Annotated in this window: 57 protein-coding genes and 2 pseudogenes (2 of these 59 only partly in view); 30 read left to right on the top strand and 29 right to left on the bottom strand. The window is 53.7% G+C overall.

From position 1 onward, the window contains the following. Nucleotides 1-78, top strand: the final stretch of a protein-coding gene (locus tag PRZ02_RS01200; protein ID WP_449464030.1) for a hypothetical protein. Its footprint begins 177 nt before the window's first position; only the last 78 of its 255 coding nucleotides appear in the window; the start codon falls outside the window, past its left edge; the stop codon is at nucleotides 76-78. Between the two features lie 28 nt (nucleotides 79-106). Here PRZ02_RS01200 and PRZ02_RS01195 read toward each other — a convergent pair whose 3' ends face one another. Then, complete coding sequence (locus PRZ02_RS01195) at nucleotides 107-436, bottom strand: hypothetical protein (protein ID WP_449462940.1); 330 nt, start codon at nucleotides 434-436, stop codon at nucleotides 107-109. A gap of 88 nt (nucleotides 437-524) precedes the next feature. Between PRZ02_RS01195 and PRZ02_RS01190 the strand changes: the two genes are divergently transcribed. Further along, a complete protein-coding gene (locus PRZ02_RS01190; protein WP_449464029.1) occupies nucleotides 525-1343 on the top strand; it encodes a TrmB family transcriptional regulator in 819 nt (272 codons plus the stop codon). On the opposite strand, the gene PRZ02_RS01185 is transcribed toward PRZ02_RS01190, so the two are convergent. Beyond that, entirely contained in the window at nucleotides 1261-2322 is a 1062-nt protein-coding gene (locus PRZ02_RS01185) for an inositol-3-phosphate synthase (RefSeq protein WP_449464028.1), read from the bottom strand. The two genes, PRZ02_RS01190 and PRZ02_RS01185, sit on opposite strands and share 83 nt — an antisense overlap. Nucleotides 2323-2402: 80 nt before the next feature. On the opposite strand from PRZ02_RS01185, the gene PRZ02_RS01180 reads away from it, so the two are divergent. Together PRZ02_RS01180 and PRZ02_RS01175 are read left to right on the top strand one after the other, a co-directional pair. Beyond that, nucleotides 2403-3131: a proteasome assembly chaperone family protein gene (locus tag PRZ02_RS01180; RefSeq protein WP_449464027.1), complete on the top strand. Its 729-nt coding sequence runs from the start codon at nucleotides 2403-2405 to the stop codon at nucleotides 3129-3131. A gap of 11 nt (nucleotides 3132-3142) precedes the next feature. After that, nucleotides 3143-4300, top strand: a complete 1158-nt coding sequence (locus PRZ02_RS01175; protein ID WP_449464026.1) for a 2-amino-3,7-dideoxy-D-threo-hept-6-ulosonate synthase — start codon at nucleotides 3143-3145, stop codon at nucleotides 4298-4300. Nucleotides 4301-4303: 3 nt separating this feature from the next. Here the strand turns inward: PRZ02_RS01175 and PRZ02_RS01170 are convergent, their stop codons facing one another. Then, on the bottom strand, nucleotides 4304-4987 hold the full coding sequence (locus PRZ02_RS01170) for a PH domain-containing protein (RefSeq protein ID WP_449464025.1): 684 nt from the start codon (nucleotides 4985-4987) through the stop codon (nucleotides 4304-4306). Between the two features lie 193 nt (nucleotides 4988-5180). Between PRZ02_RS01170 and PRZ02_RS01165 the strand changes: the two genes are divergently transcribed. Genes PRZ02_RS01165 through trxA form a run of 3 tightly spaced genes read left to right on the top strand, consistent with a single transcriptional unit; the run spans nucleotide 5181 to nucleotide 9315 of the window. Continuing rightward, nucleotides 5181-8264, top strand: coding sequence for a S41 family peptidase (locus PRZ02_RS01165; RefSeq protein ID WP_449464024.1), 3084 nt, complete (start codon nucleotides 5181-5183; stop codon nucleotides 8262-8264). A 42-nt stretch (nucleotides 8265-8306) separates the two neighbouring features. Then, nucleotides 8307-8852, top strand: a complete 546-nt coding sequence (locus PRZ02_RS01160) for a class I SAM-dependent methyltransferase (RefSeq protein WP_449464023.1) — start codon at nucleotides 8307-8309, stop codon at nucleotides 8850-8852. A gap of 43 nt (nucleotides 8853-8895) precedes the next feature. Further along, nucleotides 8896-9315, top strand: a complete 420-nt coding sequence (trxA, locus tag PRZ02_RS01155) for a thioredoxin (protein ID WP_449464022.1) — start codon at nucleotides 8896-8898, stop codon at nucleotides 9313-9315. A 7-nt stretch (nucleotides 9316-9322) separates the two neighbouring features. Here the strand turns inward: trxA and PRZ02_RS01150 are convergent, their stop codons facing one another. The 3 genes from PRZ02_RS01150 to PRZ02_RS01140 all read right to left on the bottom strand — a co-directional run bounded on the left by PRZ02_RS01150 (nucleotide 9323) and on the right by PRZ02_RS01140 (nucleotide 11685). Next, nucleotides 9323-10153: a hypothetical protein gene (locus PRZ02_RS01150; protein WP_449464021.1), complete on the bottom strand. Its 831-nt coding sequence runs from the start codon at nucleotides 10151-10153 to the stop codon at nucleotides 9323-9325. A 68-nt stretch (nucleotides 10154-10221) separates the two neighbouring features. Continuing rightward, nucleotides 10222-10839, bottom strand: a complete 618-nt coding sequence (locus PRZ02_RS01145; RefSeq protein ID WP_449464020.1) for a site-2 protease family protein — start codon at nucleotides 10837-10839, stop codon at nucleotides 10222-10224. A 78-nt stretch (nucleotides 10840-10917) separates the two neighbouring features. Beyond that, complete coding sequence (locus PRZ02_RS01140; protein ID WP_449464019.1) at nucleotides 10918-11685, bottom strand: MBL fold metallo-hydrolase; 768 nt, start codon at nucleotides 11683-11685, stop codon at nucleotides 10918-10920. A gap of 120 nt (nucleotides 11686-11805) precedes the next feature. Between PRZ02_RS01140 and PRZ02_RS01135 the strand changes: the two genes are divergently transcribed. After that, a complete protein-coding gene (locus PRZ02_RS01135; protein ID WP_449464018.1) occupies nucleotides 11806-12282 on the top strand; it encodes a MarR family transcriptional regulator in 477 nt (158 codons plus the stop codon). 38 nt (nucleotides 12283-12320) lie between these two features. Next, on the top strand, nucleotides 12321-13250 hold the full coding sequence (locus tag PRZ02_RS01130; RefSeq protein WP_449464017.1) for an aldose epimerase family protein: 930 nt from the start codon (nucleotides 12321-12323) through the stop codon (nucleotides 13248-13250). On the opposite strand, the gene PRZ02_RS01125 is transcribed toward PRZ02_RS01130, so the two are convergent. From PRZ02_RS01125 to PRZ02_RS01100, 6 genes are all read right to left on the bottom strand, one after another. Further along, nucleotides 13223-13855 (bottom strand): NTP transferase domain-containing protein, encoded by a 633-nt coding sequence (locus tag PRZ02_RS01125; RefSeq protein WP_449464016.1) that lies wholly within the window; start codon nucleotides 13853-13855, stop codon nucleotides 13223-13225. The two genes, PRZ02_RS01130 and PRZ02_RS01125, sit on opposite strands and share 28 nt — an antisense overlap. Nucleotides 13856-13867: 12 nt before the next feature. Continuing rightward, the gene (locus tag PRZ02_RS01120) at nucleotides 13868-14473 is read right to left on the bottom strand and encodes a hypothetical protein (protein WP_449464015.1); all 606 of its coding nucleotides are present in this window, start codon (nucleotides 14471-14473) and stop codon (nucleotides 13868-13870) included. Beyond that, nucleotides 14470-15243: a hypothetical protein gene (locus tag PRZ02_RS01115; RefSeq protein WP_449464014.1), complete on the bottom strand. Its 774-nt coding sequence runs from the start codon at nucleotides 15241-15243 to the stop codon at nucleotides 14470-14472. The genes PRZ02_RS01120 and PRZ02_RS01115 overlap by 4 nt, the downstream gene beginning before the upstream one ends. After that, nucleotides 15240-16121, bottom strand: coding sequence for an ABC transporter ATP-binding protein (locus PRZ02_RS01110; RefSeq protein ID WP_449464013.1), 882 nt, complete (start codon nucleotides 16119-16121; stop codon nucleotides 15240-15242). The genes PRZ02_RS01115 and PRZ02_RS01110 overlap by 4 nt, the downstream gene beginning before the upstream one ends. Before the next feature lie 249 nt (nucleotides 16122-16370). Next, a complete protein-coding gene (locus PRZ02_RS01105; RefSeq protein WP_449464012.1) occupies nucleotides 16371-16757 on the bottom strand; it encodes a DUF1634 domain-containing protein in 387 nt (128 codons plus the stop codon). Then, nucleotides 16754-17614, bottom strand: a complete 861-nt coding sequence (locus PRZ02_RS01100; RefSeq protein WP_449464422.1) for a sulfite exporter TauE/SafE family protein — start codon at nucleotides 17612-17614, stop codon at nucleotides 16754-16756. The genes PRZ02_RS01105 and PRZ02_RS01100 overlap by 4 nt, the downstream gene beginning before the upstream one ends. Nucleotides 17615-18179: 565 nt before the next feature. Here PRZ02_RS01100 and PRZ02_RS01095 point away from each other — a divergent pair. Then, nucleotides 18180-18650 (top strand): PIN domain-containing protein, encoded by a 471-nt coding sequence (locus PRZ02_RS01095; protein WP_449464011.1) that lies wholly within the window; start codon nucleotides 18180-18182, stop codon nucleotides 18648-18650. An 897-nt stretch (nucleotides 18651-19547) separates the two neighbouring features. Further along, nucleotides 19548-19943 (top strand): DUF302 domain-containing protein, encoded by a 396-nt coding sequence (locus tag PRZ02_RS01090; RefSeq protein WP_449464010.1) that lies wholly within the window; start codon nucleotides 19548-19550, stop codon nucleotides 19941-19943. A 353-nt stretch (nucleotides 19944-20296) separates the two neighbouring features. Here the strand turns inward: PRZ02_RS01090 and PRZ02_RS01085 are convergent, their stop codons facing one another. From PRZ02_RS01085 to PRZ02_RS01070, 4 genes are all read right to left on the bottom strand, one after another. Continuing rightward, nucleotides 20297-22909: a plasma-membrane proton-efflux P-type ATPase gene (locus PRZ02_RS01085; RefSeq protein WP_449464009.1), complete on the bottom strand. Its 2613-nt coding sequence runs from the start codon at nucleotides 22907-22909 to the stop codon at nucleotides 20297-20299. A gap of 167 nt (nucleotides 22910-23076) precedes the next feature. Beyond that, nucleotides 23077-24855 carry a hypothetical protein gene (locus PRZ02_RS01080; protein WP_449464008.1) on the bottom strand — a complete coding sequence of 593 codons (1779 nt, stop codon included), beginning with the start codon at nucleotides 24853-24855 and terminating at the stop codon, nucleotides 23077-23079. A gap of 540 nt (nucleotides 24856-25395) precedes the next feature. After that, on the bottom strand, nucleotides 25396-25947 hold the full coding sequence (locus PRZ02_RS01075; RefSeq protein WP_449464007.1) for a M48 family metallopeptidase: 552 nt from the start codon (nucleotides 25945-25947) through the stop codon (nucleotides 25396-25398). After that, entirely contained in the window at nucleotides 25944-26156 is a 213-nt protein-coding gene (locus PRZ02_RS01070) for a hypothetical protein (protein WP_449464006.1), read from the bottom strand. The genes PRZ02_RS01075 and PRZ02_RS01070 overlap by 4 nt, the downstream gene beginning before the upstream one ends. Before the next feature lie 357 nt (nucleotides 26157-26513). On the opposite strand from PRZ02_RS01070, the gene PRZ02_RS01065 reads away from it, so the two are divergent. The 6 genes and pseudogenes from PRZ02_RS01065 to PRZ02_RS01040 all read left to right on the top strand — a co-directional run. Next, nucleotides 26514-26867: a hypothetical protein gene (locus tag PRZ02_RS01065; RefSeq protein WP_449464005.1), complete on the top strand. Its 354-nt coding sequence runs from the start codon at nucleotides 26514-26516 to the stop codon at nucleotides 26865-26867. Between the two features lie 363 nt (nucleotides 26868-27230). Next, entirely contained in the window at nucleotides 27231-27464 is a 234-nt protein-coding gene (locus tag PRZ02_RS01060) for a hypothetical protein (protein WP_449464004.1), read from the top strand. A 476-nt stretch (nucleotides 27465-27940) separates the two neighbouring features. Continuing rightward, nucleotides 27941-29812, top strand: coding sequence for a glycoside hydrolase family 15 protein (locus PRZ02_RS01055; protein WP_449464003.1), 1872 nt, complete (start codon nucleotides 27941-27943; stop codon nucleotides 29810-29812). Between the two features lie 223 nt (nucleotides 29813-30035). Continuing rightward, nucleotides 30036-31409, top strand: a complete 1374-nt coding sequence (locus PRZ02_RS01050) for a sugar porter family MFS transporter (RefSeq protein ID WP_449464002.1) — start codon at nucleotides 30036-30038, stop codon at nucleotides 31407-31409. Nucleotides 31410-31562: 153 nt separating this feature from the next. Beyond that, complete coding sequence (locus PRZ02_RS01045; protein WP_449464001.1) at nucleotides 31563-31916, top strand: DsrE family protein; 354 nt, start codon at nucleotides 31563-31565, stop codon at nucleotides 31914-31916. Nucleotides 31917-31946: 30 nt separating this feature from the next. Further along, nucleotides 31947-32684 (top strand): annotated as a pseudogene (locus tag PRZ02_RS01040) (sulfite exporter TauE/SafE family protein); the annotation flags it as partial. Between the two features lie 109 nt (nucleotides 32685-32793). Here PRZ02_RS01040 and PRZ02_RS01035 read toward each other — a convergent pair. Together PRZ02_RS01035 and PRZ02_RS01030 are read right to left on the bottom strand one after the other, a co-directional pair. Next, nucleotides 32794-33381 carry a hypothetical protein gene (locus tag PRZ02_RS01035; RefSeq protein WP_449464000.1) on the bottom strand — a complete coding sequence of 196 codons (588 nt, stop codon included), beginning with the start codon at nucleotides 33379-33381 and terminating at the stop codon, nucleotides 32794-32796. A 151-nt stretch (nucleotides 33382-33532) separates the two neighbouring features. After that, on the bottom strand, nucleotides 33533-33850 hold the full coding sequence (locus PRZ02_RS01030) for a DsrE family protein (RefSeq protein WP_449463999.1): 318 nt from the start codon (nucleotides 33848-33850) through the stop codon (nucleotides 33533-33535). Between the two features lie 343 nt (nucleotides 33851-34193). Here PRZ02_RS01030 and PRZ02_RS01025 point away from each other — a divergent pair, with 343 nt between their 5' ends. Then, nucleotides 34194-35564 carry a YeeE/YedE thiosulfate transporter family protein gene (locus PRZ02_RS01025; protein WP_449463998.1) on the top strand — a complete coding sequence of 457 codons (1371 nt, stop codon included), beginning with the start codon at nucleotides 34194-34196 and terminating at the stop codon, nucleotides 35562-35564. Between the two features lie 515 nt (nucleotides 35565-36079). Further along, nucleotides 36080-36973 carry a proline iminopeptidase-family hydrolase gene (locus tag PRZ02_RS01020; protein ID WP_449463997.1) on the top strand — a complete coding sequence of 298 codons (894 nt, stop codon included), beginning with the start codon at nucleotides 36080-36082 and terminating at the stop codon, nucleotides 36971-36973. Between the two features lie 15 nt (nucleotides 36974-36988). Here the strand turns inward: PRZ02_RS01020 and PRZ02_RS01015 are convergent, their stop codons facing one another. From PRZ02_RS01015 to PRZ02_RS00995, 5 genes are all read right to left on the bottom strand, one after another. Next, a complete protein-coding gene (locus tag PRZ02_RS01015) occupies nucleotides 36989-37432 on the bottom strand; it encodes a chromate resistance protein ChrB domain-containing protein (protein WP_449463996.1) in 444 nt (147 codons plus the stop codon). Between the two features lie 932 nt (nucleotides 37433-38364). Next, nucleotides 38365-39348 (bottom strand): aldo/keto reductase, encoded by a 984-nt coding sequence (locus tag PRZ02_RS01010; RefSeq protein ID WP_449463995.1) that lies wholly within the window; start codon nucleotides 39346-39348, stop codon nucleotides 38365-38367. Nucleotides 39349-39580: 232 nt separating this feature from the next. After that, nucleotides 39581-40747: a hypothetical protein gene (locus PRZ02_RS01005; RefSeq protein ID WP_449463994.1), complete on the bottom strand. Its 1167-nt coding sequence runs from the start codon at nucleotides 40745-40747 to the stop codon at nucleotides 39581-39583. A 400-nt stretch (nucleotides 40748-41147) separates the two neighbouring features. Continuing rightward, nucleotides 41148-41519, bottom strand: a complete 372-nt coding sequence (locus PRZ02_RS01000) for an SHOCT domain-containing protein (protein ID WP_449463993.1) — start codon at nucleotides 41517-41519, stop codon at nucleotides 41148-41150. Between the two features lie 90 nt (nucleotides 41520-41609). Next, entirely contained in the window at nucleotides 41610-41969 is a 360-nt protein-coding gene (locus tag PRZ02_RS00995; protein WP_449463992.1) for a winged helix-turn-helix transcriptional regulator, read from the bottom strand. Nucleotides 41970-42059: 90 nt separating this feature from the next. Between PRZ02_RS00995 and PRZ02_RS00990 the strand changes: the two genes are divergently transcribed. From PRZ02_RS00990 to PRZ02_RS00970, 5 genes and pseudogenes are all read left to right on the top strand, one after another. After that, nucleotides 42060-42299, top strand: a complete 240-nt coding sequence (locus tag PRZ02_RS00990) for a heavy-metal-associated domain-containing protein (protein ID WP_449463991.1) — start codon at nucleotides 42060-42062, stop codon at nucleotides 42297-42299. Next, nucleotides 42292-43692: pseudogene (gene merA / locus PRZ02_RS00985) on the top strand (mercury(II) reductase); the annotation flags it as partial. The gene PRZ02_RS00990 and the pseudogene merA, both read left to right, overlap by 8 nt. 43 nt (nucleotides 43693-43735) lie before the next feature. Next, on the top strand, nucleotides 43736-44452 hold the full coding sequence (locus PRZ02_RS00980; RefSeq protein ID WP_449464421.1) for a helix-turn-helix transcriptional regulator: 717 nt from the start codon (nucleotides 43736-43738) through the stop codon (nucleotides 44450-44452). Between the two features lie 5 nt (nucleotides 44453-44457). Further along, nucleotides 44458-45192: a plastocyanin/azurin family copper-binding protein gene (locus PRZ02_RS00975; protein WP_449463990.1), complete on the top strand. Its 735-nt coding sequence runs from the start codon at nucleotides 44458-44460 to the stop codon at nucleotides 45190-45192. A 5-nt stretch (nucleotides 45193-45197) separates the two neighbouring features. Continuing rightward, the gene (locus tag PRZ02_RS00970; RefSeq protein ID WP_449463989.1) at nucleotides 45198-45620 is read left to right on the top strand and encodes a hypothetical protein; all 423 of its coding nucleotides are present in this window, start codon (nucleotides 45198-45200) and stop codon (nucleotides 45618-45620) included. Nucleotides 45621-45980: 360 nt separating this feature from the next. Here the strand turns inward: PRZ02_RS00970 and PRZ02_RS00965 are convergent, their stop codons facing one another. After that, nucleotides 45981-46358 (bottom strand): hypothetical protein, encoded by a 378-nt coding sequence (locus PRZ02_RS00965; protein ID WP_449463988.1) that lies wholly within the window; start codon nucleotides 46356-46358, stop codon nucleotides 45981-45983. 139 nt (nucleotides 46359-46497) lie between these two features. Between PRZ02_RS00965 and PRZ02_RS00960 the strand changes: the two genes are divergently transcribed. Both PRZ02_RS00960 and PRZ02_RS00955 read left to right on the top strand, forming a co-directional pair. After that, nucleotides 46498-46974: a hypothetical protein gene (locus tag PRZ02_RS00960; RefSeq protein WP_449463987.1), complete on the top strand. Its 477-nt coding sequence runs from the start codon at nucleotides 46498-46500 to the stop codon at nucleotides 46972-46974. Nucleotides 46975-47058: 84 nt separating this feature from the next. Then, on the top strand, nucleotides 47059-48045 hold the full coding sequence (locus tag PRZ02_RS00955) for a Gfo/Idh/MocA family protein (protein WP_449463986.1): 987 nt from the start codon (nucleotides 47059-47061) through the stop codon (nucleotides 48043-48045). Between the two features lie 106 nt (nucleotides 48046-48151). On the opposite strand, the gene PRZ02_RS00950 is transcribed toward PRZ02_RS00955, so the two are convergent. Continuing rightward, on the bottom strand, nucleotides 48152-49246 hold the full coding sequence (locus PRZ02_RS00950) for a GNAT family N-acetyltransferase (RefSeq protein ID WP_449463985.1): 1095 nt from the start codon (nucleotides 49244-49246) through the stop codon (nucleotides 48152-48154). A 250-nt stretch (nucleotides 49247-49496) separates the two neighbouring features. On the opposite strand from PRZ02_RS00950, the gene PRZ02_RS00945 reads away from it, so the two are divergent. From PRZ02_RS00945 to PRZ02_RS00935, 3 genes are all read left to right on the top strand, one after another. Then, a complete protein-coding gene (locus PRZ02_RS00945) occupies nucleotides 49497-50312 on the top strand; it encodes an MBL fold metallo-hydrolase (protein ID WP_449463984.1) in 816 nt (271 codons plus the stop codon). 334 nt (nucleotides 50313-50646) lie between these two features. Beyond that, complete coding sequence (locus PRZ02_RS00940) at nucleotides 50647-51132, top strand: hypothetical protein (RefSeq protein ID WP_449463983.1); 486 nt, start codon at nucleotides 50647-50649, stop codon at nucleotides 51130-51132. 163 nt (nucleotides 51133-51295) lie between these two features. Next, a complete protein-coding gene (locus PRZ02_RS00935) occupies nucleotides 51296-52705 on the top strand; it encodes an APC family permease (RefSeq protein ID WP_449463982.1) in 1410 nt (469 codons plus the stop codon). A 71-nt stretch (nucleotides 52706-52776) separates the two neighbouring features. Here PRZ02_RS00935 and PRZ02_RS00930 read toward each other — a convergent pair whose 3' ends face one another. Next, complete coding sequence (locus PRZ02_RS00930; protein ID WP_449463981.1) at nucleotides 52777-53028, bottom strand: hypothetical protein; 252 nt, start codon at nucleotides 53026-53028, stop codon at nucleotides 52777-52779. Between the two features lie 112 nt (nucleotides 53029-53140). Between PRZ02_RS00930 and PRZ02_RS00925 the strand changes: the two genes are divergently transcribed. Then, complete coding sequence (locus PRZ02_RS00925; RefSeq protein ID WP_449463980.1) at nucleotides 53141-53800, top strand: metallophosphoesterase family protein; 660 nt, start codon at nucleotides 53141-53143, stop codon at nucleotides 53798-53800. Here PRZ02_RS00925 and PRZ02_RS00920 read toward each other — a convergent pair. The 3 genes from PRZ02_RS00920 to PRZ02_RS00910 form a co-directional block, all read right to left on the bottom strand. Next, nucleotides 53797-55527 carry an APC family permease gene (locus PRZ02_RS00920; RefSeq protein WP_449463979.1) on the bottom strand — a complete coding sequence of 577 codons (1731 nt, stop codon included), beginning with the start codon at nucleotides 55525-55527 and terminating at the stop codon, nucleotides 53797-53799. The genes PRZ02_RS00925 and PRZ02_RS00920 overlap by 4 nt on opposite strands. A gap of 216 nt (nucleotides 55528-55743) precedes the next feature. Beyond that, nucleotides 55744-56163, bottom strand: coding sequence for an oxidoreductase (locus PRZ02_RS00915; RefSeq protein WP_449463978.1), 420 nt, complete (start codon nucleotides 56161-56163; stop codon nucleotides 55744-55746). Further along, nucleotides 56139-56256, bottom strand: the final stretch of a protein-coding gene (locus tag PRZ02_RS00910; protein WP_449463977.1) for a hypothetical protein. 299 nt of this gene lie beyond the right edge of the window; 118 of the gene's 417 nt are visible here — the last part of the coding sequence; the start codon falls outside the window, past its right edge; it ends in the stop codon at nucleotides 56139-56141. Before PRZ02_RS00910 ends, PRZ02_RS00915 begins: the two co-directional genes overlap by 25 nt.

Genomic DNA, 56256 nt, shown 5'->3' with positions numbered 1-56256 from the left:
AAAGCCCTGACCGACTTCGCCGGTCAACTGAAACCTCCTACAAAAATAGAGGTAAAGGAATTAACCAAGTTAATCTGATTTTTTCTTTCGTTCGTTCCTTTTGATTTCAGGGTAAGGAGTAGAGGATCGATCTCCTGTTTCTGGAAAGGATCTTCACCTTTCCCTGTTCCTCTAGGTCCTTCAATGCCCTAAGGGTTAAGCCATACTTAACGCCGAGGGCCGCACTGAGATCATAGGCGGTCTGAACTTTGTTCTTCTTCAGCGTCGACACTATGGCTGAGTACAGTTCTTGATTTATGTCGTATTGAGATAGCGCCTTTTCCTCTTTCTTGCCCTTTTCTTCCTTCTTCTCCTTCTTTCCCTTTTCTTTTTCTTTCGCCTTCTCCTCGGCCGGCTGGGCCTTTGAGATCGGCTTTTTCTTATTTCCTCCTCCCATTTGTGTTTTGAACGCAGCGCGGCTTTTATGGATTTCCACTCGCTCAAAAATCGATACACATTTAATATAATACCAGAAACCCTATGAAATGCCTGAACATAAGGAGATCATAGACCTTCTCAAGGAGGAAGGGTTCTCAGGATACGCGGCAGAGACCTACGTCGCCCTTCTAATGATGGGGAAGGCCGATGGGAGAAAGCTGGCGAGCTCCACTAGGGTACCCTTTTCGAAAATTTACTCCGTGCTTAAGGAGCTCGAAAACGAGGGACTCGTCATAAGAGAGGGGTCGCGTCCCGCCGTATACCGCCCAAGGGATCCCGTGGAGGCGCTGGAACTGCTGAAGAAAAAGAGAACCTACGAGGAATCTGCAAGGCTTGACTCGCTGGCTCGCGCCCTTGCTCCCCTCATGACCGTTCAAGATGGCGTGGAAAGGGCAACGGTCGAGATCGTAAGAGATCAAGAAGCGGCCCTAGCGCGCGCCCTCAGCTGCATAAAGGAGGCGAAGTTCTCCCTGAAGGCCATAGTTCCTCCCGTGGGAGAAAAAGAGGGAAAACTGATACAATTACTCATGGAAAGTCTCATAAAGACCGGTCTCAAGCTTCAGCTGGTGGTCGACAAGTCCTCGCTCAAGTACTTGCATGCCGAAAGGGGAATAGAGGTAAAGCTGATTTCAAACGTTCCACTGGGGCTTCTGGTAGCCGATTCGCGCTCCGTGGTGGTGCTAATTTACCTAGGGTCGCTTTCCGCCCTTTTCACCGATTCCCTTCCCCTCATAAACCTCACCGAGCTGGTCTTTGAAAAGCTTTGGGAAGTAGGAAAGGACGTCAGCGAGGAACCTTCCCCTCAGCGAAATCCAGAAGCCTCCTCTCGGCTTCCTCGTAGGGCATCTGCACTGGAGGGTGCTTAAAGGTATAGGCAGAGGCGCTTACCAGCGGCCCAGCCACCTTCCTGTCAAGTGCTATCTTCACAGCTCTTATGGCATCGACCATGCTTCCTCCACTGTCTGGAGCGTCCGTCACAGAGAGCTTGAGCTCGATGGTTACCGGCGTTCCCGCGAAGTACCTTCCCTTTGCCCAGACGTAGCATATCTTCTGATTCTCAAGGAACGGGATGTAGTCAGATGGGCCTATCCTTGTGGGAACCGGGTAGTTGGTCATTGCCCTGACCGCTGACGTCTTGCTCTCCCTCTTGTCTTTCAACCTCTCTTCCTCGAGCATGTTCATGAAGTCCATGTCACCCCCAACGTTCAGCTGGTAGGTTTCATCTACCTTAACCCCCCTGTCAGCCATGAGCTTCACAAGCGTCTTGTGCACGACCGTTGCCCCTATCTGGCTCATCACGTCATCTCCCGCGATCGGCAATCCCCTCTTTTCAAACTCCGCTGCCCACGTGGGATCCGACGCTATGAACACGGGCATGGCGTTTATGAAGCCTATGCCTGCCTCCATGGCCGCGCGCGCGTAGGCCTGCGCTGCCTTTGTGGAACCAACCGGCACGTAATTTATGAGCACGTCGGCCTTGCTTTCTTTCAGGGTCTCGACCACGTCCACGGGCGCCTCTTCGGACTCACCTATGACCCTCCTTGGGTACTTTCCAAGCCCGTCAAGGGTGGGCCCTCTTTCGACCTTCACTCCCAACTTGAGGTTATTGAAAAGCCTCACGGTGTTGTTCGGAGGAGCATATATGGCCTGTCCAAGATCTAGCCCTACCTTATCCTTGTTCACGTCAAAGGCGGCCACGAACTTTATGTCCTGCACGCGGTACCCTCCAAGGAGAGGGTGCGCTAACCCCGTGTCATCTCCAGTACGCGAGTAGTACTCGACGCCCTGTACCAACGCCGATGCGCAGTTTCCAACTCCAGCAAGCGCAACTCTGATTTCTGGCATGAAATCTTATTATACGGGATTATATATTTAACGATCATACAATAGGCCGCTAGACTTAACTCCTAAGCAGGGTTTATCTCATGCAGAGCGTTTCAATCCACATAGAAAGGCTCCAAGAAAAGGCCAACACGCTATTCGTTGGCCTCCCAGACGCGGGGTTGGTGGGGCTCATAGCCGCGAACCAGATAGTTCACGACATGAAGCTCCAAGGCATGGGATGGATAGATTTGGGAGATTACATGCCTCCTACCGCGGTGGTGCACTCTGGCCTTCCCTTTTCTCCTGTTCAGTTCTTCGCGGGATCGGGAATAGCCATCATAACCGCCGAGGTTCCTATCCCAGTTGAGGCCTCGAAGGTCGTTGGGGAAAGCGTGTTGTCGGTAGCAAAGAAGATCTCCGCGAAGGAGATCGTGACCATAGGGGGACTTGCAAGCGAGGACAGGTATGAGGAGGAGGCCCAACCAAGCGTGTACTTCGTGTCATCGAGCCCAGAGGCCGTGAAGAAGATGAGCGATGTCGGGATATATCCCCTCGACGGTGGGCTTCTCATGGGGGTTTACGCACAGTTAATGATAGGCGGGATAAGAGAGGAAATCCCGGTCAACGCCTTTTACGCCAACGCCTACCCCAGGCTCCCCGATCCAGGAGCAGCCGCCGTCCTCTTGACGGCCCTTTCAAAGATATACCCCATAAAGGTTGACGTAGATTCTTTAATTAAGCAGTCAGAGGAGATAAGGATGAAGACCAAGCAGATAATGCAGCAGGTGGCCTCAACGGGAAGGCCATCCGGCTCATTCATGTACACTTGAGGTGAGCAACCATGAGCATACGCAAGCCCTTTAGGTACGAACCACTTGCAGACCTCATCGACAGAGGGACTTATTACCTCGTTACCGTTGACCTTCCTCACGTCAACAAAGATAACATCCACATATACCTTGACGACGATACCGTGTTAATACACGCGGAAAACGAGTACACAAGCGATGACGGAAGTTACAACCGCGTGGTATATGACCGTGAGTTCACGCTCCCTGACGATGCCGACTCCTCAACCATAAGGGTATCCTTCAAGGAGGGAATGCTCAGGATCACCATGAACAAAAGGCAGGGAGGCAAGACCGAAATACCCATACGCCGACGGACCACCGCAACGCATTTACGTCATCCCATCTCACCTCTTGGGAAAATGAAAGACAACCTGATCTATAAGATTGCTCCAACTGGAAAGGCCCTGTTTCTCGCGTACGATCACGGGATAGAACACGGGCCCACCGACTTCAACGAGACAAGCGTCGACCCAGCTTTCATAATGGACATAGCCGAAAAGGGTAAGTTTGAGGCTGTGGTATTCCACAAGGGAGTTGCCGAGAAGTACTACAACGGAAGGGTACCGCTCATCCTCAAGCTCAATGGCAAAACCAAGCTCAGAGAGGGCGATCCGGTGTCGAGGGCCGTGTGCACCGTGGAAGAGGCGCTTAGCCTTGGCGCTGCGGCTGTCGGTTACACGGTTTATGCGGGCAGCGACTTCGAGAGAGAGATGTTCAGCGAGTTCGGAGAGATCGTGAGGGAAGCCCACAGGCTTGACGTGCCGGTGGTGCTGTGGAGCTACCCGAGAGGCCACTCCATAAAGGACCAGTTCGCCCCCGACGTGGTAGCTTACGCGGCAAGGGTTGGCTTGGAGCTCGGAGCCGACGCGGTGAAGGTCGAGTACACAGGTAACCCTGAGAACTTCAAATGGGTAGTTAAATCCGCTGGCAAGGTAAAGGTATTCATGGCCGGAGGACCTAAGGCTGCCAACGACGAGGCATTTCTCACGCAGGTAAAGGGAGTGATAGATGCTGGAGGAGCAGGCCTGGCCGTGGGAAGGAACGTATGGCAGCACAAGGAGCCTCTAAAGATAAGCAAAGCCCTTAGGTCCATCGTTATGGATGGAAAGGGAGTAAAAGAGGCCATGCAAGCAGCAGGCCTATCCTGAAACCTATTTTTCGTTTTTCTCTTGCATAATTTCCCCAGACGCTGGGCTATGGCCCATGAGCTCCTCTATGAGTGATTTTACGCGCATGGGATTTCTAACCGATTTCATAAATATGTCTTCAGACGCGCCCAGCCCGCTGAGCACTCTCACGTCACCATAACCCATGAGCCTTCCCATTGCGCCCTGCCTAACCTCTATTTCCCTGATCTGCGGTATGCTTATCGCCCTAACCGACCTCGAAAACACGCCTACCCTGGCCTCCACCTTTCCGCTGCCCACGAAATACGAATGGGACCTAACGTAAATGAGAGGAGGCAGCACTTCGGCAACAAGGAAGACAGCGTCCAAACCCAAGATCATCGCGAGCAAGTAGCGACCATCGCGCAAGGAAAGCAAGGCCTGCCTGTAAAACAGCGCCGCGCCCATTACAAGTGCAAAGACCGCGAATGCCAAAATGAACCTGATTAGGTAGACCCTGAGCGTCGGCCTGAGCTGAAGCGCTTTCATGCTACTATCAGCCGCCCCATTTTCAGGAGCAGGGCTTTTGGGTTTCCCGTCGCCTTCATGAGACTCCTTTATCCCCTCTGGAGCGCTTGCGCATCCCAAGCTTGTAGCTCTTGCTAGGTCAGCCACGTTCGTGAACGCGCTGAGATCGCGATTGCGAATCAGGTCGCAGCTGAAGAACATCCCCGAAACGATCCGGCGTCCGTTTTAAGGATAACGCCCATGGAAAGCAAAGGGAATCCCTTGCGCAACCCAATTTCCCTCACCCATAAGCGGCATAGACATACTTCCGTGATTTTTATGGTCACATTCAACCCTTAACCTTGACGGCCTCAGGGACTTGGAAAACCATTATATATCACCGCTCAAATCCTTCATGAAGGGCTACTACCTTTACCCTGATATAAGAAGCGATCAAATAGTCTTCACCTCCGATGACGACGTTTGGAAGGTCTCGATAAGGGGAGGGGAGGCGGTAAGGCTCACATCGGATTTGGGCATAGCGACCAGGCCAAAGATATCTCCAGATGGAAACTGGGTCGCGTTCTCGAGAAAGCAGCTAGGAGAGCAATCTCTCTCGGAAGTCTACGTCATACCGATCGATGGAGGCACACCCATAAGGCTGACCTACTTCGGAAGCCCTTACACCGAGGTGGTCGGATGGAATGGGGATAAGGTGATCGTTTCTTCTGATTACCATCGTCCCTTTTCTCGCTGGACCGAGCTCTTTGAGGTCAGCCTCTCTGGGGGCCAACCCACTAGGCTCCCTTACGGCAACGCGAGCGCGATCGCGAGGCATGGCCAAATTACCGTAATAGGCAGGTATACTTACGACCTGACCCATTGGAAGAGGTACAGGGGCGGGATGCGCGGAAAGCTGTGGATAGACAGGGACGGAAACGGAGAATTCACTAGGTTCCTCGAACAGCTTGAGGGAAACTTGACGTCCCCCTGCTTCGTAGGGGGCAGGGTTTACTTCATATCCGACCACGAAGGAAATGGCAACGTTTATTCCGCGGACGTCAGAGGGGAAGACCTGAGACGCCATACCAACCTGGCCGAGTTCTACGCTAGGAACGCCAGTTCCGACGGGACCTCTTTGGTGTTTCACGCGGGCGGCGACCTATACCTGCTCAGAGGGAACGATCTGATAAAGCTCGAGGTCGACATACCCTCCGCAAGGAAAGGCGCTTCGCCGAAGTTCGTGGAGGTCTTTAAGAACATGGAAGACTACTCTTTGCACCCAAACGGAAAGACCTCCCTGCTCTGCGTCAGGGGAAAGCCCTTCGTCATGGGCAACTTCGGAGGGGAAGTGATACAGCTTGGCTCCAGAAGCGGCGTGAGGTATAGGCTTCCCAAATTCCTTCCCTCGGGAGACTCCGTCGTGGCGGTTGCGGATACGGGGGAGGCAGAGGCCGTGGAAGTCCAGGGAGTGCTATCTGGAGCGTCGAAGAAGATCGCAGAGTTGGGGACCGTGGAGGCACTTGAGCCCTCACCTGACGGCAGCTTCGTGGCGCTATCAACCGCTAAAAACGAGCTCTGGCTCGTCAATATGGGTGACGGATCTGCGAAGCTGCTCGACTCCAGTAAGTATGGGCCCATAACCGAGGTGGCTTGGCACGAAGGGTCGGAGTGGATCGCGTACTCTTTCCCAGAAGGGCCGTTCACGCAGTCATTGAAGCTGGCCAACGCCAAGGACGGGAAGGTCTACCCTCTAACAAGCCCTACGGCCTACGACTTCTCTCCCTCCTTCGATCCAGAGGGCAACTTCCTGTACTACCTCTCGGCGAGGTCCCTCAACGCGAGCCTCGACAGGGCCATATTTGAGATGGGTTTTCCCAGACCAGTAAAGCCGTACCTGGTCTCGCTTTCGCCACGGCCCTCTCCCTTCGTGAAAAGCACCGATCTTGAGAAGCCTCCAGAAAAAGCGGGAGAAAAGTCTCCAGAAGAGCAAAAAGGAATTAGCGCCGTTCAAATCGAGGGAATTCAAGACCGGATAGAGCCATTCCCCATAGAGGAGGGAAATTACGCCAAGGTAGCGGGCCTTAGGAAGAGTAAGGTCGCGCTCTTGTCTTTCTCCGCCGAAGCGCAGCCTGGAAAGCCCTCAGGTGCCATAGACGTATTTGACGTCAAAACGGGCAGCAAGGAAAGGCTAATATCAAACGTTTCAGGCTTCTCCACGAATGGCTCTCTTCTTCTCGTGAGGGCAGGAGAGCAGCTCAGAGTCGTAGACCCCGAGAGAAAGCCAGACCTTTCCGTGCAGGAACCAGGTGAGAAAAGCGGCATAATCGATGCCTCAAGGATAAAGGTCTACGTTGAGCCTCAAGACGAATGGCGCCAAATGCTCAAAGAAACATGGAGGCTAATGCGCGAGAACTACTGGAAGGAAGACCTAATGGGAAAGAACTGGGAACAGGTGCTCAATAAGTATGAGAGGCTTTTGCCGAGGATAGGGACGCGCTTTGAGCTTTCAGATCTCATAAGGGAGATGCAAGGCGAAATGGGAACGTCGCACTCGTACGAAATCGGAGGTGAGTACGACTTGGACAGGCCTTACACCGTGGGGGGACTTGGGGCTGAATTCGAGGCAACCGAGAGCGGGTACAGGATCACCCGCCTTTTCGAGGGCGACAGATCGACCGAGGGGGAAAAGTCGCCGCTCAAGTCCGCCGGGCTGACCGTGGGAGACCTGATTGTCGAAATCGACGGCGCTTCCCTGGACGGGCAAACGCATCCTTCAAAGGCCCTTCTAAACAGAGGGGGTGACGTGATATCCTTGAAGGTCATTCACAATGGTAAGGAGCAGAGGGTCTCCGTAAGGGTTTTGAAGGACGAGAGGACGCTGGTTTACAGGGATTGGGTTGAAAGAAACAAGGGCTACGTGCACGAGAAGTCTGGAGAAAAGCTTGGCTACGTTCACATCCCCGACATGGGAGGCAGGGGCTTCTCCGAGTTCTATAGGCTCTACAAGGCCGAGGCATACAGAGATGGGCTCATAATCGACCTGAGGTACAACAGCGGCGGCTTCATCTCTTCCCTGCTGTTGGAGAAGCTCAGCAGGAAGAGACTGGGAGAGGAGAGACCGAGAGTCGGAAAGCCAACGCCCTATCCGGTAGACGCGCCTCCAGCTGTTATGGTCGCGCTCGCGAACGAAGCAACGGGCTCAGATGGTGACATATTCTCTCACGCGTTCAAGATGCTGAAGCTCGGCACCCTGATAGGCGTGAGGACGTGGGGAGGAGTGATTGGCATAAACCCAAGGAGGAGACTCGTCGACGGGACCGTCGTAACTCAACCCCAGTTCGCCTTCTTCTTCAACGATATAGGGCTCGGCCTCGAGAACAAGGGAGAGGAACCCGATATCGCGGTCGACATCACGCCTTCAGACTACGCAAGCGGAAGAGATGTACAACTAGATAAGGCTATCGAAGAAGCGCTCAGGAGGTTGAGCGCGGCATAAGAGGCAGGCTTATATATCGAGTTACAGATATTATTCGATAAAATGCACCCATTTCACGCAAGGCACTGGGTCAACGATGAGGCAAGAGATAAGATAATCCCCACGGATCAGGTCATTAGCCTAATGAAGATAGGCAAGGACGACGTGATAGTCGACGTGGGATCGGGAAACGGCTACTACACAATCAAGTTTGCGCCCTTATGCTCAAGGGTCTACGGGATAGATGCGGGCTACAGCGCCCGCGATCTGGAGGAGCTTAAGGAAAAAGCCGCATCTCTAGGCCTTTCAAACGTCGAGTTCCTGAGGGCCGACGCCTGCGACGGGCTCGATGTGCACGACTACACTCACGTGTTCTTCTCAAACTCGTATCACGATCTGCGCTGCCAAGAGGAGCTTCTGGATAAGATAAGGGCAAACTCCAAAGTGACGCTGATCGAGTTCAAGCCCGATTCTCCCTTCGGGCCCCCTTCTTTCAAAAAGATAAGTAAGGAAAAGCTGGTTGAGCGGTTTTCAAGACATGGCTTCACGCTACTCGACTCTCGCGATTTCCAGTACCATTACGCGGTCACCTTTCAGAAAACCAGATGAACGAATAAAACCCTTAATAATGGGGTTATAGCTTTAATTGAAGATGGAAGAGGACGATGAACTGGAGAGGTTAAAGAGGGAAACTCTGAAGAAAATCATTTCAACTCCAGAGCAACCGAAGCCCGCAAAGAACACAAAACCAACAGATCTAACCGACGAAACCTTTGACTCATTCGTGGCTTCTCACGATTACGTCGTGGTCGACTTCTGGGCTCCTTGGTGCGTCCCCTGCAGGATCGTTTCACCGATACTCGAGGGGTTGAGCAAGGTCTACGGGGACAGGGTAGCCTTCGCTAAAGTAAACACGGACGAAAACCCGGCCACAGCCACGAGGTTCTACATAGAGGGCATTCCAACGATTCTTTTCATAAAGAATGGCCAGGTCGTAGATCAGATAGTCGGTGCGTACCCGAAGAGCTACATAGAAAATACCCTCAAGAAGTACCTGCGAATTTTTTTTTAAAAAAAAATCACACGTAAGCGAAGGCTTCTAACTGTGCGCTTATAAAGAGTATGATCGTTATTCCAACTATAACTATTATGGCTGTGAACAGCTCCTTCGTAAAGCGCTTGGTGAAAAGCGATACCAAAAGGTAAAGGCTCTCAAGCACCGCCGCCGTGTAGCACACGAATTCCAGCCAGAATATGGGAAGCACCATAAGGCTGAGAAACCTGTCCGTGCCGGTAAACGCTACACTCGTCTGGTTCGAGTAAACAATTGCCTGCGCGGACATCATGTATCCTGTGTTAAACGAAACGTAAGTTGCCATGACCGGACCGGCCAGGGGAATATCCATAAGTAGTGCCAAGTAGTAGTTGTTCTTGAATATGGATAGGGCTATGGCCTCTTTTCCGCTGGAGTACGGTATAGACGCGTTAAGGCTTTTCACAAGACCAGTTGCCTGAGACGTAGGCACCGGCTGCCCAGCTCCTATCATTGTGGCTATAACCAAGAACTCAAATATTATGAGAAACCAAAGCAACCTTTCCCTTTTGGTGAGCTCCTGAAAGGCCTCCTTGAAGTAATCATGCCAGCGCTTGCCTCCCTGGCTTCCGGGCCGTGACACCTCCTGGTTTGAAGGAGGTACAGTCACTGGCTCCGGTGCTGGTGCTGGTGCTGATCCTGATCCAGGTTCCGGTGTCGATGCCGGTGCCGATTGCTGGCTTGTCTGATCGCTCGGCGGTTGCGTCACGGGAAATAGCCTGTTGCCGCTGGCATCCCTTAGCCTTGAGCCGCAGTAGGGGCAGTACCAAAGATCGTCAGATGGAAGCTCTTTTCCGCAGAAAGGGCACTTGCTCATAAATTCTTCACGGGGTCGCTTTTAACCTTTTTATTTCTAATTTATTTCCAGGCATTCTCGCCCTCTCGTCAAATAACGAAAAGCGCTATCATCGGGATGAAAAGCGCAGCGGCAAAAATCGCCCAGTAAAGCCTACTCCAGGCAAAGACCTTTGAGCCGTCAAGAGGGGGTATCGGGATCATGTTAAAAGCTCCAAGCCACACGTTGACCAGGAACAAGGTCGAGGTGAAAGCGGGAGCAACGCCAAGCAGCACAAGAGGGAAGGAGACAGCGGCTAGGAGCGCGTTGGCTGCTGGCCCCGCCAAAGCTATTATTCCGTTCTCCCTCCTTATGCTCCCGTAATCCCACCCGTAGGCCTGAGCTATGTAAACGGCACCTGGCGCGGCGAACAGTATGGGGCTGCGGATGGCCGCGAGGAAAGCCGTGAGAAGCAATCCCCACCACCAAAGCCTGAACTCGGCCCACCTTCCAAAGTGCCTGGCGGCAAACTTGTGAGACATCTCGTGAAAAAGGAAAGCCAGGCCCCACGTGGAGAGGGAGAGCGCTATGGCGCCCGCTGACAAGCTATCAGCAAAGGCGAAGCCAAGCACAAGCCAAGCTATGACTATATTGATTATTTCCTGCACTGAAAAGGGGCCAACGTTGCCCCAGTTTCCTCCCCAGTAAGGCCCGCCTCTCCAACCCATAACCTTTCCCTTACGGGGTATTTAACTTCTTTGGGATTACGGTTTCAGAAGTCTCCTTCTGTGCGGGTAAGGATACCCCTACTCGAGTTGAATCGAAAGTCCGTCATATGCCACGATCGTTCTCATGCCCCCTCCAGACGCCTCCGCCACAATCTCATCCTCCCTGCCGGCAAGCCTAGGGGCCACGTGATTGAGAAGTAGAAGCTTGACGCCCGCTTTGACTGCGACCTGTCCTGCCTCGAACGCCGTGCTGTGACCGGTACTTCTGGCGGCCGCCTCTTCTCCTTTTAAAAACGTGCTCTCATGAATTAACATGTCGCAACCCCGAGCCAACTTCGCCACCGAATCAGAGGGACCAGTGTCGCCCGAACAGGCAATTGCCTTGCTCCCGTCAGATATCCTGTAAGCCAAGTCAGGAACGGGGTGCTCGCCCGCCGCCGTCACCACAGAAAGCTCCTTCACGGAAAAAGAGGCGCCGGGCTTCAGTTCGTGCACCTCTAACGGAAAGGTCACGAAGTTCCTAGGCATAAAGGCAGGCGCAAGTGGACCAACCCTCAAGAAGTCAATGGCTTGTGATATCCCTTGCGGTCCAAACACGTCCAGAGGCTCCCTCCTTCCGTCAGCTGCCATGGCCCACAATAGGGCTGCGAAGTCGAAGACGTGATCCCCATGCATGTGCGTCACTAGCACAGCAGTTATGTCCTTCACGTTTACACCGAACTTCCTCATGTTCAAAACAGAGCCAGGTCCCACGTCGACGAGAACCGAGCGATCAACCAGAAAAGAAGTGCACGCCCTGGTACCCGAGGGCGCCGTCCCACCAGATCCCAGAACCAATACTTCCATGAGAAACCCCTTAAGTACGGATTTAAGCGTAAGCCGCGCGATGCTCGCATTTACGCAATGATTTACAATGCATTTCTTTCAGCGATGCATATTTATACCGGGAACGGCTAAAACATTGAAATGGAAGAAAAATCGACGGAAGCGTTAAACTACATTAAACAAAACCCAGGATGCAAGGTGAGCGACGTGCAGAGGTACCTCAACGTTTCTCGCCCCGTCATCGCGACAATAATCAAGTCGCTCGAGGAACTGGGTTTTGTTGAGAAGAAGCAAGGGAAGGGAAGGGCCACCGCGCTTTTCGTCACCCAGAAGGGGGAGGAGATCCTAGCACCAAAACAAGAGGTCCCCGCGAATCCCCCTCCGGCAAGCATAGCATCTCCGCAGCCTTCCCCCTTGGCCGCGGCTCCTTCGGCATCGGTCGCGGCGACGGTATCCACGGCCCCGGCCGCACAAACGGGCTCGCCGGCGCCTTCCCAAGCCGAGAGTTCTCCTATCATAACGGCACAGGCCCCACAATCCGCGCAGGTAGATCAGGATCCAGCCCCTCAACCCCAGAAGAAGAAGGGCTTCTTTGCAAGGCTTCGCGCCCTCTTCTGAAGGCGCGATAGGGTTATAGGGCTTCCCGATTTGGACATATGCAAGAGCTGGTAAGGGAGTTTGGCACCCATTCGGCTGTCACCGCGGAGCTGGAAAAAGGGCTTTCCTTAACGGCCTTAGACCTCGGAGCCAACCTCAACTCCTTCCTCTTCGATGGCTTTGAGCACATAAGGGGGCATAGGACGCCCGAGGAGCTCGAGTCCCATGCCACGGGAGCTGGATGCGCGGTCCTCATTCCCTTCGCCAACAGGGTGAAGGGAGGACTCTATACCTTCCAGGGAAGGTCGTTCCAACTTCCCATAAACGAGGTAGCCAGGGGGAACGCGCTGCACGGCTTCTTAACCGAAAGGGAATGGAAGATAAAGGCCATATACAAGGGATCTGATTACCTCTTTGGAGAAAAAGGGGCGAGCAGGGCCCCAAGGAGCGGGGCCGGCGTCGTCTTTTCATACGACTTCGCCTGCGATGCGGGCTACCCGTTTAAGTTCACCTCAGAGGCCGAGTACTCGATATCCAAGGACGGGCTCTGGGTTAGGCTCACCGTAACGAACTCTGGAAAGTCAGAGATGCCAGTGACCATGGGAACCCATCCCTACTTCCTGGTGGACGGAAAGCTTGAGGAGTGGACCCTCGAGGGCAAGTCAAAAGGGAGGTTCAAGGCGGTAGACCTCATACCAACGGGAGAACTAGAAGACGTAAGCTTCACCGGAAAAATAGGCCCTAGGGCCTTCGACGAGTGTTACGTGGCGGAGGGTGATGTGAAGCTCTATGGGAGGAGGAAAGGGATAAAGGTCAAGCTTAACGAGAACCCATACGTCCAGATCTACACCCCACCGTCGCGCGATTCCATAGCCATAGAGCCAATGACCGCTATTGGCAACGCGTTCAACAACGGCATAGGGCTTAAGGTGCTCAAGCCCAAAGAGAGGTTTGAAGCCACCTACGAGGTCATTCCCTTCTCCCCCTGAGCTTTCCAGAGGGATTCAAAAACCTCAAGGGATTTTTGATCGTCGCAGTCCCAGACCTCCTGGGCCGGAGAGTAGATCAAGCTTTCCCACCGCAGCTCGACGTCGGGAGGAGAGAGCGAAAGCTCCAGAAGGTCTATGAGGCTCACGGAGGTCACGGGTTCGCTCTCCTTGACGTCGAAGCCGAGAGAGGAAAGCTCCTTTCCGCTCACCACCACGTTAACCACAGGTCCCTCCACGTCCTTCATCATCTCGAGGAGCTTGCGGGTAACTTCTTTGGTGAACAGGGGCATGTCGCATCCCACCACGAGCGCTCTCCTCCAACCCACGTGAGATGATGCCCATTTCGCAACGTATCTTAGGTCGGCCACGTATCCTTCTCCGGGGGTCTCCAGAAGGCTAACGCCATCCACCATACTCGCGTAAGCGGCCGAGCACGCGGTCCTAATGGAGAAAGCAAACAGAACGCTAAGTCCCGACCTCCTAAGCGCTTCCGCAACCCTCTCCGCAAGGGGCTTGCCGTGAAAGAAAATGCAGCCCTTGTCCCTTCCGCCGAACCTCTCCGCTTTTCCTCCGCACATCACTATCGCTCCGTCGGGAAGCGACAAGGCGAGGTCACCTCAGCGCCTATGACTTGTAAGCAAACCCATCACGAAGAGGATCAGACCGATCAAGAGGAGGGAGAGACCGGCCGAGAGGTAGTACGAAGGTACCGGAAGGGTCTGAGTCGTCATGACCGCGGTCAGCTTTCCGCTCGCATCCGTTGAGTTAACGACCACCCACATCGAGGAGAGCTTGTAGCTGGGCGTAACCTTCACGTAACTGACCTTTCCTCCTGAAAGCTGTTGCTTTATGATGGGCTTGAGGTTCGCCAAGGACTCGACGGCAATAGTAGAGATGCCATTGTAGCTCGCTGGCCTTGACGCGGCCGATGGTAAGGTGCTATTGTAGACAAAGCCGCTGAAATTCGAGGGAGGTCCAATCAGCAACACGTTACTCCCATTAAAGATCATCAGCTCAAAGCCTCCGCTGACCTGGGTGGCATTCGCTTCTATTACCGCCTCCGAGGTGTTATAGTTAAATCCGAGCCCTCCAAGAGCCTTCAGATCTCCCGGCGCCAGCGTCGCGGACACCCTTGCCGACGAAACGGTGTAAGTTGGAAGCTGCGATGCCAATATCAGCGGAAGCGCAACCATCATGACGATCAGGCCGTACCTGTAGTTCAAAGGTCGATCACCCTATCAAAGGTCATAAAGGCTATTATCAGCAGCGCCACGCCCAGCGCCGCCGAGGTGGCCGTCAGAGCTGCCGCAGTGGTCGCGCTGACCGAGATCGAGAATGACCTAAACATCCTACTGTAGTGTGCCGTCCACAACTCTAAAGGGTTGAGAACGGAAAGAACGTAGAAGAGATCTGCGTTGCCTCTCTCCGCGTAGAATATGGCAAAGGCGTTCGCGAACTCCGATCCGAAGTAAAGGGCAAGTCCAGCGATCAGGGACGTTGAGCCCTTCTTCGTGGCAAGCGCCACCAGAACCATGAGCCCTATTATCACCATCATTCCAGAGGCCTCTACTCCCCAGTAGAGCAGGAGCACTACCCAGTCCGAGAAGTGAGGCGCGAAAGCGAGCGCCACCGGAAGAGGGGCGACCATGAACATGACAAAGGGGATAAGAGCGCCCGAGACCAGCTTTGCCGCCAAGTACTTGGCCCTGCTCATGGGGAAAGTCAGGAAAGTGTTTGTTATCCCCTTCTCGAGGTCGGCCCCAATCCCGAAGGAGACGTTCTTCAGTATGAGTATCAGGAAGAGAAAGCCAGCCAAGCCAAGCGCCGAGGAGAGGAACGAGAAGGCCGCTGATCCCTTCAGCACCGCGTAGTTAACCCCAGACGCGTAAAGGGTAAGGGGAGCCAAGGCCATCAGGAAGGCGAAAAGCTCCGCAATGGGCATCCTGTAGTCCTCCTGCACGCTAAGCTTTAGAAACCTCCAAAACGCGCTCATTCTTCTCCCACCAGCTTCTTGAATATCTCATCGAGAGACGAACCAACCCGCTCCACCGAGATAATCTTAGCGCCAACCCTCTTCGCCGCCTCATCGATGGTGCTGAGGCTTGCCGATTGCTCGCCGATCATGACTTTTCCTTCGACGACTTGGCCCTTGAGCGCCTCAGCAAGCAGCTCCGGCTTATCCGTGGTTATCCTGAAGGAGCTACCGCTGAGCGACGAGGCAAGCTGACCCAACGGCGCTTGGGCCTTGATCTGGCCCTCCGCCATTATTATGACCTCGTCTGCAACCTTCTCCATTTCCGTCAAGACGTGCGAGGATATGAAGAAGGTGGTGCCGTTCTCCTTCCTCAACTTGATGATAAGGTCGTAGAGCTGTGCTCTTGCGCCGGGATCCAAGTTTGATGAAGGCTCGTCGGCGACCACGAGCTTCGGCCTTCTCAATAGCGCAACCGCTATGGCGAACTTCTGCATGTTTCCTGCTGACAGCTTCGAGAAACTCCTCTGCGCGTACTCTTGAAGTCCAAGAGCCTTTAGGTACTCCTCTCCCACGTCCGGCGCCTCTCCAACCATGAGGGCGGCCTCCTTCAAGAAGTCCTTAACCTTAACGTGAGGCGGGAAGTTTGGCCTATCCAGTATGTATGCCACGTCCTTCTTGAGCTCCGGATGGCTCCACGGATCCTTTCCCATTATGGAGACTTTCCCCTCGGTTGGCCTCAGAAAACCGGAAAGTATCTTAAGGGTCGTTGTTTTGCCTGCACCGTTGGGACCCACAAGGGCAACGACCTTTCCCTCCTGGACCTCGAAGTCGATGCCCTTGAGCGCCTCGAAGCTGCCGTAGCGCTTCCTCAGACGTTTTGCCTCTATTATCGGCATGTCGATTTTACCCGATACGGACTATAAAAGCTTACATTAAAACGGGCACGACGCACAGGCAACGCTGAAGCGCGCCCTAGCGACGATCACGCGTTACAAATCACAGCGTTTAAGGAAACGCTATGCGGCTCCGCCTCCCGCACTAAGTGATTCCATCCTAACGGAAGGCTTCCCGCTTTAGCGGACCGACAATTTAATTATGGAGGTGGGTAAGCCTCGCTCTAAAAGCCTGAGCCACTAACCCGCTCATCAAGATATAAATCTAGGAAGAAGTAAGAGGGCGAACAACATATTAAAAAGCACTATCACCGATATTACGAAATAAAGCCTATTGCGCTCATATAAGAATTGAAATATCAGCAGTATAACCCTCATTATTGGTGTAACTATAAGGACCATTATTCCCAAGTATATGTAAGATATGCCGTTGAAAGCGCTCAAACCGCTGAATACTTCGTTAACTCCAAACGTTTTCGAGTTCACCGCAGACGTAAACGAACTTATCTGAGCAAATCCGTAAGGGCCTGCGCCTCCTTGGGCGAATATAAGGGCCAAGCCCAAGATTATTAGGCCAGAGCTGACCATTACCCCGGTTATAAGCGAGTAGCTGATCGCTTTCTCAATGCTAAATCTCATATGGACCACCCCATAAGTCCCAAGCCGCGAAATATCATCTCAACCCCCAGGATCCCAAGTATTATGAGAAAGATGATCCTTATGTTCCGCCCCTTCATGCGAACAAGAGCTCTTGTACCAAGCAGCGATCCCACAAGAACTCCTATTGCCGTGGGAGCGGCTATGAACGGTTGAATGTAGCCATTAACCCAGTAAATCCCGCTGCTAGTAGCAGCCGTGACGCCGATCATGAAATTGCTTGTGGTAGTAGTAACCTTTATGGGGAGGCCCATGGCAGCGTCCATGCCCAGAACCTTCAGCGCGCCGGAGCCGATTCCCAGAAGGCCCGATATGAAACCAGCCATAAACATAACGATAAGGCCAAGCCACCACCTAACGCCGTAATACTTCACGTTGGTCTTCCTAACCTCATCGTAATACTCGCCATATAGGTTGAATATTTTGGTAGTTTTATCTGGCTTGCGGATAGGGGTCCAAGGTCTTGGCGATATTCTTTTGTAAGTCGGGTAAAGAGAGAACAAAAGCACGGCACCAAAAACTATGTATATTATGTAAGCGAGCCCATACCGATAAATCGTAACGACGGTTAGTGACCCAACTATGGCCCCAAAGGTCGTGGCAATCTCTAACGAAATGCCTATCCTTATGTTCGTTATCCCTTCTTTCACGTAGGCCGATGCCGAGCCGCTTGACGTTGCTATCGTTGAAATCAGGCTTGCACCTACGGCGTATATTATCGGCATGCCCATCAATATCGTGTATATTGGCACGAGTACCGTACCTCCGCCAAGCCCCGTGAGAGCCCCTATGAAGCCAGCTATCACGCTTGCAGCGAGCATTTCGATGAACGTAAGCATCTGATACAAGACATCATCTTGCGCACCCTCCCATATAAACGATGTGCTACTCGTGCTTTGTTGGATAAATCCTACCCGAAAATCGATGCCCCTATCCCAGAGCTCTACCCGCCCCTTATGATATAGATGAGGTACGCTTGAGCTATCCGCGAGATATTTCCCCTACTTTTGAAGATTTAATCCTCCTAAACTACAGCCGTATTCAAATCCGAGGCGGCCGTCCGTCGCGGGTAGCTTCTAAACTTCGGCTCGCATGCGAGTATATTACACCGATCAAAGTTGCAGCCCCTGGGCTACCATTCAAAAACATATACCGCAAATAACGCTATTAAAATATATTTATATACCGGTATAAATTAATATGATATAACTATGACCCAAGAAACCATCGTAAAAATCTCGAAGCGCACCTTGGAAGAGCTCAAAAAACTGAGAGCTGAAACCGGCTCCACCACGATGAATGACGTCATACTCGCCCTGATCGAGGAGAGACACAGGTTGCTCTTATCCAGCGCCTTCGGGGCGGCCCGGGAAAAGCTGAGGCCATTCTCAGAGGAAGATCGCGGTGAAGATCGTCGTCGATTCATACGCCTGGGTAGAGGTATTCCGCGGCGGCGATAAGGGCAAAACAGCCCTCGAGGTAATGGGACACGCAGATGAGCTGATGATCCCGGACCTCGTGCTCGCGGAGCTGGCGAGGAAATTCGCAAGGGAAGGCCTCAACGAAAAAGAGGGCGAGGAGTTGCTTGACCACGTGGTACGCACCTCAAGGATAGCAGGGGTTGGCGAGAAGACCGCGCTGCTGGCCACCAAATGCTATTTCGAGCTCGCCGCAATGGCCAAAGAAAAGAGACTAGGCGATCCCAGCCTCTTCGACGCGGCCATTTTGGCAATCGCAAGAGAGATCGGGGGCAAGGTGCTGACCCGAGACGCGCATTTCCGTGATTTTCCCGAGACCATTTGGCTGGGGCGAGAAGAGCGTGCTCATTATCCCCCCGCAAGCGTAAGAGTACTTGAATCGCTGCGCAATTTCTGAGAGAGCTTTCGGGAGAGAGAAATAAATGGTGGTTAGAGCCACAATGGTATGCAGACAAAGAGCTCTAACCATACTTATCCCACGCGCTAGAGCTTCTCTCTGGAATTATGCAATAATTTAAAAATCGGCAACACTTATTGACGTATTTGGCATAACCGTGTTATGGCTGGCCCATTCCTGTTCATCTTTTCTCACCAGAGACCCCGCCCGTAAGGACGAGGTCAAGTCTAAACGCACACATGAGTAAAAAATTTGCGGATGTTCCCCTGCAACCGCGACCTCAACGCGACCGCAAGTAGCCGGTGCCTTAAGGAGAGGCATGGGTCTGGGGTACGTACGTAAGTAAGTAAACACCCCGAAGGGGAGATGAAGGTGCGCCGCGATGGCCACTGGAAACCCCAAAGCCCCGTCCGCAAGACCGGGGTAGTTTACATCAGCCGGTATTGCTTCGCTGCTGGCGGTCGTAGCTGCTGCCTCGCTTGCAACAGGGTTCGCGCTCAGACGGCTGAACCCGGCCTATTTTGACTACCTAGTTAGCCTTATCCTCTTCATTACCGCTGCGTTTGTTTATTTTCAAACCATTTAAATAAGCTCATATAAGCAGAAAAAACACACGATTAACGCTCTGTGTAGTCCCAGCGGACTTGAACCTGCTTTGTTGCATAGCTCGAGAACCGCCCCATGAAGTCCCTTACGAACTTTACAAAAAATCAAATTTCATAAGGGATTTCAGATTTTCTTCCCTTTTTGCTCATTAAAAACCCGTGGCCGCTAAATTCTCTGAGATTTATGCAACGAAGTAAGATTGGCCAAAAACTTAAATCCAGGGAGACGCTTCGTTTAATCACGCGCAACGGAGATGACGTAAGTGTCTTGGCGCCACACCAGAAAAAATCCATGACCAACGGTTTGGTTATTTATGGCACAGATCGCAGCGTATCTGATGCCATAGAATGCCTCATTGATGTTTTAAGGAAAAACGGGTTCGTTGTTTTCACGATCATCGACCATGCAAAGGCCGCAAGGGAGGTCGGCCTAGAAATGCCGGATACAAAGGTGTTGCTTTTTGGAAACCCAAAAGCCGGAACTGCTCTGATGCTCAAAAGGCCGACGCTGGCCATTGACCTTCCCAGCAGGATACTGGTGTATGACAAAGGACATGGAGCCACGCAGGTAGTTTACAGCAAAATGGAATACGCTGCAAACAGGCACGGCCTTGAAAGCCCAGTTTCAGATTTTGACGCAACAGTAAATAAGATCATAAGCAGCTGCATAGAAATGAATCTGGATTAGATTCAGCTAAAACTGGCGCTAGATTTTTAAAAAATTCCTGAGAGAGCCTTCAGTATCCGAAACAAGCGGTGGTCAGAGCCAATGGAGCCAGCAGCTCTAAAAGGTGGCAGCTAAGGATAATAGCCATAGACGTGATCCTCGTTCTCAGCAAAAGGAGCTCGTTAAGGGAGGTAATCTTCCTGCTTGACGCCAGGGCCCAAGGGTCCTGGAAGAATGTAGGAAGGCCAACAAGGGCAAACAAGGGAAGGCCTTTCCTATGCGGTTTGCTAACGAGAAGCTTCTTCCCCATGCTTTTGAAATCGTGGAGGAGGTGTACACGTTTAGGGATTGGAGCCGCGATCGCACCCACGTCCTCATAAGGCTTGACAACGCGCCCGTTGACTTGAGCAAGGGGATACCTCATGGAACGGGAGGTTGGCGGACGGAAGTATCGGCTTCCTGGGCTTTGGCTTAGAAACCGCGGCAAGCACCCTATCGTAAACCATCCTGAGGCCGTCCTCGACTAGGAACCAGAAGAACGCGTAGCCAACCACCAGAGCAGCCACGTACCATCCAATTGGTGCCATGCCAAGGCCCAACGCTCCCAGGAAGTAGCCCACCACCATCGTTGATATGAGAGCGAGGAAAAGCGCGAAGCTTGGCGGGTGGCGCCAAAAGGCGGACCTATCTCTGGTCACGAACATGGTGAAGTGCCCTGACACTATGAGCTTCAAGAACACGATCGTGGGGATAACCACAAGACTTACGTGGAACAGAAACGACAAGTAGATCAGCAGGATCGTCTCTCCCGCGCCCATGAGGCCCAACGTGCTCGACAGGCCTGCGACGTACTTCATATCCCATATCTCGGGCCTATTCGATGGCCTGACCTTGTCGGTTGATACGGCGATTATCGGGAGATCGTTGAGCAGGGCAAGGAGCACGAGCATTAGGGCGGTGATGGGATAGAAGTGCCACGCCAAGATCACCGCCGTTATGAAGACCAAGATCCTGACGGTTTCGGTCACCCTGTAGAGCACGTAGCTCAGCATCTTCTGAAAGGTCCTCCTTCCCTCCATAACGGCATCCACGATGACCGAGAGCCCCGGCGCTGAGAGCACCAGGTCAGCCGCGTTTTTCGCCACGTCGGTAGCCCCGTAAACCGCGATCCCCACCTGGGCCTCTTTCAGCGCGGGAGCGTCGTTGACGCCGTCTCCCGTCATGCCAACCGTGTGGCCATTGCCCTTGAGCGCCCTAACTATGGCGTACTTGTCCTCGGGGTAAACCTGCGCGAATATCCTGGCCGATTCTATCCTCTGCTTGTCGGCCGTGCCTAGCTGATCATGAGTGAGCACCTCTCCCTCAAGCCCTATCTGCCTGCCTATCTCCCTGGCTATGGCCGCGTTGTCGCCCGTTACCATCTTCACGTCAACGCCCAGCTTGCGCGCCATCTCCACCGTCGACCTGGAATCCTCCCTTAAAGGATCGAAAAGCGCCACAAGGCCGATCAGCTCGTACGCCCTGTTGTCCCTTGAAGTAGCCACCGCTATCACCCTGTTCCCCTTCACGGCCATGCGATCGACGTCCGCCAGTGCACCCTTTGCCTGAGGCCCGCAGATCGAGATCACGGTGTTGGGCTCACCTTTTATCACCCAGAACGTGGGCCCAGATCCACCCGCCCCCGACAGTGACTCCGAGCCGTTGACCCTGACCGCGGCCTGCTGCTTGACTGAGATCTTGGCCTGGGTTCTCTTTCTTACTGGGTCGAAGGGCACGAACTCCTCCTGAACGTAGTTGGAAAGCTGAGAGGTGACGCCCACCTCCTGCGCCTTTGCAAATATAGCCTGATCGATGGCGTCCAAGTTCTCAGCCTTTGACGCTAGCGCAGCGTATAGCAGGACCTCCCTCGCGTCGTGCGAGCCGTAGGGGATCACCTCCCCCACGGTTATCTTGTTCTGAGTCAGGGTGCCCGTCTTGTCGCTGCAGAGCACGTCCATCACCGAAAGCTCCTCGATGGAGGCAAACCTGGTGACTATGGCGTTTTTCTTTGCAAGTTCCAGGGCCCCCAGCGCCATGGTAACCGTCAGCACGACCGGCATGGCGATGGGGATCGACGCCACGAGCAGGATAAGCGAGAACAACAGGCTGTCAAGGAAGGGGGTGTGAACTACCACCCCGTCAACAAGGATTATCGCGTCAAGGGCTACCGCAAAGCCTACCAGTATGTAGAGGACCTTGCTTATCACCTTCTGCATTCCCGAGGTCTTAACCGCTTGGCTGGTCAACGTCGCCGTCTTTCCGAACATGGTCCTGGTCCCCGTGCCCGTGACCACCGCCGTCATTTCGCCTTGTCTCACCAGCGAGCTTGAGTAAACGGCGTCTCCTTTTTCCTTTGAGACTGGGAGGGACTCGCCGGTAAGGGCTGACTGGTCGACGCTGAGATAGGAGCCATCGAGGAGCCTCGCATCGGCGGGGACGACATCGCCCATCCTCAACCGAATCACGTCACCTGGGACGAGCAATTTCGCCGGTACGGTCGTCCACTTGCCGTCCCTGAGCACCCTGGCCTGAACGGCGAGCTTGCTCATTAGTGCCTTCACGGCGTTTCCAGCGCTCCTCTCCTGCCAGAAGGCGATGACCACGTTAGTGAGGAGCAAAGCGATTATTAGCGCGAAGTCATCCCACCTACCCAAGAAAGCGGATAGGATAGCCGCCACCTCTATGGCTATGGACATGGGCTCTACGAAGTACGATAAGAACTTCAAGATCGGGTTCTGCTCTTTTTCCGGTATCTCGTTGGGGCCGTACTTGGAAAGCCTCTTTTGTGCCTCTTCGTCGGTGAGGCCACCGGTAGACGCGTCCAAAACCTTCAAGACTTGTTCGAGCGGTAGCTTTTCCAGTTCCTTTGGGCTCGGTTCTCTATGGCTAGCGCCAGCTCTTTCGTCGGCGCCGCCCTCCGAATCGTCTTTTGGACTCGTGCTTCCCATGTGACGATAAGAATAGAACCCTATACGCTTTTCCCTACGAAGATCTCAATCGCTGGCCGGCGCTGAAATCGCGGTAATGGGAAAAAGATGCAGCCAGCAGAACCTTTCTATGGTTAGTGCCGCACATGCCGAGGATGCTACATCTTTCAAAGGTCCAACAAGAGCGATCAGCTCTTGCCTGATAACCTGTCTATAAGCGCTTGAACCCTCGATGAAACGTGTCCCATAATCATGTAGGTGTAAATGTCGACCGTATCGCCGTAAAGGGACGCCAGGTTCGCGTAGTTCTGCTCTGCGTTCTGCTTCTTTACGAGCTCCACGAGCGACGGGACGCGGATTCCACCCTGAAGTACGAGCGAAGGCCTGGGGTTAAGCGAGAAGTTCGCTGCCTCATATCTAAGCTGCTTGAGCTCCTCCAGCTTATATTCCCTGGGCAAAAGGGCGCTGGTGTATACGTCTAGGGCCCTCGCCAGTATGGAGTTTGCCGCGTACCTCACGAAGCCAAACCCAAGGACGAGCTTGCGCTTGTCGTCGTAACCCCTTATCATAGCCACTTGGTCCTCAAGCTTCACCGAGACCTTTCCCTTGACGCCCTCGTTTGCCCTGTCCAGGAGTTCCTTCGCGTCCTTCTGGTCCGCGAAGACGGAAAGGGAGGACCAAAGGCGCGCGGATGCCTCGGCGCTGGCGTTTGCTCTCTCCTGAAGCTCTCCGGCCTTCCAGGCGAACTTCTCACCCATCTCCGCCATCTGTGCCGCCAAGTCCGCAAAGGGGGTTTCGTCGGTTTCCCCGCGTTGCACTTCCACCGCAACCCCCGCGAGGCGCGAGCGGGTCCTCGCCTCTGTCAGCCATAGGACGGCCAAATCGCGGTTCTCCATGAGGGAGTTCTTCTGGGACTCCAGGTCAGAGATCCTGTCCTCGAGCTGCTCTTCATATTCTTCGCGCTCTTGATTTAAGAGATCCGCATCCTTTTTTTGATTCTCGAGCTGCTTGGTGAGCTCGGCTATCTTTTCATCTTTCGCTTTCAGTTCGATTGCCTGCCGATTGACTTTGGAGCGTAGCCGGGCGTTCTCACTTTGAAGGGAGTCCCTTAGTAGGATAAGTTCGGCTATCCTTTCCCGAGCCCCTTTGAGCTTCTCTTGAAGGTCGTCCACCGTCTGAAGCTTCTTTTGGGCCTTGTCGCGCTCCTTCAGCAGCCTCAAAACCTCTACGCGCCTGGTTTCAGCCAACTTCTCGCTCTGCTTTATCGTTGCAGCGTCGAGCTGAAGCTGCTTTTTCGCGTCCTGCAGCCGCGCTGCGATCTCATCCTTGCCCTTGAGCTGCTCGCCGAGCCTTTCCAGCTCTTTTTTCGCGTCGGGGTACTTCTTGCCGTCCTCAATGAGCGCCTTCACGGTCTCCTCGTAATCGTCAAAAATAGCGGATGCCCTCTCCGGCGTTTCCCTAAGGGCCTCCGCTACCCTCTGCTCGCCCTGCAGCGAGGCGAGGACGTTGTAGAAGCGCCTTCCAAGCGCCTCGTAATTGCTTGACTCCCATGTGTGGACCGGGGCCGACGAGACAGACAGGGCTGACTTATCCCCAGTCTCCACGAACTTCTCGATAGCCTCCCTCGACGCCTTGAAGAGCGCCGAGTGCGCAACGCGCGCGTCCCTATCCTTGAGGGCGTAGTTCATGAGAAGGGCGCAGGCCAGGCGCGAGGCGCTCCTCCCTTCGCTCGAGGCCCTGTCCTCGAGCTCCCTCTTGAGGGAAGCGGGAAGCTTAAGGCGGATTGAGTACTCCTTTGAGGCCCTTGATATGGCAGCCTCCTCCTCCGGAAGGAGGAAGGAGTCCCCGTCCCGAGCGAGCTCCCCAAGACGGTCGGTCAGAAAACGGGATAGGCTTGGGCTATTTTTACTGGAGGAAGACAGGGCGGCGCGGATATCCGACGGAAGGTATACGTTTAGCGGTTTCACGGATAAGGGTCCCAGAAGAATTTTTAATTTTATCGTTTTTCTGGGTTTTTTCTGTAAGGTATAGAATTTTTGCAGGAAATCGGATGAAAAAATGGTGCTACTTGCTCCGGCCTTTGCGCATACTATACGGGTACGCCCTAGGGGCCTCAATTTTAGTCCACTAGTAAACATCAGTAACGTCAGTAAACAGGATTAAGCGTCGGTAAACTGCAGTAAGCGTCGGTAATATCAGTAAGAAGCAAAGTGCGAGCAATGGCAAGCAAGCGCGGCACCGCCGAAGCCGGGTGAGACCTGGGCGGTCGGCTGGCAGGAGGAGCGAGGGCAAAAGTTGCGGGCTGCCTCGAAGCGCGCGAGGCAGTCAAAACCCGGGAACGACCGCAAATTGAAGGGCACCTTACTTTCAAACGCCATAAGTCCTACGACCGGTGAACGATTTCGCGGCCCTCCGGCAGCGCGATCAACCCAGTGGCGTCCAGCGAAACCCGCGCGTCCTCCCGCTGGTCGCCGGCAACCAGTTGGCGTTCCCGCGCAGGGGCCCCATCACCCCGCCCCCTCGCGGGCCAGCCTGAACCAGTAAGCCCTAAGGTCTCCCTCGATTCCAGCGTGGTCCTTGAACTCCTTCTCGACCAACCTCCAGAACTTGCCGTCATGCTTTCTGCGGAAGAAGTGGGCCAGCTCGTGGAAGACCGCGTAACGGACGTACATATCTGGAAGGCAGGCCAACAACGTGTTCACGGTGAGGTTTCCCCTCTTCGAGAGGCTGGCCCACTTGGAGTTCATCCTCCTGAAAAAGACGGCGTTGACCTTAACGCCAAGCTCTTCCTCGTATTCTGAAAGGGCGGACCTCACCTCGCCCCTCAGCGCGTCACTCGAGCAAGTCCCCAGCGGCAATCCCTCCGCCCTCTTCCTGCTTTCGGCGATCTCCTCCAGCCTGGAGCTGAGCCACCTCTTGTGCCTCTTTATGAGGCCCTGCTCGTCCTCGTATTCGAGCGGAAGCACAACGACCAGCTTGCACGTCTTCAGCTCCAGCCTTGGGTACCTCACGCGCCTCCTGACCACCTCATAGTCTATGCCTTCGAACCTGCGACTCATAACGGTACACCCACCTCATCACTTCCTCCTGCAGGGCATCCACGTCCTTGAGGGAAAGCCCGTACTCCTTCTTCAACCCTATAAGGGAATCCCAGCTCATCCCTCCTCTTGTCGCCCTCGTTTATGTCGCTCAGTACCGCCACGCCCTCCTGGTATATGCGGTCGTAGTCCCTCACCTTCTGCCTCCACATGTCGACTATCCTCTGCACCCTCTCGGAAAGGGGGATATACGCAGACGCTTAGATTTTTCGCTGTGTGAAGTACTACGCGGAAGGTACCACGATTGCTTACCAAATAACCCAGTCAGGTACAGCGAGTATAATAATATGTCGGTTTAACGGATCGGTATTCGGTTTGCTGCATTGTTGAATAATTCGAGAACTGCTCATGAATTTACTCATAATTTTTGCAATAAATCGGGTCTCATGAGGAATTTTCGGCTTTCCTCCGGTTTTTCCTCATGAAACAGTAGCAGCCATCGAAATTTCATGAGCATTATTCAACAACGCTCGGTTTGCACAATGTTTATATTGGCATGATGCGATCTATAATGGGGACCGTGAACCTTGGCAGAAGATCAGAAACCTAATGAAACTGCCGAAGAGACAATAAAAAAGTTTATAATGTATAAATACGGCTATGGCTATGATTCACACAGAGAACTACTTGTGGTGCCTGTTTACGGTAATAACGGCCAGTTGTCCACGCTCGTTATTCAGGTAAGTGGTTCTCCCCCCAAGGGCACTCTTTACGTGGAAATGTCTGACTTCTATGACGGCGAACCCGAATGGATCGGCTTCCACGGGCATGGAAGAAAATTCCAGACTATTTACAGACACGAAGAAGGCTACAGGGGGAAAGAAATAGCGGCAATCATACCAAAACTACTGAAAGAGCATAACATCGCCATGAAAAATTAGGAATTTCACCTCTACATTTTCGCATTACTGCCCTAGCATAGCAGACTATAGCGTCGCAAGCCCACGGCTTTTTAAATCTCTGCGCAAGCGGGTAGTCAAATAACGGTTTCCTTCTTCTTAATAAATAGACCCGTATCTTTTATTTTCACCTTAATATAATTCCAGATTTCTCTCTTTGCTAAAAGTGTTTTTATTTTTAAGAAATCGCTATGATCTCTGTGTCAGGCTCCTCTTCAGAGAAGCTTAATACTTGTTTCGTACTTGCACATTACGTTATTTAACACTAAGGAAAAAACGCGATCCCTCATGAATTATTAACGAAAGCTTATAAAGACGAACTAGCCGGAGTAGAAGACCAGGGGGATGTGGTACTCCGAGAGAAGCCTGACGGAGTCCGAGGAAAAAGCAACGCTCCTCGTGAGAACGGAGACCTGGTCGAGCTTCGGGACAGCGACCTCGAGTACCCTTTCCTCTCTCCCTTATTTTCTTTTTCTCTCCTTTGCCATCCCCTTTCCTCTCGGCCTCCTGACCTCGGTCATCCCCTCCTTCACGCCAAGGAAAAGACTCCGCTCGTTTATCAGGAGCTACACGATCTAGTGGCCCGTGGACGTAAAGGGAAGCCGTCGGCCTTCACGAGTACAAGGTACCTTTGGGCAATCTGAAAAACTGCTTGACGCTCTTACAAACGGAAAAGCTGCTTGCCCAGCCCAACGTTCGCGTGCAAGGAGATTTTTTCATCGTTAAAAATTTACTCAATTTTAGTTATGAGAGGAAAACTGATAATATCGACTTTAAATTGGCTTGAAGGTAACTTGGCAGCAATAAGACGAAAGTAAGTAAGTCGTCTTTCAAAATGCCGAATCCGCAACAATTCATCTTTATTGCTGAAGACACCAGGAAGAGATGGTTTACGGACGAAGACTTCCAAGAATCCGCTTTTAGAAAGCGCCCATGTTTAACAGGCCATTTAAATTGCAACCGCAAATCGCAAGAAACCAAAAAATGCATATCACTTAGAAACGTGCAACAGAAAACCATTAGGAAAAGTTTATACCATAAGCCCAGATCAGTTCATGAGGTCTATATTCATAAGCAATGGCTCTTTGGCCGCCCTTTACGACTCAGATTATTACGTGCGCGATCTCTACTACCCATACCTGGGTAAGCACAATCACTCCGTCGGAGGTAGGTTCAAGATCGGCATATGGCATGATGGCAACTTTGCGTGGCTTGAAAGCGTAAAGCAAAAGGGCGTTGGCATGGATGGCCTGAGGGGTTCCCTGCACGCTCAATGGGACGGCCTGAGCATTTCCATGCAAGACGTTGTATGCCTAGATTATCCTGCCATAATAAGGAAGGTCTCCATCGAGGGGCCTGGCTTTGTTCGGGTGATATTTTACAACGACTTTAAGCTGAACGATTACGAGATAGGCGATACCGCCTTCTACGATCCAGCGGAAGATACGGTTTACCACTACAAAGATGATACTTGGTTTGGCATGGCATCAACTTCTCCCATATACGAGTACACCACGGGTAGACGCGACCAAAACGTCGTGCTGCCCGACTGCGAAGATGGGTCTCTCGGTAAGAACCCAATAGCTCAGGGCTCGGTTGCGTCTGCCCTCTCGATAGCGTCGAAGGACTTCTATTACTTCATCGTGGCTGGGCCTGACCACGAGGTTGTCCGCCAAAGGGTGGCCGAGTTAAAGGCGCATCCCGATTTCCACATGAATAAGACGACGATGTATTGGGAAGAGATCACGTCAGATCGCTCGCTATCGGATTCCCTCGCGAAGACAAGCTTGGCCGTTCTGCTAGGCCACGTGGGAGATAATGGGGCTATACCTGCCTCCCTCGATACCAGCATATTGAAGTTCAACCTCGACACTTACGCTTACACATGGCCTCGCGATGCCTCGCTCGTGGCCTCTGTGATAAACATGGCCGGCTATTGGGCATTCACCAGGAAGTACTTTTCCTTTGCGTTCAGGTTATTCAATCCGGAGGGCTATCTGTATCAGAAGTTTAACGCCGACGGGACCATGGGCAGTACCTGGCATGCCTGGACCGTGAGGAGTGACACCTCGCTCAACTTCCAAGAGGACGAGGTAGCTACGCTCATATACACCTTTTGGGACTATTTCACGGGCTCGCGGGATTATGACCTACTGAAGGAGGTCTACGATACGCTTGCAAGGGCCGCGGACTTCATGACGAAATTTAGAGATCCGGTCCTCAAGTTACCGCTTGAAAGCTACGACCTGTGGGAAGAGAAGCTCGGCGTTCACACATATACCGTGGCCTCCGTTGTTGCTGGCCTCAGAGCTGCGAGCCAATTCGCGAGGATTCTGGGCGACGCACCGCATGCAACTACGTGGGGAAAGGCCGCTGACGAAGTCGCTTGGGCGTTGAAAAATTACATGTTTAATCCCGCGACGCGGGCGTTCTATAAAACAGTTCACGTGAACAACGGAAAGATAGTGAGTACCGATCCCACGATCGACTCAAGCATTTTGGGTGTCATCAACTTCAAGGTGATAGACCCAAAGGACCCCATGGCGGAGTCTTCGGTTGTCAAGGTAGTTGAGAAACTCTGGGTTAACTCGTCTGGTGGTCTAGCCAGGTACGAAAATGACCAGTACCAAAGGATCGCCGGCGATTACACCGGCAAACCCGGCAATCCTTGGATCATAACGACTGCTTGGCTGGCCCAGTGCTACGCCGCCAAGGGCCAAACGGCGGAGGCCGAGAAACTATTGGACTGGATCAGGTCGGTTAAGACGGCCTCAAACCTGCTGCCAGAGCAGATAAGTCCGTTCGACAAGAGCCCCCTTTCAGTCACTCCCCTTCTCTGGAGCCATGCCGAATACCTCAGGACTTACCTGATGCTGGCACCGCCGCGCTTTGGCCAAGGCATTCCCCAACCACCATCCCCTTCCTAACGCGCGGAACGCTGCTTATCCTTGAAGGCATGCCCTTTGGCTAGGTAAGCAATCTGCCATCGAAACCGCCGTCTGGTTCACGTTAAGCGGTTTTAGTTTCGCGCCAAGTGAAACGCTGAAAAACACGAAAAATTTCTTATTTTACTAAAAATTCTTTTTGAATAAGACCACGACCGATAAAAGTCGCTTCAGATATACTTAAACGGGTGAGGATGGGTTCATGATGCGCGGAGGAAAAGATTTTGTATACTTAGCCGCTCTCACTACATCAATCGGCAGCTTGCTCTTTGGCTACGATACCGGTGTGATCTCAGGAGCCATACTTTTTGTAAAGCAGCAATTCCAGCTCAGCAACTCGATAGAGGGGGTTGTGGTAAGCTCGGTGCTTATAGGAGCATTGCTGGGCGCTGCATCTGGAGGTGTGCTGGCCGATAGGTTGGGGAGAAGAAAATCGATAGTAACGGCAGGCATCCTGTTTACCGTAGGGGCCGTTGTCGCAGCAGTTGCCCCTAATAGTGCGTTGTTGGTTGCAGGTAGGATAATCACTGGTTTGGGCGTGGGATTGGCCTCTTTCACTTCCCCCCTATACATATCGGAAATCTCGCCCTCAAACGTGAGGGGGAAGCTGGTGTCGCTAGCTCAGTTCGTGCTGACCATTGGCATCGTTGTGGCATACCTCATCGACTTTGCCCTCGCCCCTGCGGCAAATTGGAGGGCCATGTTTGGCTTAGCTGTTATACCAGGTCTTGCTCTCGTGATAGGCATGGCGCTGATGCCAGAAAGCCCGAGGTGGCTCATTGACAAGGGACATTACGACCAGGCAATGGTCGTGTTGCAGCAAATACACGAGACTAAGGAGGCGGCGCAGGCAGAAATTGAAAGGATCAAAAAGGAGTTAGCGGAAGAAAAAACCGGGTGGAAGGAGCTTTTCACTCCTGACGTGAAGCCAATGCTCATCATCGGAGTTTTGCTTGCGGTCTTTCAGCAGGTGACCGGGATAAACACGGTCATATACTATGCTCCAACGATATTTCAGCTGGCCGGTTTTGTATCCGCTAGCGCAGCCATTTTCGCAACGGTAGGCGTTGGCGCAGTAAACGTCGTGGTTACGCTGGTTGCCCTTACTCTTATCGATAGGCTTGGAAGGAGGCCGCTTCTCATAGTGAGCCTAAGCGGCATGGTAGCCTCGCTTGTCTTGCTAGCTACGGCTTTCGTTTCTCACTTCCCCTTCACGGGCTCGCTTGCGGCCATTAGCTTAATGGCATATGTGGGATTCTTTGCCATAGGCCTTGGACCTGTCTTCTGGCTTCTCATATCGGAGATTTATCCCTTGAGCGTGAGGGGATTGGCGACCAGCATGGCCGCGCTCACAAACTGGGCATCAAACTTCGTGGTGGCACTCACATTTCTGCTTTTGGTTCAAGCTCTAGGTAAGACCGGCACTTTCTTGCTTTACGCAATATTGGGCGTGGCCGCGCTGATATTCGTCGTGAAGTACGTCCCAGAGACCAAGGATCTAAGCCTTGAGGTTATTCAGCAAGACATCATGGAAAAACTCGGGGTCAAAAAAGCTCAGAAGGCCACCGGCCAGAAGTAATCCCTGCGACATGACCCTTCAAAGCGTGGGCCATGACTATCGCGCTTACTCCTTACGAGCATCCCGCTCGCCACTTTGCGAACCTAAATTGTCACATTTTAGCTAAATTATTCATTTTTCGGAAAGGTTTAAAGCGGACCGGCCAACTTATTTATGGCAAAGATTTTGGTCATGGTAAACACGGGAAAAGATAACATAAACACGGAAATGGTTGCGTTCAACTTTTCCATTAAGGCTGCAACCGTAGCCAAGGCAACTGTGGAGATGCTCTTCCTGGGAAGAGGCGTTGAGGCCGTCAACAAAAACCAGCAAAGTTCTCCTCAGTTCAAGGAGCAAGTGGATGCCGCGCTTGCGGCCCACATACCGTTGAAGGCTTGCAAGGTAAGCCTTGCCATGGAGGGACTCAGCGAGGCAGACATCTTTCCGGGAATTGAGCCAGTACTTGGGGCGGTAGAGACGAACGCGAGGATAGAAGATGGCTACACGGTTATCACGTTCCGAAGTTGACCTGCGTTGATAACGGTCACCCCACTTCAGATGGCCCTTTCAGCTGTGTCGGGCCTACTGGTCGGCTTTTCTCTCGGGCTCATAGGAGGCGGCGGCTCTATTCTGGCCATCCCACTCCTGATATATTTCGTGGGATTCGATCATCCTCATTTGGCCATAGGGACGACCGCGTTGGCCGTTGGAATAACCGCCTACATAAACGTTATACCGCACTTCTTAGACAAGCACGTTTACCTGAAAGAGGGGGCGGTGTTCAGCCTGCCTGGAATAGTGGGCGCGCTCATAGGTAGCGACCTTGGGCTCCTAACACCGGGAAAAAAGCTCCTGTTCATATTCGCCATACTGATGCTCGTCATAGCCGCCTACATGCTCAGAAGGAAGTGCGTCAACGTCGCTGCGGAACCAAACATAAAGGGCTCAATACTGAAGGTAGCGGGAATGGGCTTCCTAGTCGGACTTATGTCCGGTTACTTCGGAATAGGAGGGGGTTTTCTCATAGTGCCAGGTCTCATAATATCCGGTGGCCTCAACATAATTGAGGCGGTAGGAACTTCTCTGATAGCCGTAGGCACTTTCGGGGTCACAACCGCGGCCAGGTACGCCATAAGCGGTGAGGTCAACGTCTTGGTCGCAGCCCTTTACGTCGTTGGAGGGATCTTGGGCGGATGGGGAGGAGCAAAGCTGGCAGGCAGAATGCCGAAGAGGAGACTTACGCAGGTTTTCGCGGTGATAATAATAGTGGTTGCACTGTACATGCTTTACGTAAATGCCTCGGCATTCCGCCGACCTTTAGCGTCGCATGCGCTTCTTGCAGGAATTAACCGAACCGCCGTGCGCCCAATCAGAACAAATAGCAACTTAGGTCAAAGCCAGCTTCTCACAAAGCGCTTTTGGTCACCCCAGCACCTGCTGAGAACTTTTCTATCGCGGCCAGAGCCTGAATGGCATCAGAGCGCCTCAAAAATATGAATAGCGTGTTGTCATGCCTTACCACATGCTTAACTTCGACACCTAAGCTGTTGAAGAGCAACCAGAAGGGATGGTAGGCGGTAGCGCCTCCTCTGAAGGTCACCTTTAAGAGCACGGAATCGGAGTTGATTGCGGCACTCTTCCTTTTCAGCACAACGACCCTTCCGTTGCTCACCAGCGCCAGGTACACCTGGCTCAGGTCAAGCCCTTTGAATTCCTCAAAAGAGTAGTTTGACTCTTCAACATCTGTATCCAGCGAGACGTCAACGTTGAGAAGCCCTATATACGGCTTCACGTCCGAGGGCCTCATACTCGATATTATCTTAGCGATCGTGTTTACCTTTACGTCCTTTCCAGTCATTGTTTGCACGGCGTCCTTTATTTGCCGGGCAAGAGCATTCGAGTTCACAAGCCCACTATTTACTAAGAACTGGTATATCGCGTTCTGCCTAATTATAAAGCGCACGGTTTCGCTAACCTTATTCTTAGCAACCATATCGATTGAAGTGCTCCGTGGTTCAATTTAAGCGTGCCTAAAGATGAATAAAATTGCAATTCGTCGGTTTCATGAATAATCCTTCGGCTTTATTCCTTCTTCGACGTCGCGTAACCCAACTAGGAGATAAGCACCTAAATATGCAAAAAAATCAAAGCGTTAAGTATATGTAGCCCTCTTGAATTCTCTTGATTATTTCCTTCAAGCTAGCGGGGACATAGATCACACCGGGGGCCAGCTCATCTCTCGTTATGTTGCGCGCTTCCATGGATGTACCGCAAGCGTAAACCTGCACCTTAGGGTTATTTATAAGCGGTGCAATCCTGTTCTTTTCAACGACGGCAGCTATTCCACCGTTAAGGTAAACCACTTCCACTACCTCTGCTTCGGGCATTTCAGATAGGTGCTCTGCAGCCGTAAGCGACATGGGTATTTTGTCTTCCGAATCAACCGCTAACAGTATCTTCACCTTTGGTCGAGGCATTTCCGAAGGACACGTTTAAAGGTATCTATTTTATGACAAATTATTCATAATCGTGACGATTTGACCTAAACACAACAACATGATCGAAGCATTAAGCCCCCTCTTGACACAAAACACGAAGACGTGGAGATCACAGCGTATTCTCGGCCGCTCGACGATATGATCTCAATCGCAACGCGACGGCTAGCGCTCCCATCTTTTGCACTAAGGCGCAAGGGGAAATGACTTCATCTCGAACCGGTTCAACACAATGTCGAATTCTGGATAATTTTATCAGTAATAGGAAAAACTTATACGCACCTGTGAATACTATACATGGCAATAGCAAATGTCGGATGAGAAGAAGGACGAACGGGTTTATGTCGTTGCCAGCACTATTTTGTTTATAGTTTCTATCATGATGCTGTTCGGCGGGATATACATGCAGGATGTCATGCATATATACAAGGCACCCCTAGTACTGGGCGTCGTAGCGGGCATACTCCTCGCAACCCCGCTTGAGATTTGGAACTTTTCCGATCCTGATACCCTGTTCAGGGTGATGGCATTTCAGGATAGGTTCCTAATGGTATGCTTCGGATTCGCAATAGGAGTAGGTGCTATCCTACTTTATGCCGTGAACCTAATAGTACCTCACCCCAACTTCGGCATTAAAGACTTCTTTGTTCCAGGCGTGGTTATAGGTGGTTTGATCTTTGGAGCGGGGGTAGGAATAGCCGGTTACTTCCCTGGCACCGTTTGGATAGCGCTAGGGCAAGGTCGCAGAGATGCCATATATGCAGTGTTAGGTGGCTTGCTCGGCGCCTTCACTTGGTCCGTGATATTTGGAGCTGCTAAGCCATTCTTCTGGGAAACCATGAATTACGGGCCAATCACATGGGCCAGTGTCGTTGGTGCCATAAGTAAGCCAGAGATCTTTGCGGTCAGCCTTGTATTTGGAGCAATACTGATTTCCTTGTTCCTGCTTCTGCCCAGGTATCCAGGCCAACCAGTCAAGCAGTCATGCGGATACCATCTGACGGGAAACAATCAGGAGATCGTGAGGTTTGATGAAGTAATAGATGAAGAATCCCAAAAGTACCCCAACGCCAGACCCTTCATAACTAGACTTGTTAACGAAAGCAGCATTAAAAATGCCAGGATGATTATTCTGCTTGGCCTTGAGTTCACTATAACTGCCGTGGCTGTTATAATATTGCATCAGATATTTGGCGAATCCACTACTTATTCATGGATAGGGGCTCAACTGTCTTATTTGGTGAACCCATCCTGGGCTGCCGCAAATCCATACTTCCAGCTTTTCGGCGGTATGCACATAGTAAACGGTATACCGGTCAACAAGCCGTTCAGCGAAATTGGATGGGAACCATTCTCTGATTTAGGCACCTTCTTGGGCGGCCTGATATCGGCCAGCATAATTACCAAGCGCTTCATGGGTTACAAGAAGCAGGTTCCATTCGTATGGCAGCATAATTTCGGCCCTAGCGAGGGCAAGAGGGCTTTGGGTGCCTTTATCGGTACTTTCATGGTGCTTTTCGGCGCTAGGATGGCCAACGGGTGTGCCTCTGGTCACATCCTAAGCGGAAACATACAGATGGCCATATCCAGCTTCGTATTCATGATAGCTGTTCTGGTCAGCGCGTGGATAGTGCTCTACACAATCATGCACCTGAAGATAAACGCCAGAGGATACAGGTAAAATCTAACCCATGATCGTGAACTTATTCCGCCTACGGTCAAATTTACCTGATTTTTTACGCTGCAGCGAAATTGTGAAAAGGTTTCTATGTAGGGAGAGCTATTTCTGAGACAACTGAAAATCTAATCTACAGTACTTCAAAATATCTGCGTACGCGATTATTAAGAGAACAGAGACTCAGTGGACTACCCTGTACTGGCAGAGGAACTTCTCGCTTCATTCAGCAGGGCTCGCGACTTCAAGGCCCCGTTGGTCTTACCGTCCGTAAGCGCGTCGTCTGCATTCCAAGGGCAGAGCCCCAATGGACAATGTACCGGCTTCCGTATAGCTGTTAAATTTATAATGGGGCTGATCGCAGCGCCCTTCGTAGTGTACATGTTTTCCGTATAGCTGTTAAATTTGTCGCACTCCCCTGAGAAAGGCCATCCATGCTATCCTTAGGAAAGCGAATTTCCGCCCCCCCAAACTCCGCCACGTCAAAAACCCATATAAGGCAGCCAACAAAGAAATGGCTCATGGTCGTCGTAGAAGAGGGATTTAAGGACGTCTTAGGACTTAAAATATACTACAAAATAGTGAGAGCTCAGCCTGAGATCGCGAAGCTCCTCACCATGCACGGGGGACCAGGAAGCTCGCACGACTACCTCCTACCCCTTGCCGACCTGGCGGATAGGGGAATAACCGTGATCTTTTACGATCAATTTGGATGTGGTCGCTCGGAAGAGCCAGACAGGTCCAAGTTCACCATCGAGTACGGGATAGAGGAGGCCGAGGAGCTCAGAAGAAAGCTCGTGGGTAATGAAAAGGTGTTCCTGATGGGATCGTCTTACGGTGGCGCTCTCGCCCTAGCCTACTCCCTTAAGTACCAGGACAGATTGCGCGGCCTCATAATTTCAGGAGGACTCTCAAGCGTTCCGCTCGCAGTCTCCGAGATGAAGAGATTAATAGAGGGACTATCCGAGGAATCGAGAGAGGCCATAAGGCGCTTCGAGCAAACCGGGGATGAAGAGGATCCAGCCTATAAGAGGGCTGTGCAGGAGTTCTACTCGAAGCACTTGCTTAGGCTGCCAGACGTGCCGCCACCGGTCAAGATCTCCCTTGACTTCGCCGAGAAGAGGAACGTGTACAGGGTTATGAACGGACCGAACGAGTTCACCATAACGGGGACCATAAAGAACTGGGACATAACCGACAGGCTTTCGGAGATTCACCTCCCAACGCTCATAACCGTGGGCGAATATGATGAGGTGACGCCTAAAGTCGCGGAAGTAATTCATGAGAAGATCACAGGCTCCCAGTTAATTGTTTTCGAGAACTGCTCTCATCTCACCATGTGGGAAAACAGGGAAGGTTACAACGCTGCGCTGGAAAGCTTCATAAAGGGCTTGCTGGCTGGGCGTAGCGGGTAGAAGCCTGACCATCTATTACTGTGACTGCGCCCGCTGCTTGAAGTACGCATAAAGGGCATCGTAAAGGGGAAACTGCAAGCGCATGTTATCGTAATCGTCTTTGGATATCAACCTGAAGCCCGCAGCTGCAGCCCTAAGGCCAGCTGACTCCGGTGGAGGGTTAGGGACCTTAGCGTCAGCTCCCCTCACTACCTTTGCGAGCTCAAGCAGCGCTGGATCCTTAAGGCCATATTTCCTTATTATGGCATCAAAGGAGACGCGTTCCTCACCTCCCTCAAAGTAATGCGTGAGCTCGACACCTGGAACGTCAAAGGGAATCGCTCCTTCCTTCTCCGCTATCTCTTTTACCGAATCAGCTGGCACGAAAAGGAACTCAGCGCTAGCGTCCACGAACTTACTTATCAGCCAAGGGCACGCTATCCTGTCAACGTGAGCTCTTTCCCTTGTGACCCATTTCATGGCGAATGGAGACCGCGTGCGCATTTACGCCTTTTCACTGGCGATCTAAACCTTCATGGTTGAAGCCAGAGCACACCCTTATGGCCTCTTGCTAAGGGGTAAAAGAGGGCGGCCTGGGATGTGGTGTAAGCGAGGATGAGCTCGAGTATCGCAACCGTTCCTAACGTAGACCTAAACTCCTCAGACGATGGACGATGACCTAGTAGCTTTTCTGTCGCTCCTTCTCTTCACCTCTATTCGAGTCCTGCCGATGCCGAAGATCAAAAGGTCCGTTACGGCTTATCCAACAGCTTGCCGCCGAAGAGACGCTCAGAGATCGCTCATTCCATCGCATTGGGTATCCTTTCCTCAGAAAGTTGCTTCCTATGCTTACACTATGAAGCAGGGAACTAGCAAAAACACGTTTTCCTACCGAGTCGCGAAGCAGCAAAAGCCCGCATCTCAAGCTACTTTAGCATCGTGGGCACGAACAACCTCCACAAGTCAAGGTTAGGGAAAACCGCTGTGCGAGCCCACGGACACCTCTACAACAGGGGCCTCAGCCTAACAGCGGATGCTCGATTTTGAAAGTTCGAGCATTACCTCAACACATTATCCCTCCTGAATCACCTGTATTTTCCAGAATTTGAGAAAGCCGAAAGCAGCGTCGTGCCTCTTCTAAACGCGGACCGGCTTTGACGCAGAACGCAGACAGCAAGAAGCCACACTCGACGAGTGGCGAACGGTGACTGAGCTCATCAAGTAATGGCCAAGCTCATTGTCATTTAGGCGACCAATTTGGCGATATAAAGGGAAGGCGAGATCTGAAATACTACGTGCGATGATAGCGATGATTTGACAGCTTAAGCGAGCAAGCGAATAAAAAGGTACCCATAACCAAATAAAAAACCAGTCAGAAAAAACGCCCGTCAGATTTCGGCCGACCGTCAACCTCAGCGGTGACCATAGATAGGCTTAGGTCTGTATGGCTCCTCCATGTACTTAACGTCGTCGTCAGTCAGCTTGACGTCGAGCGCTCCCACATCCTCCTCTAGATGCTCTACCTTGGTGGTAGCAATTATGGGCGCAGTTACCCCTTTGTAAAGCAGCCATGCTAGAGCCACCTGCATCGGAGTAGCCCCCTTGTTCTTTGCCACCTCTATGACCCTCTTCACTATCTCGGCGTTCTCAGGAGGAGCTATGTATATACCGTGATCTCCGCCTCCAGGCCTCAACCTGCTGTTATCGTTCGGCCCGACTACCAGTTTTCCATCCTTATAATACCTTCCTGATAGGACGCCAACGGCGTCGGGACTCCAAGGTATAAGCCCCACACCATGCTCCTTGCAAAACGGTATCATCTCCCTTTCCTCCTCCCTGTAGAGCAGGTTGTAGAGGTTCTGCATGCTCACGAACTTCTCGTATCCCTTCATCTCGGCGGTGAAGTAGGCGGTCGCGAACTGGTAAGCCCACATGCTTGAGGCCCCTATGTACCTCACCTTTCCCTCGTGGACTAGGTCCGTAAGCGTGGAAAGGGTCTCCTCGATCGGGGTGTCGTAATCCCACCTGTGGGTCTGGTAGAGGTCCACGTAATCGGTGCCAAGCCTCTTGAGGGATGCGTCTATCTGCCTCAAAATGTGCTTTCTCGAAAGCCCAGAATCGTTGGGCCCATCGCCCATCCTGCCGAAAACCTTGGTGGCCACGACGGCGTCCTCCCTCCTTCCCTGAAGGAACTCGCCCAGTATCTCCTCGGCCCTTCCCCTGGAGTAGACGTTGGCCGTGTCGTAGAAGTTTATGCCCAGGTCCCATGCCCTCGAAAGGACCTTGAACGCTTCCTCCTTTTCGACCATCCAGTCGGCGGTATTGCCGAAGGACATCGTCCCAAGGCATATCCTAGAAACCTTTAATCCCGAACCACCCAAGCGCGTGTATTGCATAATTATTCATACCCATGCAGTTATAAACCCAATGCAAAAGCCCATTCGCTGGTCGAGTTTAGTGCCTTGAGCTTCTTCATCTCTTATCGAGCCTCGCATCGTGCTGGGCGCGGTAAACTCGCCTCTCCCAACGGACCTACGACCCCTGATCCTCTACTAACGCAAAAATACTAACGCAAAAAAGTCATGGCGCGCGATGTTACGCGCCCGTTTCGCTTTTCCCTAGGAACGCTCAAGCCAGCCCAAGCCTCTTTTCCTCCAACTCCGTTCCCTCCGCGATCGCCGCTAACTTCTTAAGGGCTATCGCCTTGGGCACGTTATCCAAACCCAAGAAGGTCTGGAAGCCGCAGTCGGTACTGGCCATTATGTTCTCCGCTCCCAGGAATGCGGCGTACCTATCCAGCCTTACCGCAACCGTCTCCGCTGACTCAACGAAAGGTGTCTTGACGTCCACCACGCTTACGGCCAGCTTTAATCCCTTAGGCCACCCGTGCTCCCTAACGTAATCCTCGTAGATCAGCACGTCGCCCTCATGCCTAGGATTGGCCGTTTCCCCCACTATGGCGCTCACGTTAAGCCTAGCTATTTCAGGCAGCACCCTTCTGAAGTCGGCGTCGCTAACGTGAGATGAAAGGTAGTTACCGTAGCAATAGTGAACCCTTATCCTTTCTTTGGGCAATCCCTTCACCGCCTCATTTATGGCGTCTACGTGATGCGGAAGGGCCTCGTAGAAGTCGATGCCCCAATCGGGTGAGAGCTGCTTTGCCATGGCAAGGTCGGGCGCGTCTATTTGCAGGTAGGCGCCATCGACGCTGAGTATGGCCTCATACTCTTTTCTTATCTCGGCAGAGAGAGCCCCCAAGTACTCCAAGTGATCGCGATATGCCTTGCCCGGGGGAAAGAACACCGTTATTACCCCTGGTGATGGTGCGGTAACGAAAACCTTGGGCGCCCCCTCCTCTCTGGCCAATCTCACGGCCTGTTGGGCCTCGTCCCTTGAGAGGGCCGCGCCAACGTAGGCCAACCTGTCCTCAACCTTCGGGAGGGAAGCGATCACGCTCTGAGAGGAAAGAGCCGCTAAGAGGGCTGGGTTCGCCTCCTTGAGCTCTTCCACCAACCCTGGAAGCCCAGGTTGCGGCACTTTCTCGGTCGAGGAGAAACCATGAAACCTGTTGGGCAGGTACGTGGTGTATCCGCTCTTCCTCTGCTCCCCGTTGCTTACCCACGTCAGGCCCTTTGAGTTACCGCCCAAAGGATGTAACTGCTCGCGTATGGCCGTCCTTTCGGCCCTTTCCACTTCTTTCTCGTGGTTCGCGATTTCCCCGGTAGGGCTCTCCCTCAGCAACGCCTCGACCTCTGGAGTCCTGTACCAGCTACCCACAAACGTTCTCTCTATCATTTGCTGGGATGGCCCTGCCCTCCATAAAGCTTACCACCAAAAAACTGATTATTTGGATTAGTGAACGCAGCAGACCATCGAATTCGCGAGTAAAACCTGTCCATCGGTCGGCTGCCCCTGCAGGCAGAGCAGGAAGCCCGCGTGGAGGGAAACGGCCCAAGCATACCGGCAGTAAAAATTGAAAATCGCTCGCCAAAATACCATAATGAACCCTGTCCCAGTGCTCCCAATGGTTCCCTTGCAGAACGCGCCAACCCATGGAGTAGGTAAAGTTGGAAAAAGGACAAGCGTGCTTGTCGATTGGTGCTACGTCAATCCTCAATGCGCATCTGCGGCACTCCAAAAAGAAATTTACTTTTTCCTGCGCTCAGGGGGACGCAGCTTTGACGCGTACTTGAACCTAGCTGTTGCTCTCTTCCCTCGCCCTCTTCAAGTCCTGCATCATCTGTTCAAACTCCTGCTTCGTTATTTCTCCCTTTGCGTACCTCTCTCTCAGTATCTCAAGTGCTTCATCCCTGGCCCAGTAATCCCTATACCTTGAGGAATGAGGAAAGTACTTGAAGAAGAAAGATATGGCCCATATCACGAATATGGCCCATAGCATGGCAACGGCAACGCCAGCCAGCCCGCCAATCCAGCCAAAGTAGTCAGGTGCGGTCGCGCTGATGGGATACCTGTAAAGAACTCCTATCACCGCGGAGATGCCAAAAAGTACGAACATTATGCCAAGCCCAATGTAGAACGCCTTGCGCGGATCGTCCCTCGCTGTCATCTTACGATTTTGAAAGCGCAAGGAGATAAAAACCTGCCCTCCGAGAAACCCGCTGATACCCGCTGCGAGCCCATCGCTGACGCGATAAGCTCACCCGCCCTTGTCATTGTTTTGAACTGATTCCAGCCACTCGAACACCGGAATGAGTAATTTCCTTAGCTGTAGGCCAGCGTCGGTAAGCGAGTAAGCAACGCGAACTGGCCTTTGTTGTATGATGCGCCGCTTCGCAAGCCCTACCTCCTCGAGCTCGCGGAGCCTCTGCGATAGGAGATTCGCCCTGGGCCTTCCCACAGCTCTGGCTATGTCGTTAAAGCCAAGCTCACCCCTGTTGCCCAAAAGCCCAACTATGAGCAGCGTGTACTGCTTTCCCAGGACGCGGATGACCTTCTGCGATGGGTAAATGCATATCTGCCTTCCGTTGCTCTCAATCATGCAGGCCTCTTCTGACATAAATATAGCCGGGCTACTGGACTTTAAACTTTTAAAGCAACTTTATTTTTATGAACTTTATTTCTTAAAAATAAAGCGGCTTGTTAAATTATGCAGAAAAAAGTTTTGCTTAGGGTTTTTGGAATGAGCTGCGATGACTGCGTAGTTAAAGTGACAAAGGGCCTAAGGGAGAGAACAGGCGTCATAGACGCAAAGGTCTCGCTTCGCGAGGGCAGGGCCGAGGTGCTTATTGACCCAGATAAGGTGGACCCGAAGGAGCTGGAAAGGCTGCCGGTTTTCTCAGGCAGGTCGCCGTATAGAGCTCAGCTCAGGGGCGAGGAAAGTGAGTAAGGCAGGCGATTACGATCTTGTCATAATTGGCAGAGGGGCGGCGGCCTTCGCGGCAGCCATAAGGGCATCGGAAATAACGACAGGACAGGCATCAATAGCTATGGTGGGGAAAGGCCCTTTGGGTGGGACCTGCGTAAACGTGGGATGCGTGCCCTCGAAGTACCTCATAGAGGCGGCAGGGGACGCTTACAGGGCCTCTCATCCAAGGTATCCCGGATTTGAGGTAATTCGCCCTAAAGTGGACTTCGCTACGCTTATGGGCTCCCTTAGGGAAGCGGTCGCCTCGGAGAGGACCTCCAAGTACGAGGACGTGATAGCCGCATACGACAACGTTCGGCTAGTCGAGGGGACGGCCTCGTTCACGGGAAAAGACGAGGTGATCGTTCGCGAATCCGGGCTTAGACTCAAGGGATATAACTTTCTGATAGCCACCGGATCCAGGCCCAAGGTGCCCGACGTGCCAGGGCTCAGAGAAGCTGGTTACCTTACGAGCGACACCGTGTGGGATCTCGACGCGCTTCCCCAGCGGCTCGCCATCATAGGCGGGGGAGCCGTGGCGGTCGAGCTTGGACAAGCGCTGAGCAGGCTTGGGTCAAGCGTCACCATATTCCAGAGGCGCCCAAGGCTGGTGCCCAAGGCAGAGCCAGAGCTCAGCGAGCGCTTGGCCCACGTGCTTAGGTCTGAGGGAGTACGCGTGGAGCTTGGAGCTGAGGTCATAAAAATTGGGAGGTCATCAAGCGGAAAGTCATTGAGGTTTGCCCATGGTGGCGATGTGAATGAGGTGGAGGTGGACCAAGTGCTGGTGGCGGCTGGTAGGTCTCCAAATGTCTCGGAACTAGAGCTCGAAAAAGCGGGCGTGCGCTACTCCGAGAGGGGAGTACGCGTTCACCCGACGATGGCCACCAGCAATCCGAGGATCTATGCCGCAGGCGACGTGGTGGATCAGGGAATAATGGCTGAGGCCTTGGCGGCCAAAGAGGGAGCCATAGCCGCCGAGAACATATACGACCACGCCGAAAAGGAGATAGATTTGGCGCAATTCCCCTGGTCGATCTTCACGGACCCGCAGCTGGCATCGGTGGGTTATGCTCAGGCCGATTATCCAGGCACGGCTGAGGCGCGGCTCTTGGACCTCTCATGGGTTCCCAGGGCCAGGATCGCAAGGGAAGTCGAGGGTGCCTTCAAGCTCGTGGTGGACTCATCCAGCCGCAAGGTGGTTGGGGCACATGCGTTGGCGCCCAACGCCGGCGAACTTATATCCGGAGCAGCGCTGGCGATAAAGTGCGGTCTCACCGTTGAGGACCTCATTGATGCCCCCCACGTGTTTCCCACCATATCAGAGGGCATCAAGCTAGCAGCCCAGTCCTTTAAGAGGGATCTGGCAAAGATGAGCTGCTGCGTCGAACGAAAAACGCATCGCCGTAAAGGTAAGCGCCATGTCAAGTTCGGTGAAGCTCCCCCCGAGCCAACGATCGCCTTCTCAGGCTGGCCAACGCTTTTATCCGTGCGCGCGTCTTACGAACGTAAGCGGGATATCCATGCGCAGGCAAACAGTTTTCGCACTTATCTTCGCGGCCTCGACAGCTCTCCTGGTGCTGCTCTACTCCGCGCTTTCCCTCATGGGCTACAGCATGGGAAAGCTCATGCAGTACAGTTACGGAGGCGACTACTTACCCATGTTTCTCATAATGGCCTCCTTCTTCGCGATTGCCATGATGGCCGTTTTCGGGGTGGCCGGCCTCGCGGCCACGATGGTCTCAAGCGGGCAGACCCAAGGCGCGCAGACCGGCCTCGATGCCGTTTACGCCTCTCTCATGCCAGACGAGAAAAAGGTCGTGGACTGCCTAAGAAAGCGCGGTGGCAAGTGCCTGCAGAAGGACATAACGAGGGAAACGGGCTTCACGAGGCTCAAGACTCACCGCGTGGTGAGCAGGCTGCAGCAGAGAAAGGTGGTCACGGTTACGCCAAGCGGAAAGACCAATTTAGTGGAGCTTGCGCCCTGGGTGATCGGAGGAAAGCCCGAGGAAGATGGAGCGAGGCAAAAAGGGCGATCGTTTCAGGAAACCCCTCATGAATTTTCAAGCTTTCACCGCAACCGTTTCGAATCGTTTCAGGAAATTTCTAAATCGCTCCGAACGTTTATACTTGGGTAAACTAAATGAAAAGTAAATTGGCTTTGATAACGGTAATTTTACTGTTTGGAGTCGGGGCGGGCTCTCTGATGGCCTCAGCGTACGTGGGCAATTACCTTGCAGCACGGGCACCAGGCGAGCTGAACGGAGGGAAGTACCCCGCTTACGGGGGATGGATGGGCGGTTATGGTCCGTCAGCGGTTGGGGCGGGGCCTGAGATGATGGGAGGGGAACTCTACGCGGGTAATGGCTTCAGGACGCTCACCATTTCCCAATCCGTGGAAATGCTTCACCAGCTCTTGCCTGGGACCGCCGCCTTCCAGTCGAACGACACCGTTGTTGTCTACTCCTCCAACGCAAACCTGCTGATCTTCACCATGGGCCACGAAAGGGCCATGAACCTCACCGGGGCTGTCCCCCCTGCGTACGCAACCCATGACGTTTTCGTCGTTGATGGCCTTATCGACCCCACAATAGTTTTCGAGACGCCATCTACCGTGAACTTGACCACAATCAACCTGGACAGCAGCATGTACCACAACTTCGTGATAACGCGGGCACCTCCTCCTTATCCCTACAACGCTATGCCGTACGAGATGGGCTACGGCATGGTCCCATTTCTACCCCCTGCGGACTACTCGACCGGGCAGGCGTACTCCTACTCCTACGCGTTGCACGTACAGCCTGGAAGCTACTGGTACATTTGCACCTATCCCGGTCATGCCGAGATGGGCATGTACGGCCAGCTGGTGGTGAGGTGATAGCCATGAGCAACGAGAGGGCTGCTTTCGCGCTTGTCCTATCTGGCTACGCCCTTCAGGTGATGGCAGCCGTCCTGATAGCGGTGGCCGGCGCTTTCTGGCCCTTCTGGATGGGCTTCGGAATGATGGGATATTACCGCGGAGCGTACCCCTACGGCTTCGCTTGGCTCGGTTTTTGGCTTGGCTTTGCGCTGGTCGCCCTAGGGCTAGGTGCAGTGGCCGTTTACATGCTTGGAAAGGATAAGCCTGACGTGACGGTCGGATCAATCCTTGCCCTCTTGGGCGCGGTGTTGGCCTTCCCGCTGATGTGGGGATTCATGATCGGCTCCCTGCTCATGTTTGTGGGAGCCATGCTTGGGTTAACGGAAAGACAACGAAGCGCACAAAGCCGAGCCCGCGCCAGAGCCCTTCCTCCGAGGGATGCCTAGGGCTTGGGCCTTAGGTCTAAGGGCTTTCTAAAGCACGACCTGAACAACCCGAACGCGGGTCCCATGCGCCCATAGCCGACAACTTCACCGGGTCCTTTAAGGGGTAACTCAGCGATAACTTAGAACCGCTGCTCAGATAAAAGGAGGCGTTTCCAAGCCGGATCGCTGAGCACGCGGCGAGCTGCAGTCCGATCAGGTTTGCTCTAAAAGGGCGCAGGAGCGCCCTGAGGGCACTAGAAGAGGCATTAAGTAAATCAAGCAGGCTGCTTAGCTGGTAAGCGCGAAAACAAGATGATGAGCGCTCCCCGCCTTGTTAAATGGCCTGAAGCTCGCTGCACTTAAAAAAAGTCGGTTTCGGTCCTACCACCAGGGCCTCCAGGGGGTAAACGCGGTATTAGTAAGGCTGTACTTTCCGTCCTCGCCCTTCTTGAGGAACCCGATGCTAACCCACCAGTCAAGCAAGGGAGTCAGGTAGTCGGCTACCAGCGGTGCCTGAAACTTGGAGGTCACCCAGTCCGCTATCTCCTTTCCGCTCTTCGGACCTTCCCTTAGCGCGTCGTAGACCAGCCATCCCAAGCCCCATGGCCCTCCGTACCAACGTCCTCCTCCTCTGCCAAGGCCCAAACCGAGGCCATGGGGACCAGGGCCAGTCCATCCCCTTGGAAGGTAGTCGGGTCCGTAAGCCGGTCCATATCCGGGCCCCCACCCGTACCAATTCCAGCATCTTCCTCTTGGCATTTTCTCCATATATCTTTTAGTCGATATATTTAAAGATATCGGTTACTCGTACCAATTGACAGAGCCATCGCCTCACGATAATCGGTTAAAAGATAAAGGGAAACCGATATAAGCCCCCGCATCACGTTAACCGATAGAGTTGAAGGTCGCGGTTTTGTGCACTGAAGGTTACGTTGACTCTCCGGGACGCGCTCAGGAGGTTCGCGTGTACGAGGTGGACGGCGGAACCTACAAGCTGGCCGAAACGTACGCCAACCCGGCGCTCTTCATACAGAGACCCGCAAACATGAGCCCAAACGTCCCTCTCCGCAGGGGGATAAGGGCCGTCAAGGCCATATTGGACAAGGGGGCGGACGCGCTGGTGCTCAGGGAGTTCGGAGAGTACGAGTTCAAGCTGGCAAAGGGAAAGGCAAAGCTGTACGCTTTTGAGGGAAGGGCAGACCAGGCGATATCCCTCATAGCCCAGGGCAGCCTTCCCGAGGTCACGGCCCCGACCGAGATCGGAGAAGGACCGAGGGGAAGGGGAATGGGAGGAGGAAGAGGAAGAGGGATGGGCATGGGCGGCGGCAGGGGCTGGGGAATGGGCGGTCCCTGCTGGGGAGATGAGAGGCCATAGCGGTCAACCCCAGCCCTTTGCTCCCTAGCTCTTCAGTTTAGGCCCATGGCGACAAACTTAAATTCCCTGAGGCCTTGCCCCATCATGGAAGTAGTTGTGATGGGCGCCCGGGGCTACGGCAGGGTTCACCTAAGGGCGCTGAGCGGGGTTGATGTGAGCGTCATGGAGAGGGATGCCACCGTTGTGAAGGAACTCAGGGCAGAGTTCAAGTTGAAAAGGGTATTCGGCTCCATAGAGGAGGCTCTTTCCTCGGATGCTGACGTTGTCGACATAGTTTTGCCCCACAGCCTTCACGCTCCGGTGGCCATCGAGGCCATGAAGAGGGGAAAGCACGTGGTGGTCGAGAAGCCCATGGCCACGAGCGCTGAGGAGGCTGAGGAGATGATAAGGACCAGCAGGATCACGGGAAAGAAGCTCATGGTGGCCGACCAGTGGCACTTCGATCCCTCAGTTGTTGAGGCAAAGAAGCTGATCGATAAGGGGACGATAGGCCGCGCCATATCGGTGATCGTCAGGAGCCAGGGCTTTTACGATGCATCGGGATGGAGGAGGGAGCGCGCCGAGATGGGAGGGGGAGCGCTCATAGATGGCGGCATACACTACGTGGACACGATGCTCAGCCTGGGGGGAGATTACTCCCAGGTCACCGGGAAGGCCCTCAAGGGAGGGACGACCATGGAGGGCGAGGACACGTCCGCCGCGCTTTTCGCGTTTAAGAGCGGTGCCGTCGGCCTCCTCTTTTACTCATGGGGCTACCGCTACCCGCCCTCCTCGCTGCCGGAATTCGAGGTGGTAGGGGAAGCGGGAAGCCTTTACGAGGACCCGCAGGGGGAGCTCAGGAACGTGAAGGGAGCTGAGTACAGAGGGGGGCGCCGCGAGAACACGCCCGTGTACAGGGGGCTCGTGGTGAACGGGCAGAAGTACCCGGTGGCTGGCTACGATCCGGTTAGGGCGGAGCTGGAAGCCTTCATTAAAAGCGTGGAGGAGGGAACCGACGTGCCCTTCGACCCCGCCGTGGCCAAGAGGGAACTGGAGGCAGTGCTTGCCATATACGGGGTTACCCGCTCTTAGGGGCTATGCCCTCGCGCCGCGGGCCGAAGATTTGCGCGATTGCCGGACAACCTTATCCCGTTCGTGAGCGAGCTGAAACCGTGATCACGAAAAAGGCCGAAGCCTGTCAATCTCTTGAAAAAACTTTCGCAAACCGCCGCGCTCGGAAGCGATCGATCCACCACATGTATGGAACCGCCTCGCCAAACCTGCTATCCAGAACGCTTGCTGCGCTTGCCGGCAACTCCGCGACCGTAGAAGCCCTCATATATCCCATAAGTATCTGGGCCATTTGTCCCGGCCTCAACGTTATCGCCTCGCCATCTTTTCCTTCGCTCACTTCTCCTCCTTTCACGCGATACGTTTCTTCTCCGTCCGAGAAGGAAAGGCCATCAAAGTAGCGCGAAAGCTTTTCGAGAACTTCCTTCAAGTTCACGGTCCTTGCCATGGCCCCCGCGTCAAAGGAATAGGACAACGCCATACGATATCCGCGTTTCCTGAGCGCGGAAAGGCACGGATGATCAGGAGGAACATTTACATGAAAGTGATCCCGTCCGGCATTCCAAGCGATCTGCGCGGAACTCTTAAGGAGAGACAAGTAGGAGGAGATGCTTTTTGCCCCTATCTCGAGCACGCTCGTCTCTTCCCTATCCATGTCATCTCTGATTATGGCGTACCCTTCATCTGCCATCAAGAAGCGAATCGAACTGGTAAAGGTGGAGAACTCCTCGTACTTAGCCTTCAGAAGCACTTCATAATCGGTCTCGTCTCTGTGTATGGTTCCGTTCCAGCCCTCGTTCACCTCGGAATACGTCTCCCTGACTTTTTCGCTTTTCACGAATTCGTCTACATCGACCTCCTCGGCTTCATCAGCGCTTTCTTTTGTCCACGGCATCGAAGGGGCAATTGCCCTTGACTCGTCGATGAGAGATGTGGCGAAGGCAAACCTGTGATAATAGTTTGGAATGCCAAAGAGAACCGAAAAGTCATAGCCTTTTTCTTTCATGTACTTGACGGTATCCTCTAAAAGCACCTTGCTAAGTCCCTTCCTGCGAAACGCGGGACGCGTCTCAACCCCTCCCCATCCGGCCATCTTGAACTGCGTTGATCTAACGTTCATAACGTAATCTATCACGTGAACCTGAGACGCGACCTCCCCGTTCACCAAAAGCTGCCGAAGGTGATCTCTTCCCCTATCTTTCGTGATTATTTCGAAGTCCATTGAAGTTCATGCATCTTCAGCTTAAAAGCGTGAACCGCTTAACCTCACCGAGCGCTCCCAGTTCGACCGTTGATGGCTGCCCTTACGGGTGCGACCGCGCACGTGGTTTCACGGGCCAACTTGGCCGCATCAGCGCAAGCTTACCGTCATCGGCTACGCCGCGACCCCCTTTGAGAGAAGGCTATCCATCATCCTCACGGACTTAGCCTCTGGACCGCGTTACAGTTAAACGCGATGACGCTCCCTACGCATGGTAAGTCGTCTAACCTTGACGGTAATAAACGACAACTCACCTGCCCATGGCTTGCTCAACGACTGGGGATGGAGCCTTTTGGTAGAATCGGACAGGTGGAGGTCCCTTTTCGACGCCGGCCCAAGCCCTGAGATATTAGAGAATAACTTCAGGGCGCTGAACCTGAAACTCGAGGGGTTGAGCTTCGCCTTTCTAAGCCATCCCCATCACGATCACTACGGTGGGTTGCCGGCCGTCGCCAAGGCCAACCCCGGCATGAAGGTCTACGTGCCGGCTGGGGCCGCTCGCTGCGTCCCACAGGGATTAAAAGCGGTTGAGGTTGAGGGGATTGGGGAGGTAGCGGAGGACTTCTGGAGCACTGGAACGTTCAGGTCTTCGCCCGTTGACGAGCAGTCCGCCGTGGTCAAGCTGGGCGGGGAAAACGTGCTCCTGGTGGGATGCAGTCACCCGGGGATTGGAAGGATCGCGGAGTTCGTTGGGTCGCGCTTCGGCGACGTCTTCTTCGTCATCGGCGGCTTTCATCAACCGCCCGAGGAACAGCTGCGGAAGACCTTCTCTGCGGCGATGTACGTGGCGCCGGCTCACTGCAGCGGCGACGAGGCCAAGAGAATGGCGCGGGAGCTTGGAGGGCGCTACGTGGAGGTCAGGACGGGGACGAGCATAGCTATCGAGGAAGATGAAAAGCCAACGGTGATCCGCCCGCGAGCTTATGGGCTGACCTTGCCTTTTAGTAGGCCGCTTGCTTGGCTCCTCCAGCATATAAAGTTCATTTGTTTTTTACACGTCGTCGCCAGGTCGACAAGGCCTTGTTGACCACTCCTCAAGCATCTTGCCGCCATTTTCCGGCGTTCCCGTGTCCACGATCACGACGTCGCTTCCCGTGAAGACAAGGCACGAGTTGCCGCCAACCCGCTAGATGGGCATCCCGTAAACTGCGAAAACGCGCTCTATCACGTCAAAATCCCATTATAAGTAAGGCGCTTTAAGCTCCTTCACGAGGCGTAAAAGCCAAGCTCGAGATAGCGCGTTGGACTTCAACGAGCTTAGGGAGAAGGCCGCATGGCCCTACACGCGGAGAACGTTGCGCTGAACGACCTCCTCAACGTCAGGCGGTCGACGCGCTTTTAAAGCCACGGCGCGCAGCAGTGTGAACCAACAAATACCGGTTGACGAAACGGTTCTCTATCGGGGAGGGGGAGATGAAAAATCCAGGAAGGCCGCCAAGTGGTCACTTGTCTTGGGGATAGCGTTCTTGGTAGTGGCCAGCGTTGTTCCTAACTTCTTCGTCCTTCTGGCGTTCGGCAGCCTTGGGATCCTCCTGCTGGCGCTGGCCCTAGGCCTCTTCGTCGCGGCGCGGGGCGTCACGAGGAGCGACGCCGTCACCGTGACCGATAAGGCGCTTTACGTCAAGGGCAAGCGGATCCCGCTTGACCAGATCAGCGCGATCAACGTGAGACAGGAGTCCACGGTCAGCCCGGCGCCCGGAGGCGGTTTCATCTTTTACTCCGCGTTCGACGTGAATACCCGCGATGGCTCGAGCGTCCAGTTCAACTTCCAAAAGCCCGATCAGCTGAAGGCCGCCCTGTCGCGCGCTCGGAAAAGCCCGGGAAACGCAGGGGAACCCCTGAGGTAAAGGCTCGAGGTCAAGGCCTTCCGAGAGCCCGCAAAATCCTTAAAGAAACGAGCTTACCGTTAACCTTCGTCCGCTTTTTAAACGAGCGATTTTTCAAGGTTTTATCTCAGCTTTTCTCCTGATGAAAGCACAATATTTAAATAGATATTCGAAGGTCAACTAAATGACCGATGAGCACAGACAGCTCAAAAAGAACTCGGTCACCTTCGTGGAGCTGGTATTTCAATCCATATCCTTCACGGCCCCAGCCATCGCGGTCACCGCCACCATGACGGGTGCCGCGGCCTTCGCTTACGGGTCGCTTCCCCTCACCTACGTGCTGGCGATGCTCGGGGTCTTCAGCGCGGGATACGTGGTCTACGAGTTCTCCAGGAAGGTGGCATCGAGCGGGGGTTACTACCGCTACATAGAGCGCGGCCTAGGCTCGCGCCTTGGCGGGTTCGGCGGATGGGTTTACCTCCTCTACACGCTCCTCGGCGGAACGGCCTTCATATACTTCGAGACGGCGCTGGCGACGCAGTACGGGCTGCAGATAGTTGGGGTGAGCCTCCCCTCTTGGTCCTGGTACCCGCTTGGGTTATTCGTGGCGGTGGCCGCGTACGCGCTCGCGTACTCCGGCATAAAGAACTCGCTGAAGTACAGCGTCTACACGGGGACGGCGGAGATGATCGTGCTGCTCGTCGTGGCCTTCCTAGTTCTGGGAAAGAGCCCTCAACCCCTCAACTTCAAGGTGTTCACTCCAGCCTACTCTCCTACCGGTTGGAACGGGGTGGCGCTCGGCCTCGTCTTCTCCTTCACTTCCCTTGCGGGATGGGGATCCATGACGTTTCTCGGGGCCGAGGCAAAGGAAGCCCACCTGAACATAAGAAAGGGAACGATAGTCAGCATCGCCCTCCTGGGCTCCTTCTTCCTATTCATGAGCTACGCCATGACCATCGGATGGGGACCTTCCAACATGGGGACCTACTTCAACTACTTCCTTCCGGGGCTCATATTGGCGCTCAAGTTCGGGGGTATCGCGCTGGCCATAGTGCTGCTGGCCTTCCTCATCAACAGCGGCTTCGTCGACACGCTCGCCATAATAAACGCCTGCTCAAGGGCGATGTACACCATGGCCAAGGACGGCTTCCTGCCGGACTTCCTGTCGCTCACGCACGAGAAGTACAAGAGCCCTCACAACGCCCTGCTCTTCGAGACGCTGATCGGGCTTGCCATATTCACGGTCACGGGCTGGACCATGGGGCCTCTCAACGGTTTCCTGGTCACGGGCATATGGACCGGGGCAGGGACCATAATCGAGCACCTCCTGCTCAACACCTCGCTTCCCTTCTACTTCAGGAAGGCAAAGCAGTTCAGGCTGCAGTACGCGCTTGCCCCCCTTCTCGCAACCGCTATATACCTATTCGCCCTTTACGGGACCTTCATGTCCATAAACGCCTACGTCATGGTGGCCGCGGCCGTGCTCGCGGGTTGGCTCGTAGCCGGGGCGCTCTACTTCGGGCTGAAGAGGGTAAAGCCCATAGTGCTGGAGGAAGGCGAGGAGCTCTACCGACGCTTGAGAAAACGAACATAGCGCAGTTGAAATAGGCACGACTTTTTTTGCCCGTTGCGGCCTTGCGGTGCCCAATTTTTCGTGCGCAGACTTCAGACCGCGCTGGCCTCCTCGCCTTCCTCTTTTTCCAGAGAAAGGGCCGTGCTGTGCCTGAGAACCATGGGCCCGTCATCGTCATCCCCAATGTACCTGTGCCACGCCCTGAGAAGCGCTATACCTGTCGGGAGCCCCACCCCGCACCAGGCCATTATCTTCCCCGCGTCGATCCTGACGTCTTTTCCGGTCTGCCGCGCCTCGAGCATCGCCCTTCTCCTTATTATGTCGATATAGTCGCGGTCCTCCATAATGATATCAACGACCTAACATATATATGTGATCTTCGCACATGCCGCAGCCTTGCAGCTTTGTCAAAAAGCCAACGGCAACAGGCTTTTCTTACCCTAAGGGTAGGATCTCGTGAAGGTCTGCTTATCGTCGGATCTGCACGGGAACCTCAAGGCCGCGTCGTACCTTGTGGGGTCTGCGCAGGCCCTTGACTGCTCCCTCATCCTCATAGCTGGGGACCTGAGCTCGTGGACGGACTCAAAGAGCTACTTTCGCGTCGCGGAGGAGCTGTCGAAGTTCGAGGGGGGCGCGCTGGCTGTCCTTGGGAACAGCGACTTCCCCGAGCTTCTCGGCGTCGAGAGCCGCGGCATATCCCTGCTTCACGGCACGTGCAAGGTCGTTGGCGACGTGGCCTTCGTCGGCGTCGGCGGGGTTCCTCCAAGCCCCTATCCCTCATACTTCACGCTGAGCGAGGGGGATATAGGGAGCCTACTGGAAAGGGCAGCCGATTCGTGCGGTGCTGGGCTGCTGGTCTCCGTGACGCACGTCCCTCCCCTTGGCGTCCTCGACCTGACACGCGATGGGTCGAACGCCGGATCGAGGGCAGTTTTAGACTTCATAAGGCGCAGGGCACCGGCCCTCCACGTGGCCGGCCACATACACGAGGCAAGGGGGGTCGCGAACGTCAGCAGGACAACCGTGGTCAACCCTGGCCCGCTGGCCGTAGGAGATCCCATTTACGTGGCCGACATGTCGCGGAGCGGCGTAAAGGTATCGGCGCTCAAGCCTTAATGCCCGACGGATAAAAATGCAGATTTCACAAAAAAATCGCACCAACTTGCACATTTGCGGCCAATCCCCTGACCTCGCTCTCCCGGCGCTCGCGCTTGGGCATCGCGAGGCGCCGCCTTCCGCCCTTCACCGAACGTGGATGGCGCTCCCGATTCTCCCAGGTGGGCCTTGTAGCTCCTCTCCTTCAAACCCGAGACGAGCCCCAGAGGGTAGAAGACCGCAACCGACACGGCAGCGGTTATCGCCGTAGCCCACATGTAAGGTATGACGCGAAGGGCCCCATCAGATCCCACGTAAGTCATGAACGTCAGGAACGCTATGAGCCCCACGTACCACAGGCCCTCGCGCCATCCCTCGCGTATCCTGTACATTATCCCAAAGATGGCAGATGCCACAGCAATCAGGAGAACCGAGTAGGGCACGGCTGGCCAGCCGCTCCAGAACACTATAAGGGACGATATGCCAAAGGCCACCAAGGAAACGAACCACCCTCCCGGCACTTGGTACTTTGACATGCCCTGCTTTCTCAAAACCATCATGGCCACGGGATTCGCCAGAAATCCGATGAACCCAGCCGAAACGGTGTCATTTATGAGCGCGTAAAGTCCCGGCACCGGCGCGAACAGGAACGAGACGACCGCCCCTATGAGGCCAAAGAGTATTATCGACCAGTAAGGTACCCCGTACTTCGGGTGGATGTCCTTTACCTCCTTGTTGAGGTAGCCGGACCTGCCCATCGACAGCATTACCCTCGCGCCGCCTCCCATGTACACGAAGCCAACCATGATGGGGGCCAGGGTGAGGTAGATCAGTATCAGGTAGGCCATGAGCGGAACGTGGTATGAGCTGGCCATGGCGTAATAGGGCAACTGCAGGAGGCTGAGGAGGCCCGTCCAGTCACCGGCCGCTATGCCCAACGCGCTCCAGTTCACGTTCAAGATGAACGCAAGCGTGAAGGTGAGGTATATCACCGCCTCGCCGATAACCGTTATGAGTATGCCGTACAGTATGTACCTCTTCTCCTTGAGCTCCTCCGCGAAGTCGGCTACCCACCTTGCCCCGCCGAAAGAAAACATCACTATGGGCATGGCCCCAAAGAGGCCCGCAACCCCGTACGGCATGAATCCTCCGTAACTGGAGAAATTCTTGACGGAATCGGGGTTTTTGCTGAGCCCTACCCATATAAAGAAAACGGCCATCAGCACGTAAAGGGCTACCTTCAACCACCCAACCGCGTCACCTATGCCGGTAAACGCCCTTATGCCAAAGTAGTTTATGGGAACAAAGAGAAGTATGACCGCTACGGCCATGACGCCGCCCAGCAGGCTGAGGTTGCCGCTCGCCGTAAGAACCGACGGCATGAAGTAATGAACGACAAGCCCTATGAAAACGTATACCTCAAGGGGAGGTATGAAGAGGTACCATATGAGGTCCGACATGGAATTTATGAGGTTGGTAGCCTGCCCATGGCTGTATATGGCAAACCTTGACGGCCCTCCGGCCTCTGGAAAATCCATGGCTATGTCTATGTACGTCAGCGCTATGGTCATGTAGAGAAAGGGCGCTATGGCGTAGGCGAGAAGGCCCGCCGGGCCCGCTGTGGCCACCGCCTTCTGCGCTCCGTAAATTATGGCCCCAGCTATCGAGCCACCGATGCCAAGAGGTATGAGAGAAAGCTTCCCAATTCCCCTTCTTAATTGAGCTTTGTTCGCCCCCGTCTCAATCACCTGATCCCCTTCTCAGCCCGAAAACAGATTTCTTTTGCCTAAGCAGTTGCAAAGGATTTTCGGCACCAATCAAATAAAAGATCTCACGCATTTAGACCGTTATTCGTTGATTTTGCGCTATTAAATGTTCCGGCTTTGAAGCGGTGCTCAAGCGGTGCTCAAGCGGTGCCAGATAAGTTGGCGCCAAGACGTCTTGCATGGTGGCCTTTAGGGCAATTAACCCAAGGAGCGCAGCAGCTCGCTGATCGGCAGGATCCAACCAATGCCTTTGGGGCTGCAAGCGCGACTCATGAAAGAGCGAGACCAAAGAGCGACTTGTTTACACCGTGGGAGGTATGGGACGTGGTCACACGGGGCTGTTGAGAAGTGGCGGCGTAAGGCAGCTGGGAACGGTTCTTCTCGCCAAGAAATCCTCCGAGAGCACGCCGCCACGGAGCCATAGGCCTTTATGACGTCTGCAAGCCTCGCGAGACCAGGTATGAACTCGTCTGCGTAAATGGCAAGGTTGCCGAGCGCGAGCATTCCTCCCTCGTCCAAGTAAGCGGCCTCGAGAACTATGAGGCCGGCTCCCCCGCGAGCCCTCGCCTCAACGTAGCTTACGTACTGCTCGGTTACCTCTCCCCCTTGGGCCTGCATACCCCCATAACCATTGGAGGCATCACTATTCTGTTCGGTACGACCTTCTTGCCTATCTTTAAGGGTTCAAAAAGGACCTCAGTTGCTTCCGTG

This window comes from Tardisphaera saccharovorans (assembly GCF_046635845.1).
Lineage (GTDB): Archaea > Thermoproteota > Thermoprotei_A > Marsarchaeales > UBA168 > UBA168.
The sequence above is the reverse complement of the archived record's forward strand: the minus strand, read 5'-3'. Positions and strand labels throughout refer to the sequence as shown.

Coding starts and splice junctions, on each gene's coding strand:
- PRZ02_RS01190 (WP_449464029.1), top strand. CDS start 525: ATGCCTGAACATAAGGAGATCATAGACCTTCTCAAGGAGGAAGGGTTC.
- PRZ02_RS01130 (WP_449464017.1), top strand. CDS start 12,321: ATGCAAGAGCTGGTAAGGGAGTTTGGCACCCATTCGGCTGTCACCGCG.
- PRZ02_RS01025 (WP_449463998.1), top strand. CDS start 34,194: ATGTCGGATGAGAAGAAGGACGAACGGGTTTATGTCGTTGCCAGCACT.
- PRZ02_RS01140 (WP_449464019.1), bottom strand. CDS start 11,685: ATGGAAGTATTGGTTCTGGGATCTGGTGGGACGGCGCCCTCGGGTACC.
- PRZ02_RS00970 (WP_449463989.1), top strand. CDS start 45,198: ATGAGCAACGAGAGGGCTGCTTTCGCGCTTGTCCTATCTGGCTACGCC.
- PRZ02_RS01055 (WP_449464003.1), top strand. CDS start 27,941: ATGAGGTCTATATTCATAAGCAATGGCTCTTTGGCCGCCCTTTACGAC.
- PRZ02_RS01180 (WP_449464027.1), top strand. CDS start 2,403: ATGCAGAGCGTTTCAATCCACATAGAAAGGCTCCAAGAAAAGGCCAAC.
- PRZ02_RS01015 (WP_449463996.1), bottom strand. CDS start 37,432: ATGAAATGGGTCACAAGGGAAAGAGCTCACGTTGACAGGATAGCGTGC.
- PRZ02_RS01115 (WP_449464014.1), bottom strand. CDS start 15,243: ATGAGCGCGTTTTGGAGGTTTCTAAAGCTTAGCGTGCAGGAGGACTAC.
- PRZ02_RS01160 (WP_449464023.1), top strand. CDS start 8,307: ATGCACCCATTTCACGCAAGGCACTGGGTCAACGATGAGGCAAGAGAT.
- PRZ02_RS00950 (WP_449463985.1), bottom strand. CDS start 49,246: ATGGACTTCGAAATAATCACGAAAGATAGGGGAAGAGATCACCTTCGG.
- PRZ02_RS00975 (WP_449463990.1), top strand. CDS start 44,458: ATGAAAAGTAAATTGGCTTTGATAACGGTAATTTTACTGTTTGGAGTC.
- PRZ02_RS01050 (WP_449464002.1), top strand. CDS start 30,036: ATGCGCGGAGGAAAAGATTTTGTATACTTAGCCGCTCTCACTACATCA.
- PRZ02_RS01045 (WP_449464001.1), top strand. CDS start 31,563: ATGGCAAAGATTTTGGTCATGGTAAACACGGGAAAAGATAACATAAAC.
- PRZ02_RS01105 (WP_449464012.1), bottom strand. CDS start 16,757: ATGAGATTTAGCATTGAGAAAGCGATCAGCTACTCGCTTATAACCGGG.
- PRZ02_RS01085 (WP_449464009.1), bottom strand. CDS start 22,909: ATGGGAAGCACGAGTCCAAAAGACGATTCGGAGGGCGGCGCCGACGAA.
- PRZ02_RS01100 (WP_449464422.1), bottom strand. CDS start 17,614: ATGCTTACGTTCATCGAAATGCTCGCTGCAAGCGTGATAGCTGGCTTC.
- PRZ02_RS00930 (WP_449463981.1), bottom strand. CDS start 53,028: ATGGAGGACCGCGACTATATCGACATAATAAGGAGAAGGGCGATGCTC.
- PRZ02_RS01170 (WP_449464025.1), bottom strand. CDS start 4,987: ATGTTCTTCAGCTGCGACCTGATTCGCAATCGCGATCTCAGCGCGTTC.
- PRZ02_RS00955 (WP_449463986.1), top strand. CDS start 47,059: ATGGAAGTAGTTGTGATGGGCGCCCGGGGCTACGGCAGGGTTCACCTA.
- PRZ02_RS01020 (WP_449463997.1), top strand. CDS start 36,080: ATGGTCGTCGTAGAAGAGGGATTTAAGGACGTCTTAGGACTTAAAATA.
- PRZ02_RS01135 (WP_449464018.1), top strand. CDS start 11,806: ATGGAAGAAAAATCGACGGAAGCGTTAAACTACATTAAACAAAACCCA.
- PRZ02_RS00945 (WP_449463984.1), top strand. CDS start 49,497: ATGGTAAGTCGTCTAACCTTGACGGTAATAAACGACAACTCACCTGCC.
- PRZ02_RS01060 (WP_449464004.1), top strand. CDS start 27,231: ATGTGGTACTCCGAGAGAAGCCTGACGGAGTCCGAGGAAAAAGCAACG.
- PRZ02_RS01035 (WP_449464000.1), bottom strand. CDS start 33,381: ATGGTTGCTAAGAATAAGGTTAGCGAAACCGTGCGCTTTATAATTAGG.
- PRZ02_RS01165 (WP_449464024.1), top strand. CDS start 5,181: ATGAAGGGCTACTACCTTTACCCTGATATAAGAAGCGATCAAATAGTC.
- PRZ02_RS00980 (WP_449464421.1), top strand. CDS start 43,736: ATGTCAAGTTCGGTGAAGCTCCCCCCGAGCCAACGATCGCCTTCTCAG.
- trxA (WP_449464022.1), top strand. CDS start 8,896: ATGGAAGAGGACGATGAACTGGAGAGGTTAAAGAGGGAAACTCTGAAG.
- PRZ02_RS00990 (WP_449463991.1), top strand. CDS start 42,060: ATGCAGAAAAAAGTTTTGCTTAGGGTTTTTGGAATGAGCTGCGATGAC.
- PRZ02_RS00935 (WP_449463982.1), top strand. CDS start 51,296: ATGACCGATGAGCACAGACAGCTCAAAAAGAACTCGGTCACCTTCGTG.
- PRZ02_RS00915 (WP_449463978.1), bottom strand. CDS start 56,163: ATGCAGGCCCAAGGGGGAGAGGTAACCGAGCAGTACGTAAGCTACGTT.
- PRZ02_RS01000 (WP_449463993.1), bottom strand. CDS start 41,519: ATGACAGCGAGGGACGATCCGCGCAAGGCGTTCTACATTGGGCTTGGC.
- PRZ02_RS01110 (WP_449464013.1), bottom strand. CDS start 16,121: ATGCCGATAATAGAGGCAAAACGTCTGAGGAAGCGCTACGGCAGCTTC.
- PRZ02_RS01185 (WP_449464028.1), bottom strand. CDS start 2,322: ATGCCAGAAATCAGAGTTGCGCTTGCTGGAGTTGGAAACTGCGCATCG.
- PRZ02_RS01150 (WP_449464021.1), bottom strand. CDS start 10,153: ATGAGCAAGTGCCCTTTCTGCGGAAAAGAGCTTCCATCTGACGATCTT.
- PRZ02_RS01010 (WP_449463995.1), bottom strand. CDS start 39,348: ATGCAATACACGCGCTTGGGTGGTTCGGGATTAAAGGTTTCTAGGATA.
- PRZ02_RS01075 (WP_449464007.1), bottom strand. CDS start 25,947: ATGAGTCGCAGGTTCGAAGGCATAGACTATGAGGTGGTCAGGAGGCGC.
- PRZ02_RS01175 (WP_449464026.1), top strand. CDS start 3,143: ATGAGCATACGCAAGCCCTTTAGGTACGAACCACTTGCAGACCTCATC.
- PRZ02_RS01090 (WP_449464010.1), top strand. CDS start 19,548: ATGACCAACGGTTTGGTTATTTATGGCACAGATCGCAGCGTATCTGAT.
- PRZ02_RS01195 (WP_449462940.1), bottom strand. CDS start 436: ATGGGAGGAGGAAATAAGAAAAAGCCGATCTCAAAGGCCCAGCCGGCC.
- PRZ02_RS00965 (WP_449463988.1), bottom strand. CDS start 46,358: ATGCCAAGAGGAAGATGCTGGAATTGGTACGGGTGGGGGCCCGGATAT.
- PRZ02_RS01005 (WP_449463994.1), bottom strand. CDS start 40,747: ATGATAGAGAGAACGTTTGTGGGTAGCTGGTACAGGACTCCAGAGGTC.
- PRZ02_RS00995 (WP_449463992.1), bottom strand. CDS start 41,969: ATGTCAGAAGAGGCCTGCATGATTGAGAGCAACGGAAGGCAGATATGC.
- PRZ02_RS01145 (WP_449464020.1), bottom strand. CDS start 10,839: ATGGGTTGGAGAGGCGGGCCTTACTGGGGAGGAAACTGGGGCAACGTT.